We start from the raw sequence: 45,242 nt of genomic DNA on the forward strand, positions 1-45,242 counted from the left end.
TTTTCGATGCCTTGCTGGGTCCGCAGGTGGAACTTGACCCAGTAGCGCTCATTGTTGGCATTGATAAAGCTGAAGGCGTGACTGCCAAAACCATGCATATGCCGCCAGGTGCGCGGCAGGCCACGGTCACTCATGATGATCGTGACTTGATGCAGGGTTTCGGGCAGTTGGGTCCAGAAGTCCCATTGGTTCTCGGCGCTGCGCATACCGGTGCGCGGGTCGCGTTTGACCGCGTGGTTCAGGTCGGGAAACTTGAGCGGGTCGCGCATGAAAAACACCGGGGTATTGTTGCCCACCAGGTCCCAGTTGCCTTCTTCGGTATAGAACTTCATGGCAAAGCCGCGGATGTCGCGCTCGGCATCGGCGGCACCGCGCTCACCGGCCACCGTCGAGAAATTCTTCGGTATAGAACTTCATGGCAAAGCCGCGGATGTCGCGCTCGGCATCGGCGGCACCGCGCTCACCGGCCACCGTCGAGAAACGGGTGAACATTTCGGTCTTCTTGCCGATCTCGGAGAAGATCTTGGCCCGTGTGTAGCGGGTAATGTCGTGGGTCACCGTAAACGTCCCGAATGCGCCCGAGCCTTTGGCATGCATGCGCCGCTCAGGAATGACTTCCCGGTCGAAGTGGGCCATTTTCTACAGCAGCCAGATATCTTGAAGCAGGGCAGGGCCGCGCGGGCCGGCGGTTTGAATATTTTGGTTGTCGACGACTGGAGCGCCAAACGCAGTGGTTAACTTTTTCATATCTATTCCTCATCGATTTGGGTGGAGCAGGGGACAGAACAGAAAATAAAACAGGGAGGGCAGAACTCAGTGCAAACCATCCTGCCGGGTACTTGGGTGATTAATGTTGCCCTTCAGGGGCTCGCAGGTAGATCACCCAATAAGTCAAGCCGACCAATAAGCCTCCGCCAATGATGTTGCCCAGCGTGACGGGGATAAGGTTGTCGAAAATAAAGTTATTGATCGTTAAATGAGCAAACTGCTCAGGGGCTGCCCCCACCGCGTTCCAGAACTCGGCAGTAGCAAAGTGCTTGATTACAATGCCCATGGGAATCATGAACATATTGGCAATACAGTGCTCGAAACCACTGGCGACAAACATGGCCACCGGCAGGATGATCGCGAGCATTTTATCCGTCAGGCTGCGGCCGGAATAACTCATCCAGACGGCCATGCACACCATCAAGTTGGCCAGGATGCCAAGACTCACGGCCTCAATAAACGAGTGCTGCAACTTGTGGCTGGTGGTTTGCAATACATTCAACCCCCATAAGCCATTGGCGGTCATGTATTGGCCAGAAAACCAAATCAGCGCGACAAAAAACAAGGCTCCAATCAAGTTGCCGACATAGACATTCAGCCAGTTCCTGGCCAGTTGCCCCCAGGTTATGCGGCCGCTGGCCTTGGCTATCACATTCAGGATGTTAGACGTGAACAGGTCTGCACCACAGACGACCACGAGCATCAGCCCCATGGAGAAGCAGATGCCGCCGACCAGTTTCACCAGCCCCCAGGAGCTGCCAGCGAGGCCGGTGGTTGCCGTGATATAGAACACAAAACCGATGGAAATGAATACACCGGCAATGATGGCCAGATAGAAAGTTTTCAGCGGTTGCTTGGTGGCTTTATACACGCCCGCATCTTCAGCGAATTGTGCCATTGCGGCAGGCAGAAGCAGGGCGAAGGGACTGTCTTTTTTCATGTGGACTGTCACTCTTGGGTATTAGGTTTGCACGCGCGGATTTATCGGTTTCTCCGTTGAGATTGATGAGCGCCGCGAGGTAGGTTACAGGGCGCCATTATTTGGCGCCCTGCACACGGGTCAGCGTAAAACTTCGATACCCGCGCCGAAGTTGATATGGAAGGCTTGTCCGTCAATTACCAATGCCGGCACAGACTTCACACCAAAACGCTCGGCCTCTGCAACGCGGCCTTTGGCATCTCCCAAGTGAACCACTTCGACTTGATAACGTTGTGGATCCAGCGCCGTAACGAACTGCTGTTCTGCGCTGACGCACACCGAGCAACCTGCATGATAAAAAATAGCTTTAGATAACATGATGTCTCTCCAACGGTGGTTTGATTTCAGACAACCTGAACCAGGCATGTCATTTAGTGTTGATCCGAAACCATAATTTCGCGCGGTAGCGCTCTCTTGTCAACATGATTTCGATTCGACACTAAAAATATCGTCCCCGCGTGGTAACGACTGACTGACACAAGATTGACCTCGATCAGGTGACTGCCCCGGCCCGGCCTCTACCCTTGCGCTTCCATAAAAGGCCAAGGATGGCTCAAGGAGCCTGCGGCCATGCCTTCTCAAGGAAGAGTCAATCATGCGGTCATTGAAGATCATGTTGTTGTCGTCGGCGTTCAACGGGTTGACCCAGCGGGCCTGGCTGGACTTGCGCCAGTTGGGGCATGAACCCAGTGTGGTGCTGTTCACCGATCAAGCCACGGTGTGCCGGCAGATCGAGGCATCGGCGGCCGACCTGGTGATCTGCCCGTTTCTCAAGGACCGTGTGCCGCAGCAGCTCTGGAGCAACCCGGATCGCCCGGTGGTGATCATTCACCCAGGGATTGTCGGCGACCGTGGCGCCAGCGCGCTGGACTGGGCCATCACCCAGCAGGTCAAGCGCTGGGGTGTCACGGCTTTGCAGGCGGTGGAGGAAATGGACGCCGGCCCGATCTGGTCGACCTGCGAATTCGACATGCCCGCCGATATGCGCAAGTCCGAGTTGTACAACGGCCCGGTGAGTGACGCTGCGATCTCTTGCATTCGCGATGTCGTAGAAAAATTCGCCAGGGGCTTCGTGCCGACGCCTCTCGATGACACGCAACCTGACGTGATCGGGCGTTTGCAGCCCAACATGAAGCAGGCTGACCGCACTTTCAGTTGGTACGATTGCGCACGGTTTATCAAACGCACTCTCGACGCCGCCGACGGCCAGCCCGGAGTATTGGCCAGCCTCGCCGGCGGGCAGTATTACCTGTATGACGCGCACCTGGATGCGCGTCGCGGTACGCCGGGGGACATCCTCGCGGTACAGGATGATGCGGTGTTGGTTGCGGCCGGCGATCACAGCCTGTGGATCGGCGCACTCAAGCGCAAAGCCCTGCCAGGGGAACAAACCTTCAAGCTACCGGCCCGTCATGTGCTGGCCGGGCAACTGGCGGATGTACCGGTGCTGGACGGTTCGATCGCCGACCCAGGGTTCGATGAGCGGGTGTACCAACCGATTCGTTATCGAGAGTCCGCTCATGTTGGCGAACTGACCTTCGAGTTCTACAACGGCGCCATGAGCACCGAACAGTGCCAGCGGCTGGTCGCGGCGCTGCGCTGGGCCAAGGCCCGGGACACCCAGGTGCTGCTGGTCAGGGGCGGGCGCGGGAGTTTTTCCAATGGTGTGCACCTCAACGTGATCCAGGCGGCCGAGGTGCCGGGGTTGGAAGCCTGGGCCAATATCCAGGCCATCGACGATGTTTGCCGGGAGTTGCTGACGGCCCGGCAACTGGTGGTCAGTGGCCTGACGGGCAGCGCTGGCGCCGGCGGCGTGATGCTGGCGCTGGCGGCCGATATCGTATTCGCCCGGGCGGGTGTGGTACTCAACCCGCATTACAAGACCATGGGCTTGTATGGCTCCGAATACTGGACCTACAGCCTGCCCCGCGCAGTCGGCAGTGAAGTGGCGCATAGGCTGATTGAAGAATGCCTGCCGATCAGCGTTGTCCAGGCCCACCACTGGGGGATGATCCAGGGCATCGGCCCACGCTGCCCACACGCATTCGGTTCGTGGTTGCTGCAACAGGCCGGCAACGCGCTGACCGATGCACAGTACGCGGGGCATCGCGCGCGTAAAGCCAGCCAGGACCTCGCACAGCTCGAACGCTGCCGCGCAAACGAGCTGGCACAGATGCAGTTGGACATGGTGCACAACCGCCAACAGTTCGCCGAGAAGTGCCGCAACTTCGTGTTCAAGCGCCCAACCTGCCAGACCCCCGCGCGCTTGATTGCGCCGTGGGCATTGGCGCTCAAACCCACGCTGGTTGATTGAGAGGCAGACTCTCTGCCGGCTTGAGTCCAGGGTGAGCCTTTTGAGTGAATGCGCCTGCACCTGCTCTTTTGCGGCCCTTATGGAATTTCCTTTCTCCAGGGGCAGTCCATAATGGCAATGCAAAGAGACTGAAAGGGTGACTTGATGCGGCGAATTTATACACGCGTCATCTGCCAGGCCATACTGGCCATGGTGATGGCTATCAGCCTGCCCGCGTGGGCCGATGCGCCTGCAACAACGGTGCCTGTCGAAGTTGTCGACAGTTTGCCGGTGTTGCCCGATGACGCTGATCTCAAACAGCTCAGCCAGCAGCTTGAGCTGATTCGCCAGAGTGTGCCCATCAGTACCAGTGACGAGAAGCTGGCGGAGTTTCGACAGGGCGCACTCCAGGTGCAGCAACAGGCCGAGGCGTTGCTCACGGTGCGCGCCACTGATATGGAGCGCCTGGATGATCAACTCAAGGTGGTGGGCGCGGCCCAGCCCGGGGAAGCGCAGAGCCTCACCGCCCAGCGGGATGCCCTGACCCGGAAAAAAAACAGCCTGCTTGCCGATGAGAGCCAGGCCAAACAACTGAGCCAACTGAGCCGTGACCTCGCTGCGCAGATCGTCAATCTGCGGCGCAACCTGTTCAATTCCCAGGTCACTTCACGCACCGATAGCCCCTTCAGCCCCTCGTTCTGGTCGAGCCTGATCCGCCCCACCACTGAAGACCTGCAGCGCCTGGACAACCTGAAGGCCGAGGGGCTCGTCGCCCTCAAGAGTGCGGTCAGCCCCGAGCGCCGCTGGGCGTTCTTCGGCACGCTGCTGGTGGCGGTGCTGATCTGGAGTTTCGGCCGGCGACTGCTTGAGCAACTGCTTACCTGGGCGATGATCCGCTGGCTGCCGGAGGGGCGCCTGCGGCGCAGCACCCTGGCGGTGGCGGTGGGGTTGGCGTCGATCCTGACGATCATGGGGGCCGTCTCATTGATGCGCTGGGCGGTGGAAAGCAATGCGCTCTTGAGCGAAAACCTGGCGCGGCTTTCTGATCACCTGGTCACTCTGGCCATGTTCTGCGCGTTTATTGCCGGCCTGGGACGGGCCTTGCTGATGCTGCCGCGACCTTCCTGGCGGTTGCCGACCATTGCCGATGAAATCGCCAGTGCCCTGGGGCCTTTCCCGGCGATTCTGGCGGTAGCGCTGATGCTGGTGGCCACCGAGGAACGCATCAACAGCGTCACGGGCGCCAGCCTGGCATTGACCGTGGCGCTCAATGGCCTGACGGCCCTGATCACGGCGCTGATCTTCATCGCTGCGCTGCTGCGCGTGCGCCATGTGCGCAACAAGCTCGGGCTGGAGCGCCCGGGCGGGCTCGCCGGTATGTTGCCCTTTGTGGCCTCGATATGGGTGGCGGTGATTGTCCTCGCGCTGTTCACGGGGTATCTGTCCCTGGCCTACTTCCTGACCGTCAAGCTGCTGTGGATCAGTGTCGTGGCGGCGACGGCCTATCTGCTCATGGCCTTTTTCGGCGACATCTGCGAAACCCTGCTCTCGCCCAAGCAGCCCAGCGGCCTGGCACTGGCCAAGGCCCTGGGGCTGTCGCCACGGCACCAGGCCCAGGCTTGCACGGTACTGGCGGGCGTTGGTCGTACCTTGCTGCTGCTCACTGCGGTGATGGCGGCTTTCCTTCCGGCGGGCTCCAGCCCCAGCGAGCTGCTCCAGGGCTTCAGCCAACTGGGAGAGTCCAGCAAGACCCTGGGCAACCTGCAAATCATTCCCCAGGACATCCTCGTTGCGCTGCTGATGTTTGTCGTCGGCCTGTTCGCTGTGCGCACCTTGAAGCGCTGGCTGAGCGAGCGGCTGCTGCCGGAAACCAACATGGACGCCGGCATGCGCGCGTCCCTGGTGACCCTGGTGGGCTACCTCGGCTTTGTGCTGCTGAGCCTGTTGGTGATGTCCACCCTGCGGATCAACCTGACCAGCCTGACCTGGGTGGTCAGTGCCTTATCGGTGGGGATCGGTTTCGGCTTGCAGGCCATTGTGCAGAACTTTATCTCCGGGCTGATCCTGCTCACCGAACGGCCGGTGAAGGTCGGCGATTGGGTGAGCCTGGGCGGCGTCGAGGGGGATATCCGCCGGATCAATGTCCGGGCGACCGAGATCCAGATGGCCGACCGCTCGACAGTGATCGTGCCGAACTCGCAGTTCATCTCGCAGAATGTGCGCAACGTCACCATGGGCAACGCGCTCGGTGTGGTGGGCATCACCCTCACATTGCCGCTGGACACCGATGTCTTGAAAGTGCGCGAACTGCTCATGCAGGCCTTTACCGAACATGAGGCAATTCTCGACAGCCCCGCACCTTCGGTCACGTTCAAGGACCTGGCCAGGGACGGCCTGATCATTGGGGTCAGCGGCTACGTCAACAGCCCGCGCTCGGTGTCCGATGCCCGCAGCGACTTGCTGTTCATCCTGCTTGCGCGCCTTCAGGAAATGGGGATTACCTTGTCTTCACCCCAGAGCCTGGTATTGGTGACGGGAGAGGGCAGTGCCGCGAGTGGCGATGTTCCTGTAAGGCAATGAAGGGGTCGTGGTGTGTGAACATAAAAAAACCGATGCCAGTGCTGATTGCTGTTGTGTTCTGTTGTTCTTTGATGGCTTGCAAGAGTAAAGACGTGCCTGAAACGTATAGCTGGACGGGAACGGTATCCGCACCGCAGGAATATCCGATGGAGGTGTATCGCGGCGCGATAATCGCTGAGGGCTTTACCTACGGTTTTGATGCGATCTGGGGTACGCAGAATACCGGTTGGGGCAGCCAGGGCGGAACCATGACCACGGCGGTCGAGAAAAAGGCCGTGCCCTATCAACTGGAATTTACCTGGTACTCGCTGGTGGAGCGAACGTTCTATACCGGCAAATGGGACTTGGACAAACACACGATAAAACGCCTGCTGGATGAGGGTTTTATCGATCAAGACACCCATAAAAAAGACACCTATCACACGTTTATCGTGGGGTTGGCGCCACAGGGGCGGGTGGTGCTCTGGCTGAGTGGGGCGGGAAACCAGAAGGAGGTGGGGGCTTTTCAGGCGCAGGTGGCAACCCTGACCAAGGAAAGTGCCTACAGCAATGCCCAATACATGTTTAAAGACGGCTATGCAGACCGCATGCTCAATGACCCATCCTATAAGACCTTCAGCCCGCAAACCCGGCAGAAAATCCAAACGCAGGGCTATCCTGCGCCAGGCATCTATGGTGCCTACCGGGAAAAATACAACTGGAGACCTGTGGTGGTCCTGCAGGAGGGCGAATGGCTGGACTTTGGATGGCGCGCCTACAACGGTGAGCAGGAAAACATATTCGGAAAGGACCTCCTGGACAATCCTTATGAACAAAGGGCCATCCCAACGTTTTGTGGCTTCTATTGGCGCAATGGAAACAGCCGCTATGGCGTCTGGATTGATGCTTTCGATGAAAAAGAAATCTTTGAGGTTTTCCAGAAACTGGGCAAGCAAAAAGATATAGACCTGCTGGTGAAAGTTGATGCGCAAAACACCCGGGTTTCCCTGGCGTTAAGGTCGGGAACGCAAGAGTTCCCCATCGGCAAAGCAACAGTCAGGCTGTCTCGTAAAATCGAGTAGGCTCGCCCCAGCTTAAGGGCGAGCCACACTTCAGTGCTCAGCCAACTAGCAGGGCTGGGCCGCGAGGCTGTTGCTGACATTGCGTCCCAGCACCAACACCGTCACAAAACCCAAGCCCACCAGTACCGTGGCGAGGCTCAGCAGCACCGAGCTGCCCAGTTGGTCGACGATCCGCCCACCGAAGAACGAGCCCAGGGCAATGATTACCTGGAACAACGCCACGAACAGCGGCATGCCGCGTTCGACATCCTTGGGCGCCACGACAAACATCCAGATACTGGCGCAGGCCGGGAAGGCACCGAAGGCGAAGCCCCAGAGCGCGATCAGCATCGCCGCGCCGGTCATGCCGGTGGCGAAGTGGGGGAACAGGGCGGTGCTGGTGCCGATCATCAGCGCCACCAGCAACAGGGTGTGACGTACGCTGCGGTTGGCAGCAAAACCGGCAAAAATATTGCCCATCACCCCGGCCACGCCAAACAGCAGCAGCAGCGAACCAATCGTTGGCCCGTCGAAGCCGGCACTGTGCTTGAAGAAGGGCGCGACGTAGGTGTACGCAGCAAAGTGCGCCAGGCCGATCAGCAACACTGCAATCAAGCCGACCCGCGCTTGTGGGTTGATAAACAGGGCTGGCAGGTCTCTGACGCGAATGGCCTTCTCCGGGTTGAGTCGCGGCAGGAGGAAGATCTGCGCCAGGAGCACCGGCACCCCCATCAGCGCGGTGATCAGGAAGGTCATGCGCCAGCCCATCAGGCCGCTCAGCCAGGTGCCGACGGGTACGCCCAGCACGGTGGCCAGGGTCACGCCGACCATGATGATCGAAGTGGCCTGGGCCACGCCCACGCCTTTGGGCGCCAGCCGGCCGCTGAGGGCGATGGCCGTCGCCCAGAAACCGCCGATACTGATGCCCAGCAGCACGCGGCCGAACAGCAGCAGGCCGAAGTCACTGGCCAATGCCACGACCGAGTTGGCGATGATCATGATCAGCGTCAGGCCGATCAGCAGATAGCGACGGTCCATGGTGCCAATGCCGACCGACAACAACGGCGCGGCGAGGGCGGCCATGATGCCGGGCAGGGTCACCATCAGCCCGGCGTGGCCGGCACTGATGCCCAGGTCGCTGGCCACATCGTTAAGGACACCCACCGGCAGAAACTCACTGGTCACCAGGGCAAAGGCCCCCACGGCGACCGAGAGAATCGCCAGCCACTGCTGTTTGACACTCTGTTGATTATGTTCGGGAAGGCTACGAGGGGCCTGGCTGGCGCTTGGCATGGGTGGAGATCCGGGGGGAATGCAGCCTGAAGCCAGGCCGGGGGAGAATGTGGAGGCGATTATAGGAATCGGTGCAGGCAATTAAACAGGCCAGTCGGTTTGATAGTCATCATCACTGCAATCAATGCAACTCACGGTTTTGACATGGCCAGCACCCTGTTCAACTCGCCAGCGACAGCGATCAACTGTCGCTCCAGTGCTTCTACCTCCGAGTGACTGATGCCATGGCTGATGACTTGCAGGGTTTTGGCGCGCTTTTTCGGCGCAGGCGCCAGACTGTGTATGTCCTGTGAAATCAGCGCCTGACGCAATAACTGATTAATCACGGTTTGATAGCCCATACCGGCGCTTTGCGCACGCTCACGGGCAGCGGTGATGACGGCGTCGTCCAGCATAATAGTGATGCGTGTCTTCCCCTTGTTGCTGGCGATTGCGCCACGCTTGCCTTTGCTGAAGTCGTATTGGTCTTTCATGGTTCAAGCCTCCAGATACTGGCGCCGTTCATTTTTGGATGCGAGCCTGGCACTGATAACACGCACGAAGTTTGGGTCGCGGTAGGTGTAGGCCACCACCAAAACGCGTCCCTTCGCGTCTATGCCCATGCTCACCCAGCGCTCTTCATCGTGATCGTGATCCTGTATTGTCAGGGCGGTCTCGTCGTAAAACACCGGTTCTGCATCAGCTAGGCTTATGCCTTTATGCTTCTGCTGGTTTGCGATGTTTTTTGCCTCGTCATATTGAATCCTGAATCTTCTCATTATGCATATTTTATATGTATAAAAAAGCGGTTGAAGGAACCGTTAATCAGGAGAGGGTGGGTTGTGGTTGCGCGATTGACCTACGTAACCTGCGTCTTACCTTTTGCAGAATTTCTAAGGGATGTAGACACACCCAATCTTGCTCGATCAGTTGAGGCTCGATCTTGCCGATCTTGCCAATGTGCATCCGCCCGTAAAGCGTGATCCGATACGTAGCCGGCTTCTGTTTCGGTTGCCGGATGAGATGAAGTAGAGATGTTTTGGCCTCTTTCGCAGGGCCTCTTTCTATCCAAGCCTGCTTTCATCTACAGCCCAAGCACACCCATGGCCACCAATGCCGCCCCGGCACCATCGACTATGTCGCCCATGGCATCTCCGGCCTGGTTGACCCTGGTGGTGCCCGGCGTGCTTTGACCGTCAGGCACAAATAAGCGGGTTGAACAGCGGCTCCAGGGCCAGCCGGGCACGGCTGTCTCGGACCGCCGCCTGGACCGCCTCGTCACCGAACACCAGCCCCTGCAGGTACGTGAAATGCGGGTCGAGCAACCCCAGGGTCCCCAGGACCTGGCGCAGGTAGGGCGTCAGGAAGTCCGGTTGGCGTGCCGACTCGCCCTGATGAAAACCACCGGAACCGACCAGGACATATACCGGGCGGTTGCTCAGCAGGCCGGTCTTGCCCTCGGGCCCTGAACTGAACGTGCGGTGAATGCGCAGGACATAGTCGACCCACAGCTTGAGCGCAGCGGGCAGGGTGAAGTTGTGCATCGGCGTGGCAATAAGCAGGAGATCGCAGCGCTCCAGCTCGCGGATCAGCATTTCGGAAACCTCGAAGGCCGGCGCGTCGAACGGCGTGGTCGTCGCCAGGCCCCGGGCGTAGTCCAGGCCGAGCGGTGGCAGCGGGTGGGTGCCCAGGTCGCGTTCGACCAGTTCTAGCCTCGGGTGCCGCTGCCCAAGGGTGTCCACCAGTTCCAATGCCAGCTGGTTGGCATGGGAAACCTGGCCATTGGGGCTGGCGTTGATCAATAGAATATTCTTCATGCCGGATTCTCTGTCTGAAGGCGTTGGGTGAAGTGCATGCCGTGGGCCAGTAGCCCCTGGCGAAAATAAAAGCGTTGGGCCAACGGCATATGCAGCCCGGTGTCCAGCACCAAATGCGCGCAACCGCGCTGTACGGCTTCTTCGCGAACCGCGTCCAGCAGCCGTGCGCCCAGGCCGCTGCGCTGCAGGTCTGGGTGTACCACCAGGTCATCGACATAGAGGAAGCGCCCGTAGAGCAGGTTTTCCAGCCCACGGTAACCGGCCAGGCCGACCACTTGCCCGGCGTCCCACGCCGCCAGTAACCGGTAGCCTTGCCCTGTCTGGCGCAGCAGTTGCGCCACATAGTGGGCCGGGTGGGTGACATGGGGCCGCAGCACGCGCATCAGGTCGAAACTGGCCGCGAAGGCCTGCTGGTCTTCGAGATGCCCCAGTGTATAAGTCATGTCTGTCGTCCGCTGTGAAGAGGTAGCAGACCTTAAAGCGCGGATGACTTAAGCTACAGGGCCGAAAAGTGCATAAATGACTAGGCCATGATTCCTCCCTTCACGCTGGACCGTAGCCAGAGCGCGCCGGTCTACCGCCAGCTTTACCAGCGATTTCGCGAATCCATTGCCGATGGCCGCCTGCGCCCGGGGGATCGCGTGCCTGCCGTTCGCGCATTGGCGGCGCAACTGAACCTGGCACGTGGCACGGTGGAAGCGGCTTACCAGTTGCTGATGGGGGAGGGCTACCTGATTGCGCGTGGCGCCGCCGGGACGATGGTCACGCCGCAATTGGCTGCGGTTTCCTCGCCCATACGCCAGGCGCCTGTCCTGGCGACGCAGTATCAGTCCACCCATTGCGGGGCGCTGCCCCTGGCCCTGCAAATGGGGTTGCCGGCACTGGATGCCTTTCCCCGCAAGCTCTGGACCCGGCTGGCGGGCCGGCAGTTGCGCCAGGCCGGGCTTGAGGGGCTTGTCTACCCGGACCCGCGTGGCCATGCACCGTTGCGCGCGGCCATTGCCACCTACCTGGGCATTTCCCGGGGGATTACCTGCCACCCGGAGCAAGTGTTCGTATGTGCGGGCTATCGTGCGTGCCTGGACCTGATCCGCCACACGCTGATGCATCATGGCGATAGGTGCTGGCTGGAAGAGCCCGGCTACTTCATGGCGCGCAATGCGCTACTGCAAGCCGGTGCACAACTGGTGCCGGTTCCGGTGGATGAGCAGGGGCTCGATGTCGCGCAAGGCATCGCCCGCTGCGCGGATGCGCGTTTTGCGGTGGTCACGCCGAGCCACCAGAGCCCGCTGGGCGTGTCGTTGTCACTGCCGCGCCGACTGGCCCTGCTGGACTGGGCCAACCGCCAAGGCAGTTGGATCATCGAGGATGACTACGACAGCGAATACCGCTATCAGGGCCGGCCCTTGCCGGCACTCAAGAGCCTCGACCAGCAGGGCCGGGTGCTCTACACCGGCACCTTCAGCAAGGTGTTGTTTCCCGGCCTGCGCCTGGCCTATCTGGTGGTGCCGGCGGCGCAGAGCGACGCTTTCGCCCGTCAGGCGGACCGCCTGCATAACCACTGCCCGCAACTCCTCCAGGCGACCGTCAGCGCCTTCCTCTACGAGGGGCACTTTGCACGGCACTTGAAAAAAATGCGCAATCTCTACGCGCGCCGCCGCCAGTGGCTGGTCGATGCACTGCTGCAACAGTTCGGCGAACGCCTGTCGATCAACCCCCAGGCGGGAGGCATGCACCTGATTGCAGGCCTGCGTGAAGGTGATGATGTTGACCTCGCCCAGCGTGCCCGGGCCATTGGCATCGCCGTCGAGCCGCTGTCACCGTGGTACCTGGAAGCCAAGCCCAGGCACGGCCTGGTGCTGGGCTTTACCAACATCGTCAGCGCCGAGCAGGCCGCGACAGTGGCGCTTCAATTGGCTCGCGTCATCACCCAGGCGCCGTAGAAGGTCCTGTTTGACAGGCGCTCTGACGCGCCGGCCGATTTGACCGCAAGAAGCGGAGTGCGCACGCATGGCGAAGCCCCTTAGTGTGAGACTCCAAGCGTAGAGGCGTCCGCCATGGCTGGCCCGGCCTCAGCCAAGCGATTCTGGAGTCTTTACTTCGTTAATGAACGGCAGCGAAGGTCACCATGAAATTATCCGATTATGTTCGACTCCTTATTCTGGCGGCGATCTGGGGCGCCAGTTTTCTCTTTATGCGCCTATCGGCTCCCGTTCTGGGTGCCTTGCCGACTGCCTTTTTCCGCGTCTTGTTGGGCGCCATTGGCTTGGCGGTCATTCTTGCCCTGCTCAAAACCAACGTCGACTTCAAAGGCAAGCTGCAGCCGATCATGGTGTTGGGGGTTATCAATTCGGGCATCCCATTTTTGATGTATAGCGTGGCGGCACTGCTGTTGCCTGCCGGCTATTCGGCCATTTTCAATGCGACCACACCGATGATGGGGGTATTGATCGGTTGGATGTGTTTCAGCGAGGCGTTGACCCTGAAAAAGGCGGCTGGGGTGCTGATCGGTCTGATGGGCATTGCGATCCTGACCAGCACCGGCCCCGTCGCACTTTCAATGAGTGTGGTCATGGGGGCGTTGGCGTGTTTAGTCGCCACCAGCTGCTACGGCGCAGCAGGATTCCTGACTAAACGATGGGTTGCTGACAAGGGTGGGCTGGACGCAAAACTTGTCGCATTTGGCAGTCAGGTGGGGGCGACGCTGTTCCTCGTGCCTTTTTTCGGCGTCTCTGCCGCAATCAACCCACCGCCGACCTGGGGCAACCCGGAGGTTTGGGGCGCACTGCTTGCCCTGGGTTTTATCTGCACCGCGTGTGCGTACATTCTGTATTTTCGCTTGATCGCGGATATCGGGCCGGTGCGTTCGCTGACCGTGACCTTCCTTATCCCGCCTTTCGGCGTGCTGTGGGGAGTGCTGTTGCTGGGGGAGCGTCTTTCGCTCGCCCATTTGTACGGCGGCGGGCTTATTTGTTTAGCGGTGTGGTGCGTTCTCAGCAACAACCGGCAAAAAGTAACAGGTTCACCTGCCTCGGATTGATCCAGTCACCGAGCGTGTTAGCGTAGCCATTTTATTGCCCAGGGATACGAGCAACATGACCACCCGTTACGCAAAAATCATCCTGACCCTGATGCTGGCGGCCTTCGCCGCGCTTGTGGCGTTCAACAACCTCACCGATTACGCCTCCAACTTTGCCTTCGTCCAGCATGTGTTGAGCATGGACACCACATTCCCGGGTAACGCCGCCATGTACCGGGCAATCACCGCACCCTGGCTGTGGCATGGCGCCTATGGGCTGATCATCGCCGGCGAAGCCTTGACGGGCGTATTGCTGGCCTGGGGGGCGCTGGCCATGTGGCGGGCCAGGCAGGCCAGTGGCCGGCAGTTCAACGCGGCCAAGCAGGTGGCCATTATTGGCTTTACCGCTGGCCTGCTGGTGTGGTTTTTCGGCTTTATGGTGATTGGCGGGGAGTGGTTCCTGATGTGGCAATCCCATCAGTGGAATGGCCAGGACGCGGCATTCAAGTTCTATATGGCGCTGCTTGGGGTGCTGATTTTTCTCAACCAGGCGGATGTGGATCGCGACTGACGCGCCTCACACAGTCAGCCAACGAATTTGACGAACACGTGTTCAGGATCGTGTTCGTCAAGGTTCTCGATGCTCCCGCTGGGGATAAACCCGGCCTTTGCGATCAAGGCCCGGGAGGCGGTGTTGGAGGCATTGGTCGACGCAAACAGCTTGGGCGTCTTGCACGCCGCCTCGGCCGCCGCCAGCAGCGTGCACGTCCTCGGGGACGGCCTGGCGGATGAGCAGGCCTTTGGTCTTAAGCCATTTGCGCAAGCGTCCACGCGCATTGTCATACGGGGACGCGGTGTTGAACTGGATCATCCGCCCCAGCGTCCACTGCTCGTACCACGGGCATTCGTAAAGCTGGGCATTGTCGCGGCTCTGGATAATGGACACGATGCGTTGCTTGGCCGTGTCGAGCCGTTCGAGCAATTGCTCAAAAGGGATGCCTTCGTAGTCGCGGTAGAACTTCTGCGCCAGTTGCCCCAACTGGTTCCACTTGAAGCCGGTTTCCGGGAAGTCTATGGCGTTGTCGGCGGCATCGGCCGCCAGCCATTTGAGCACCAATTCGTTCCAGCCCACCAGGTAGGCGACGAGATTGGCAACGCTCATCTGCGTGCCTTTGGCGTGCCCCTCCAGGTTGCATTCGTTGATGCACTCGGCAGGCACCTGCTGGATGACGCTGAGTAGCTTTGCGTAATTGCGGTTGATGGCATCGAGCAGTTCTTGCTTGTTTTGAGGGACCGTCATGACTCACCCACCACCTAAAAAACCAATCCTGCCTCAGCCCGGGGCAGGGATCCATACCCCGGCGGGTTTCAGTGTCCGTTCTTTGGCGAGGGGCCCGATGGGCCAGGCGCCTGGGTTTCAAACGCCTGGGCCAGAAAATCGATCAAGGTTCGCACGGAAGGCAGCAGCCCACGTCTTGACGGGAAAACGGCGCTGATCACGCCCTCGGTGGGGCGCCATTGGGGGAGCAGGCTGACCAGGCGACCCTCTTGTATCTCCTCCTTGACCACGGCCAGCGGCAGGTTGGCCATGCCCACACCTTGCAGCGCCGCACTTTTCAGGGTGGGCATGTCATCGCTGATCAGCCGTGGCGTGTGGCAGATCTCGGCGGACACGCCTTCTGGGCCGATCAGCTCCCAAACGTACTGCAGCAGCGGGTTGCCCCAGCTGATGGTTGGCAGTCCCGACACGTCGGCAGGTAACAGCGGCAGTGCATGCTGTTGCAAGAAGGCCGGGCTCGCGACCAGCGCCTGGGGGCTCTTGGCGAGCAGCTTCATCACCAGGTCACTGCTTTCCAGGGGCGGGAAGCACAGGTTCAACGCGATGTCATAGCCCTCGCTGATCACATCGACCTTGCGGTTGAAGCTTTTCACGTTGAGTTCAACATTGGGGCACTGGGCCATGAACTGGGCCAGCATCGGCGCTACCCAGTAATTGAGCAGGGCGGTGGTGCAACTCAGGCGGATCACCCCGCGCGGCTCGGCCTTGTTGAAGGCGATCAGGTCCTCGGCCGACTCTGCCTCGGCGGTCATCGCCACGCAGTGGCGGTAGTAGGCCAGGCCGATGTCGGTGACCTGGAACTGACGGGTCGAGCGCTGGATCAGCCGTGCCCCCAGCCGCGCTTCCAACTGGCTGACCCGGCGGCTCAAGGTCGACTTGGGCATATTCAGCGCCCGACCGGCTGCCGCAAAGCCACCATGCTCAACCACCTTGGCATAGAGGAACAGTTCATTGAGGTCGAACACAGGCATCGTTCCATTTTTGAGATGGTGAAGTCTAATTCAACGACTACCGGACACCTAGTGCAATGACGAACACTGGAGATAGTGCAGCTGAGGCTGGATTTACCGGCTGCGCGAAAAATGATCGCTTCGTGCTACCCACATTATTTTGCACTGGCGTTCCATTGTTGGAATTGTCAGCTGCCGCCAGAAACGTCGAGGCAAGGTTCTGGCCCGATACCGTTCACCCATGCAAGAGGAAAGGCAAATGAGCGCTTCAGGTAACGCTGCAAACTTTAATGGTCAGAAGCCAACGATTGACCCCACCGACACCGCCATGTTGCTGATCGACCACCAGAGTGGCCTGTTCCAGATCGTCAAGGACATTGATGTTCCTCAATTGCGCGCCAACGCCATTGCCTTGGCCAAGGCCGCGACCCTGCTGAAAATCCCGGTCATTACCACCGCTTCGGTGCCCCAGGGGCCGAATGGTCCGTTGATCCCGGAAATCCACGAGGCGGCGCCCCATGCCCAGTATGTGGCCCGGCGTGGCGAGATCAATGCCTGGGATAACCCCGAGTTCCACGCGGCGGTCAAGGCCACCGGCAAGAAGACCCTGGTGATTGCCGGCACCCTGACCAGCGTGTGCCTGGCGTTTCCGTCCATCGCGGCGGTGCATGAGGGCTACAAGGTGTTCGCCGTGGTCGACGCCTCGGGCAACCACTCGAAGCTGGCCACCGAGCTGACCGTCGCGCGCCTGGCCCAGGCCGGCGTGGTGCCAATCGACATCATGGGTACCTTGTCGGAACTGCAAGGCTCGTGGAACCGTCCAGATGCCCAAGAGTGGGCGAACGTCTATACCCAGGCCATGCCGCACTACCAATTGCTGATCGAGAGCTACATCAAGGCGCAGGAAGTGGCTAATAACCACGAAGAGCTAGACTCCCAGCGCAAGTAAATACCGCTGACCTTTCCCGGTGCGGCCCATTTCGGGAAGCACCTCTTACCAGGAGCATCATGATGTCTAAACCCTACGTTCGCCTGGACAAAGATAACGCCGCTGTCCTGCTGGTTGACCATCAGGCTGGCTTGTTGTCACTGGTGCGTGATATCGAGCCCGACAAGTTCAAGAATAACGTGCTGGCCTTGGCTGACCTGGCCAAGTACTTCAAGTTGCCGACCATCCTCACCACCAGCTTTGAAACCGGCCCCAATGGCCCGCTGGTGCCCGAGCTCAAGGCCCTGTTCCCGGACGCGCCGTACATTGCCCGTCCTGGCCAGATCAACGCCTGGGACAACGAGGATTTCGTCAAGGCCATCAAGGCCACCGGCAAGAAACAACTGATCATCGCCGGCGTGGTGACTGAAGTGTGCGTGGCGTTCCCGGCGCTGTCGGCCCTGGCCGAAGGCTATGAAGTGTTTGTGGTGACCGATGCCTCCGGCACCTTCAACGAACTGACCCAGCAATCGGCCTGGAACCGCATGTCGGCCAACGGCGCGCAGCTGATGACCTGGTTTGGCCTGGCGTGCGAGCTGCATCGCGACTGGCGCAACGATATCGAAGGCCTGGGGACCTTGTTCTCCAACCACATCCCGGACTATCGCAACCTGTTCACCAGCTACAACGCGTTGACCGAGGGCAAATAAGCCCAGGTTCGGGGGCTGTGCGGCTACGGGCAGCCCCCGCTTCAGTCCAGGATGAAGGGCGCCCATGCAGCCGTTGATCAATTATTTCAAAGTGGTATTCAACCCCGGCCTCGGGGTGTTGCTGTTTGCCTTGCGCACCGTCGCGGCAGGGCTGTTGACGTTGTACCTGGCTTTTATCTTCGACCTGGATCAACCCAAATGGTCGGTAATGGCCGTGATTATCGTCAGCCAGCCCCTGGGCGGCATGGCGTTGCAGCGCAGTTTCTCGCAGATTATCGGCACCCTGGTCGGTGCCGCCGTAGCGGTGTTGATCATGGGGATTTTCCCCCAGGCCCCGCTGCCCTTTGTTATCACCCTGTCGTTGTGGCTGGCGTTCTGCACCGCCGGCGGTACGTTGTTGCGCTACACCAGCTCCCATGCCTTTGTGCTCAGCGGTTTTACCGCCGTGGTGGTAGGGCTGCTGGCGGTGCCGGAGCAGGACAACACCTTGATGCTGGCAATCACCCGGCTTACCGAGACGCTGCTGGCGGTGGCCTGTGTGTGCCTGGTCAGCTTGCTCACGGCGCGCCCGGAAGCGGTCGCCCGGGGCTATTTCGCCAAGGTCGACCAGGTGCTGAAGCTGATGGCCGCCCACGCCGCGGCGGTGATCCGCACCGAAGAGAGCGAGGCCGACTTCCATCAGCGCCAGATGCAGTTGCTGGGGGAAATCAGCGCCCTGGAAGGCCTGCGCCGGCATCTGTACTTCGATGCGCCACGGCTGCGCAGCGCCAATGGGCTGGTGCAATTGCTCGGCAACCAATTGGTGTTGCTGACCTCGCGGCTGACGGTACTGCGCCGCCAGCGCACGCTGATCGGCGAGCGCTGGGAGGGCGAGCTGCCCGCAGACATCCAGCAGTTGCGCGCGGACGAGTTGGCGTTTCTCGATGAGCTGGCAGTGGCCGGGCGTTCACTGTCGGCCGAGGCGCGCCAGGGCTTTACCGTGCTGCAGCAGCGCTTTGATCAGCAGGCCAAAAACGCCGAGCAGCGCCGCGATGAACCCATGAGCGGCACCTTGCGCGCCCTGGCGTGGGCCTTGCGCTGGGAACAGGCGCGCCTGTTGCAGCAATTGGAGGAAATCCTCGAACTCAGCGACGCGATCCAGGACGGCCGCCAGGCCAGCTGTGCGCACCGCCAGGGCCAGAGCAACCCGCTGTACCTGGACTGGCGCCTGGCCGGGATGAACGCGGCGCGGGCCTTTATTGCCTTGCTCGCCAGCGGCCTGATCTGGATCGAAACCGCATGGGACGGCGCGCGGGCCGGGATGATCCTGGTGGGCATCCTCTGTTCGTTGATGGCGACCTTTCCACGGCCCCTGGCGGCGAGCCAGAATTATGCGCGCGGCTTTGGCCTGTCCCTGCTGGTGTCGGCGGTCTATCAGTTCATGCTGGTGCCGGCCATTGGCGATGTGGAAATGCTGTTTCTGCTCCTCGCGCCGCTGCTGTATGTGATTGCGGTGGGCCTGGCCAGCCCGATGACCGCCGGGATCGGCATGGGCCTGGGCCTGTCGACCTTCCTGATGGTGGGCCCACAGAATATCGGGGCCTGGCAGAACACCGCGAGCCAGTGGTTCGAGTTCGCCGGCGCCTATATCGGCGCCTGTGCCCTGTCGTTGCTGGTGTACGCCTGGGTGTTTCCGTTCAACCCGGCGCGGCGTATCCAGCGCCTGTATGACGAGAGCCGTGGCCAGGTCTACGCATTGCTCCAGACTGCGCCGGCGGACTCGCGCCAATTCGCCTTTGAAAGCCGGATGATGGACCGCCTGACCATGATGCTGGGGCTGTTGCCGGCCGCCAACGACCAGCGTTCCAACGCGCTGTTCGAGGTCAGCCTCGCGTGCATGGCCCTGGGGATCGCCCTGAACCAGCTCAAGCAACAAGGCCAGGACAATGCACTGCTCGTGCCCGCCACCAAGGCGCGCTTGCAGGCGATCCTGGAGCAGTCCGGCCGTTATGTAGCGGGCCGGCCGGGTGTGGATGTGCAGGCCCTGACCACGAGCTTGCGCCAGCTAGGCGACGAGCTGGACCAGTTGCACGCCAGCGCGTTGCCTTCCGGGCATGGGCAGTTGTGGTCGGTGTTCCGCATTCGGGTGGCGTTGCTGATCGTGGCGTCGTTCCTTGAGCGCTACCGTGAATTTCTTGAACCCGTGGAAGAAGGAGTGCCGGCCCTTGCCGATTGATTTCGAGGTGGGCGGCGTGTACCTGCCGCCGATTGCCCAGGCGCTGCTGTTGGCGCTGCCGGTATTTATGCTGCTGGACTGGGGCTTGCGCCGTCTCGGCGTGTTGCGGTTGGTCTGGCATGAGGCACTGTTTGAGGGTGCCCTGTATGCCTGCGTGTGTGCTGTTGTCATTTTAGTGATGGGAACCCCATGACCTTGAAAAAACTCATTCCCCAACTGATCACCCTGGTGGTGGTCGTGCTGGCCCTGGTGCTGGGCTGGTTCGCCTGGGAACACTACACCCGCTCGCCCTGGACCCGTGATGCGCGGGTGCGTGCCGACGTGGTGACGCTGCCGGCGGATGTCTCCGGGTTGATCGTCAGCCTGCGGGTGCAGGATAACCAGCATGTGACCAAGGGCGATGTGCTGCTGGAAATCGACCCGGCGCGCTACGCCCTGGCGGTCGAGCATGCGCGGCGCTCGGTGGACGTGGCCACGGCCACCCTGGGCCAGTCCCGGGCGGCGATCATTGCCAGCGAGGCCCAGCTCAAGCAGCGCCAGAGTGAGGAGCGGCGGCGACGCACCCTCAAGCAGGGGTTCGCGATCTCCGGCGAAGAGTGGGAGAAGTCCAATACCGACGTGGCGGTCGCCCAGGCGCAACTGTTGAGCAACCAGGCCAATCTCGGGCTGGCCGAGGCCAATGTGCAGTTGGCCAAGGCCGCATTGACCCAGGCCGAGCTGGATTTGCAGCGCACCCGGGTGATCGCGCCGGTCAGTGGCTATGTCACCAACCTGCTGACGCGCCAGGGCGACTACGCCACGGCCGGCGGTGCCTTGCTGGCGTTGGTGGACAGCGACTCGTTCTATGTCAGTGGTTATTTCGAGGAAACCAAGCTGCCACGGATCGCCGAGGGCGACCGCGTACGGATCCAGTTGATGAGCGGCGAAACCTTTGGCGGCACGGTACAGAGCATCGCCTTCGCCATCACTGACCGCGAGAACTCCCCGGGCAGTCGCCTGCTGGCCAACATCAACCCCAGCTACACCTGGGTCAAGCTGGCACAGCGGGTGCCGGTCAGGATCGGTATTGATCCCGACTATGTCAGCCAGGGCCGATTGCGGGCGGGCACCACGGCGACCGTGACCGTGCTGGAACAGCAGGCGCCACGCTGATGGGGCTCATCGTGAAACGGCTGGTGCGCGCTGCGATGTCGCTGACCGTTTCGCTAACCGCAGGGGGCGTGTACGCCGATAACTCCCTGGGCCAACGGGACAACCTCAGTACCGGCATCAATGAGCGGCAGAAGGCTGAGCTGGCGGTCGCGCCGGGGTTTGTCAGCGGTTCGTCCCTCAATGGCTTGCTGCGCAATTACTACCTGGGCCGCGACAACCACAACACGCCGTCGCGGCTGGACCAGCGCGAATGGGTGCAGGGGGTGTACCTGTCCTTTCGCTCGGGGTACACCGACACGCCGATTGGGGTCGGGGTGGATGTGCATGGTTTCTATGGGCTCAAGCTCGATGGTGGCGGGGGCAGTGGCGGGGCGGGGTTGTTGCCGCTGGATTCGCAGAACGCCCCGCAGGCCGACTTTTCGGCAGCGGGCGCGGCCCTCAAGCTGCGCGGCTTTGACAGCCTGGTGCAGGTCGGTGACCAGTACCTGGAAAACCCGCTGGTGGCCAGCGGCGTGAGCCGGGTGTTCCCGCAGACCTTTCGCGGCGTGACGTTGAAAAATTACAGCCTGCACAACCTGACCCTCGACAGCGGCTGGGTCGACTCCACGCGCCTGCGCAACCAGAGTGGACAAAGCCGCCTGGGCACCAGTTACGGCAGCGGCAACAAGGCCGGGCTGGCCGCCGATCGTGAAAGCCCGCACATGGCCTGGCTGGGGGGTGTCTACAGTGCACCGGGTGGGATGACGCTGACGGTGTATGGCGGGCAACTGAGCGATATCTGGAATCAGTACTACGTCGGGGTGAGCCAGCCGTTCACCCTGGCGCGCGGGATCACCCTGACGCCGTATGTGCATTACTTCAACACCCGCGACCAGGGGCGCAGCCAGTTGGGGCGTATCGACAACCACACCTACACCGGCGGCCTGACCCTGTCCGGCGCCGGCCAGAGCCTGACCCTGGGGCTGCAGAAGGTCGATGGCGACACGCCGTTCGACTATGTGGTGCAGGACGACCGGACCTTCCTTTACCTGAATAACTCCCAGCAATACGCAGATTTTAACGCGCCGGGGGAAAAGTCCTGGAAGATCCAATACCAGACCAGCCTGGCGTTTATCGACGCGCCTGACTTCCAGCTCAGCACCTCCTACACCCGTGGCGAGGCAGACCTGACCCGGGTCGATCCCGGTAGCCAAGGCTACGGCTACATCTACAACGCCGCCGGCAAGGATGCCCATCACTGGGAGCGGGATATTGCCTTGCGCTACGCCGTACCGGGCGGCAAGGCCAAGGGCTTGAACGTTACCTTGCGCTGGGCGGCCCATCGTACAGGGCAGGGGTATACCGCACCGGGCAATACCCGTGGCAACTCAAATGCCGATGAGTACCGGGTGATTGTCGATTATCCGTTCAGTATTTTTTAGCTGCTTTGCAAACGTCGGTTGAATCAGTCGCGTAAACCTAGGGAAGCACCCGTTATGAAGACTCCGTCCAAAACGCTTCTGACCCTCATGGCGATGGCCACGCTCTGCGCGTGCTCTACCCAGCTGACTGAGCAAGGCCTCAACGTTAGTCTGGTCACCGCGACATCGTCCAATCAATGCAACTTGATCAGGATGTTCACCGTCAGGGGGGCGGGTGCTGATGAAACGCTGCGCATGGCGTTGAATGAAGCGGGCGCTTTGGGGGCCGACAGCATGGCGGTGGCTGATGGTAAGGAAACTTCCGACGGTGCCGAGATCACGGGGGCGGCGCTGATCTGCCGCCAATGAAGGTGCACCCCAGAGGCGTATTACCGGGCCTTATCCGCTGACAAGCCATTGATAAATATAGATATGGTCTCTTTGATCAGCTGATCGCGTGCCGGTTTTCCGGGACTTCGGCAAAGACCCAGCAGGCAACGCAACTGCATGTCGCCGGTCAGCGCATCGAGGAAGATCTTTGCCCGGGTCTGCGGGTTGCCAGGGATGATCAGCCCTGCTTCCTCTGCCCAGGTGAAATACTCCGCCAAGCAGTTGTAGGCGGTCGCGGGCGCGGCGTCGAAGAACGACTGCGCCGCCTCCGGTGCTCGCAGGGCTTCGGACACAATCAGGCGATGCAGGGCGAGGGTCCGGGGCGATAACAACACGTCGAGGAACACTCGGGCAATGGTCGTCAGTGCTTCCTGCACAGGCTTCTGAGCGAGGTCCATATGGGTCAGCGGGCTGACGTTCTCTGCACAGAGCTCCTCGATAATCGCGGAGAACAGGCCTTCCTTGCCGCCGAAATAGGCGTAGATCGTGCGCTTGGAGCCGCCAATGTTGGCAATGATCCCGTCAACGCTGACCCCGGAATAGCCTTCTGCGAGAAACATCTCGGTTGCCGCCTGGAGAATACTTTGACGTTTTGCGGCTTGCCTCGGGGTAGGGGTTTGCATGTGGCTCGGCTATTCCTGAAAAGAACAATTCGACAGTTCGCCTAGCCTACGCGGCTCTGCATCAGCCTTCCAGCCACACAGTGGGACGAGTCAGACATTTGTCCCGGGATTTTTTTTGTAAAAAACACTTCGATCACCCTTGACGAGTTTTTGATTTGGGCGCATTTTCGGCAAAAGGGTACGGTAACGTACCGTACCATTTCATAAAAACAACAGAGGTACTGATCATGCGTTTCGTGCACTTTCTGGAAGGCTCCAGCAAAGGCCTGGCTGTCGAGCAAGCAGGCGTCCTGCGGGGCTTGAACGAACAGGAAAACGGCTATCCAGGCACCCTGGAGAGCCTGCTCAACGCCGGCCCCGCAGCGCTGCAAGCGGCCCATCGGCGCTTGAGCGACGCTCGCTTGCTGGACACCTCGACGCTGCGCTACCTGCCACCACTGGAGCGGCCGGGCAAGATCGTGTGTGTCGGCTTGAACTACGCCGATCACACCAAAGAGAGCCCCTACGAACAGCCGGCCTATCCGACCTTCTTCCCGCGCTTTTCCACCAGCCTGATCGGCCATGGCGAGCCCATCCTGCGCCCGCGTGTGTCCGAGCAACTGGATTACGAAGGGGAGCTGGCGGTGGTGATCGGCACCGGTGGCCGGCATATCGCCCGTGCGCAGGCCCTGGCGCATGTCGCGGGCTACGCGGTCTTCAATGAGGCGTCGGTGCGCGATTACCAGTTCAAATCGCCGCAATGGACCATCGGCAAGAACTTCGACGCCACCGGCGCATTTGGCCCGACCTTTGTCAGCGCCGATGAGTTGCCACCGGGGGCCGCCGGCCTGAACCTGGTGACACGCCTCAACGGCACGGTGGTGCAGCAGGGCAATACCGCCGACATGATCTTTGGCGTCGCCGAACTGATTGCCGTGCTCAGCGAAGCGGTGACCCTGGAGCCCGGTGACGTGATTGTCACCGGCACCCCGGCCGGGATTGGCTGGGCGCGGCGCCCGCCACTGTTCATGAAGCCCGGCGACCTCTGCACCGTAGAGATCGAAGGCCTTGGCACCTTGAGCAACCTGATCGCCGACGAGCCGCCTGCGGCCTGAGTTCACGCGTCAGTTTTTCACGAGTGAGGAACAACCGACCGACCGTCACCACGGTGGGCAGCGATCCCGGCTGCCCTGGTTTCGACTACCGGTTGTCCTGCCCATTGAATGCCGAGGAGTCACTACCGTGCTGCAGATCAAAGACATCAACCATGTGCTCTACCGTCATCCCGACCTTGGGGTGGTCGAACGCTTCCTGAGCGATTTCGGCCTGGTGGTGATGCACCGTACCGAGCAACGCCTGTATTTTCGCGGCACCTGCTCGCTGCCCTATGTGTATATCGCCGAGAAGGCCGCAAAAGCCAGCTTTGGCAGCATCGCGTTCGCCGTCGAAAGCCTCGACGACCTGCACCAGGCCTGCCGTCTGCCGGGGGCCTCGGCTATCCAGCCGATGGAAGGTCCGGGAGGAGGGCAGTACGTTGCCTTGCATGATCCCTCGGGACGGCGAATTGAGTTGGTACATGGCATCCAAGCCGTGGGCGCGCTGCCCCATCGCCCTGCGCTGACCCTCAACTCGGCCCAACACAAGCAGCGCTTCGGCGATGTGCAGCGCCCCGGCAAGGGCCCGGCACAGGTCCTGCGCCTGGGCCATGCGGCGATTGGTGTACAGGACATGGCCCTGCACCTGGCCTGGTACCAGCACATGCTCGGCATGTTGCCTTCAGACCTGGTGGTCGAGGAACCGCATCGCGACCGCCCAAGTGCGGCCTTCCTGCGTTTGAACCGTGGCAGCGCCTGGACCGACCATCACACCATCGCGCTGTTCCAGGCGCCACGGGACTTCGTTCATCACGTGTCCTTCGAGGTCCAGGATTTTGATGCGCAGTGCCTGGGCCACGAGTGGATGACCCTGCAAGGCTGGTCGCCGTTCTGGGGGGTTGGCCGGCACATGCTGGGCAGCCAGATCTTCGATTACTGGCGCGACCCGTCCGGCAACCTGATCGAGCACTTCACCGATGGCGACCTGTTCAACCAGGACTCGCCCTCGGGCTACACCCAGGCGTGCGACGCCAGCCTCTACCAATGGGGCCCGCCGATGTCGGTGGAGTTTTTCCTGGGCGGGGAGTGTGCCGCGGAACAGACCGTGCCCCGGTCGACTTCAGAACGTCAGCGACGCAGTTGAGGACAAATGCCATGAGTCAGGTAATCAGCGAGCAGGTGCTCGATAGGTTGTTTCGCCAGGCCCGCAGCCAGAATGGCTGGCTGGACAAACCGGTGGCTGAGCACACCTTGAGGGCGCTATACGATCTGGTGCGCTGGGGCCCGACCAGCGCCAACGGCTGCCCGGCGCGCATTGTGTTCTTGCGCAGTGCCCAAGCCCGGCAACGCTTACTGCCGGCCTTGAGCGCGGGCAATGTCGAAAAGACCTTGAGCGCCCCGGTGACGGCGATCATCGGCTACGACACGCAGTTCCATACGCAGTTGCCCAGGTTGTTTGCACACAACCCCACGGTAAGTGACTGGTTTGCCGGCCAGCCGGAGTTGCTCGAATCCACCGCCTTTCGCAACAGCTCGCTGCAGGGCGGCTACTTGATCCTCGCGGCCCGGGCCCTGGGCCTGGACTGCGGACCGATGTCCGGGTTTGACCACGCACAGGTCGACCAGGCGTTTTTCGCTCCCGGGGCCGATGGCATGCAGGCGTTTGCCGGGATGCACATCAAGTCGAACTTCCTGTGCAACCTCGGCTATGGCGACCCCGAGAAACTCTTTGCCCGTAACCCGCGCCTGGACTTCGACGAGGCCTGCGCGCTGTTGTAACTGACTGCACCTGTACGTAAACCCTCCAGACCGATCGGGCGTGCTGCGACGCATCACGCCTGTCTGTCAGCCTGGCAAAACAACAACAATAAGGAAAATCCAGCAATGAGACCTCTTTCCAAGTGGCATGTGCTTGTCGGCGGTTTTCTCGCGTACCTGTTTGACGCGATGGAAATTATCTTGCTCACCCTCGCACTCCCGGTAATCCGCCAGGACCTGGGCCTGACATTCAATGAAGCCGGCATGCTCGCCTCGGCGACCCTGCTGGGTATCGGTTTTAGCAGCATCACCACGGGCTGGTACTCCGACAACTACGGTCGCCGCAAAGCTTTACTGATTTCGTTGAGCGTATTCGGCCTGTTGACCACGCTGGTGGCTGTCACGCACAACTGGGCCTTGCTCCTGCTGCTGCGGTTTCTATCCGGGCTGGGCTTGGGCGGGGTGTGGGGGATTGTCTCGGCCTATGTGACGGAAACCTGGCCGGCCCACCAGCGGGCGCGAGCGATCGGGTTTGTGCTCAGTTCATTCCCGATTGGCGCGGCCATTGCGGCCATGGCGGCGGCCAGCTATCTGCCTGATTGGCCGACCTTGTTCATGGTGGCCGGGATCTCCACCCTGATTCCATTGGCGTACCTGTTTTTCTTCGTGCCCGAGTCGCCGGAGTGGGCGGCGCAGAGAGCCCGACCCGGAGCACGCAAGCACGTCTCGGTGCGCGAAATCTTCTCCCCCGAACTGCTGCGCCTGACCCTGCTGGGCACCCTGGCGGCGAGCTTTGCGGTGATTGGTTTCTGGGGTGCAAGCACCTGGTTGCCCACTTACTTGATCCAGGAGCGTGGCCTGGGCCTCGACACGATGGCCAACTTCATGGCGATCCTCAACGTCGGCGCCTTTATCGGCATCAATGCCTTCGGTTTTATCGCCGACCGCATCGGCAAGCGCAACGCCACGCTCCTGTCATTGCTCGGCAGTGCGGTGATGTTGTCGATTTATGCACTCACCACGCAGAACGCCATCCTGTTCTGGCTGGGGCCGATCTACGCCTTCTTCTATGCCTTTGCCAGCCTGTTTGCCTCCTACTTCAGTGCGCTGTACCCCACCCGGGTGCGCACCCTCGGCGCGGGTTTCTGCTTCAACTTTGGCCGCGGGCTGGCGGCTTTTGCGCCGCTGCTGTTGAGCGCAATCGCCACTCACTACAGCCTGGCGTGGGGCCTGTTGGTGTGCGCCGGGTTCTTTGCCCTGGCCACCCTTACCCTGTGGTTCATGCCCCAGGCGGAATCGGACCGGCCCGCGATGGCGGGCATGCCACTCAACACCATGGATTCCCGATAGTCGAGACCCACCTGGAGCTTCAAGACATGTCACAGCAAACCGTAGAACAACAGATCCAGGCCCTGGAAATGCGCCGCCGCCAGGCCATGGTCGAAGGCGATCTGGACTTCCTGGAAAGCCTCTATCCCCGCGACTTGACCTACAGCCACTCGGACGGCAAGAGCGACAGCAAGCGCAGTTACCTGCAAGGCATGCGCGAGGGCGTCTGGCGCTACCGGGGGTTTGCCAGCCGCGACGAGCAGATGCGCAGGGCCGGGGACTGTGTGGTCGTCACCGGGTTGATCGACATGGACGTGGTGATCCGTGGCGAGCCCATGCTGCTGAACTCGCGCTACATCAGCGTGTGGAAAGCCGGCAATAACGGCTGGCAAATGATGGCCTGGCAATCGACGCGTTACACGCCGCACCCCTGAACCCCGGTAAGTCCCTCAACAACCGGCAACTGGAACCCGGCCCTCGTGGTTGTCCGGGCAGGGCGTGCGTATGCCTGGAAACCGCGATGGCTGGAACTTTGACTTGATGGAAACCTGAACATGTACGTACAACAATTACAAAAAACGTATTGCAAGGCCCTTCTGATAACCGCAGGCGCGATAAGCCTGGCCTCAAGCCCGGTACAGGCCAAGGACTGGAGCGACACCTTTATCGGGTTTCGCTATGGCACCGACTTCACCGAACCCAGTGTCCGCGGCAAGGTGCAGAAGGAGATCTATCAACTGGGCCATGCCAGCGGCAATCAGGCGGGGTCCAATTTCTTTAACCTGGATGTGCTCAAGTCCGACAGCAACGACCCGAAGAAAGACAGCGACTCGGGCGCGACCGAGGCCTACCTGGTCTATCGCCATCAACTGTTCCTCAGCCAGGTGTTCGAGCGCTCGATGGCGTTCGGTCCGGTCAAGGAAGTGGCCCTGAGCAGCGGGGTTGAACTCAACTACAAAAACACCGAGTTTGCCACCCGTAAACGCATGCTGGTGGCCGGGCCGACGCTCAAGTTCGACGTGCCCGGTTACCTGGATATCAGTCTGCTGTATGCCATGGAGTGGAACCACTGCGGGCTGAATGCGTGCCACACCGAAAACATCCAGTTCGACCCGTACTACGTGTTGCACATGGTCTGGGGCATTCCGTTCCAGGTGGGCAGCGTGCCCCTCAAGTTCCAGGGCTTTGCCAGCTACAAGACTGCGAAGGGCAAGGATTACTTCAAGCAGGACACGGCCGAGGAGAGCCTGGTTCGCGCCTCATTGATGGTCGATGTCGGGCAACTGGCGTTTGCTCGCAAAAACACCCTGCTGATCGGCCCGGGCTATGAGTACTGGAAGCACAAGTACGGCGCGATCCATAAACCCGGCACCGACACCTATGCCCCCACTGTGCACCTTGAGTGGCATTTCTAAAGCCCCTGGGTGAGCCGCATCAGCGGCTCACCGCTGCAGCCGGCGTTTATTTCACCGCCGGTTGGCCCACCGGCACGCGCCGCTCCTCGCTCGTCAGCAGGCGGATCAGGGGCGAGGCGATAAAGGTACTGATAATGGCCATGATCACCAGCATGGTGAAGTACTCCTTGGGCAGCACGCCCAGGTCATAGCCCACGTTAAGCACCACCAGTTCCATCAGCGCCCGGGTGTTCATGCACACGCCGATCAACGCGCTGTTGCGCGGTGTCTCGCCCAGCCAGCGGCTGGCGCCATAGGCCCCGAAGAATTTACTGGCGAACGCCACCAGGCACACCAAAAAGCAATTGAGCAGCGCCGTGTCGCCATTGAGCGAGCCGATATCGGTGCGCAGCCCGGTGTAGGCAAAGAACACCGGCAGGAAAAACGCATTGACCAGGCCGCTGACCTTGGCATTCCACTGGGTGACAAAAGGCCGGTGGGTGTGCAGGGCGACGCCGATGATAAAACCGCCAATAATCGAAAACACGCCGATCAGGTTGGTGATCACCGCGCTGCCAAACAGCACGATCAGCATCAGGGAAATGCCCTGGGCCGACAGGGGTTTGCGCGCAAGGTCGCCGATGATCCAGCGCAGCACCAACGGCCGCACCACCCACAGCACCAGCACGATAAACAGTGCCAGGGCGAGGATCCTGCCGAGGGAGGCCCATACGCTGAAGTTGGAGGCGATGATCGAGGTCACGCCGCCGAGGATCAGCCAGCCGCACACATCATCGATGGCCGCCGCGCCAATCGTCAGGGTGGCTACGCGGGAGCGGGACAGCCCCAGCTCCATGAAGATCCGCCCGAGGATCGGCAGGGCGGTGATCGACAGCGCCGTGGCAAAAAACAGCTGGAAGGCCAGCAGCGGTGGCTTGTCGCCGGCGATCTGTTGCCAGAAATACTCGGCCACCAGGAAGCCACTGGCAAACGGCACCAGCAACCCGCCCAGGCTGATCGCGATGATCGAGCGTTTACGCCCCTTGAGGTGGGCGCCGAATTCAAATTCCAGGCCCACCTGGAACATCAACAGAATCAGGCCGACCTGGGCCGTGGCGACAAAGGCGGTGGAGGTTTGCGGCACAAAGATACTGCTGAGCAGTTCCGGGAAAAAATAGCCCAGCAGGCTTGGCCCCAGGACCAGCCCGGCGAGAATTTCCCCGGCCACCGGGGTTTGCCCCAGGCAGCGGGTGCTGAGCCAGGAGATCAGGCGGCTGGCGCTGAAAATCACGATCAGTTGGATCAGGAACAACAGGGTCAAATGCTCGGCCTGGGAACCCACGGCCGATTGCCCGCCCGCAGGCGCAGGAGGTTGTAGCGTGATAGCGCTGGTGTTGGTTTGCATGGGGGTGTCCTAGTACTTGAGGTGTCAGAGCGGGGGCTTGCGCCAGCCGCCGAATTCCATTTCCAGAAAGCGCGCGGCTTCCAGTAACAACGCGTCCTGTCCCAGCCCGGCCACCAGTTGCACGGCCACCGGGCAGCCCTGGTCGAGGCGCCCCATGGGCACGCAAAGGGCCGGGAAGCCGAGCACATTGAACAGCGCGCAATAGCCGATATCGAACGGGTGCTTCAGGGCGCTGCCATGGGCCGGCGCCACGCCCGGCGTGGCCGGCAGCACCAGAATGCTCTGGCCGTCGAACAGCCCGGCCAGGGCCTGCTGCATGTGATCGCGTTGCTTGAGGAAGCGCGAGAGCCCCGGGTTGCCCAGCCGATCACCGCCGCTGTCCATCAGGCTGGCGAGCAGCGGCCCCCGGGAAAACTGCGGCTTGCCGGCCAGGGCGGCATACAACGCCCGTGGATAATTGATCGGCTGCCCATCCCCGAGGTAGTCGGCCAGGTGCAGGTGAGTCTCGCACTTGAGCACGGCCAGCCAGATAAAAAACGCGTTGGCAAAGCCGCCGTCATTCCAGGCTTGCACGTCCACGCCCCGGTCTGCATAGCGCTGGCCGGTCTCGATCACCGCCGCTGTCACGGCAGGCGAGAGTGGTGTGCCCCACTTGAGTGGCGTTGGCACGCATACCAAGACACGCTTGAGCGCCGGCGCCCGGGCCGGCTGTTGGTAGCCTGAGTGGATATTGCGGTCGATCCCGTCGCTGCCGGCGATGATCTCCAGCACGGCGCCCAGGTCCTCGGCATGCCGGCACAAGGGGCCGGCCGCAAAGTGGCTGGCGACGGCTTGGGAGGCCGGCAGCGATACGCGCTGTTCGTCCAACGGCAGATGCCCGCTCAGCGGCACCAGCCCCCGCGACGGCTTCAAGCCAAAGATGCCATTGAACGCCGCCGGAATACGGATCGAACCACCGCCGTCGGTGCCCAGGGCAAAGGGCACGCAGCCACTGGCGACCATCACCGAATCACCGCCACTGCTGCCGCCGGCGGTGCGTGAGGCGTCGTAGGGGTTGAGTGTGCGGCCATACACCAGGTTGTCTGTCTCGGGCCACAGGGCCATTTCGGCCTGATTGCCCAGGGCCAGCGGAATGGCCCCGGCCGCCAGCAGCCGCGTGGCCACCGTGGCGGTGCTCAGCGCCCGGGTGTTGCTGCGCAGGCGCGACCCACAGGTCTTGGGCTGCCCCGCCAGGCCCAGGCCTTCCTTCATGGAAAACGGCACACCGTGCAGGCGTCCCAGGGGCCGGCCCTTGAGCACCGCCTCTTCGGCATGGCGCGCGGCGCGCCGGGCATCGTCGAACAGGTCGACCGCCATCGCGTTGCAGAGCGGCTGGACGACCTCCAGGCGCGCAATGCACTGCTCGATCAGCTCCACCGGGGAGATCTGCTTGTCACGGATCAACCGCGCCAGGTGGACGGCACTCAGGGCCAGCAGGTCTGTATGGACCTGCGCCATGCCGTTCATCCGCGACGTACCAGGTCGAGAAAGCCACCTTCCTTGCCAAACGGCGATTTAAGCAGCTCCGGCGACTCGCCATATTTGTAGAACAACGAAGGCCGCAGGCGCAGGACCGCCGCCCGTGCCAGGTCCTGCACGGCGCCACAGCCATGGCGCAGCAGCAACGTGAGGTGACGTGCCGACAGCGACCACTTGACCATCTTCATCAGCCGCACCCGCAGCAGGGCCGAGCGCAGGTAATAGTTGGAGGCGTAGATCGGTCGTGCGCGGTTTTCGGCCTTGTACAAGTCGAAGTTGATGGTGTGCGAGTAGAGGTTGGGCATCATCGTCGGGCTCAAGCCCGGGTTGGAGCGGCGGATCTCTTGCAACAGGCAGGCAAACGGCAGCGGCGACGGTTGCATCTCGCGGGTGTAGCGCGGCAGCAGGTCGGCAAACTGCTGGGCCTGGTGACCATCAAGAAAATCCCCGGTCATGTACATCGGCAGCACCACATGGAAGTACGCCATATTGGCGAACAGCAACGTCCAGCCCATCATGAACGGGTCGTCCATCACCTCGTACCACTTGCTCCAGGTGTCCTGCAGGGCCAGTTGCGCCTGGATATGCGACTCCAGGCAATTGACGTAGGCGGGTGTCAGGCTGCCATGGATGTCTTTCTCGATCATCGCCGCGACCTGCGGGATCTGCTGCGCCACATAGGCCAGCCCGGCGCTGTTGGCCGGGTCGAAGGTAAAGGCCGCGTCGCCCAGCAGGAACCAGCCTTCGGTCGAGTAGTATTGCCGCGCTTCGTACATGTAGTTGTGCATGGCCTGGGTATCGACCAACTGGCCCGACTCGATCAGCTCGGTGATCACCGGGTGGTCGGCCATGACCTTGTTTTTGAAGGCGTCCAGGGTGCTGATTTTCTCCTCGATCATGTCCGGCCGGTAGGTGATGCCGATGCTGATCATCTCGTTACCGTCATCGCTGCGCATCGGGATCATCCAGATCCAGTAGCCCTTGCCGTAGAAATGGTGGGTCACGTAGTACGGGTCGTAGCAGTGATGCTTGTCCTTGTGTGCCGTGATGCTGGACAAGATGCCGCGGTCGAAGTCCTTGAGCCGCAGCCAGAAGGTGCTGCGCTGGTAGGTCGCTTCTTTGTGCAGCTTGAGCTTCTTGGCCATGAAGCGATTGCGGCCGGTGGCGTCCACCACCCAGTCGGCGGTCAGTTGCTGTGGCTCATCGGCGGCGTTGCGCAGGGTCAGCAGATGGGTGGCGTGCTCGCCGGCATGGAGGTCGACGGCGGTGACGTCAGCCTCGATCATGTGCACCTGGTGATCGCCCACGATCTGGCGCAGGTCCTTGTCGAAACTGAAGCGGTTGAGGTTGTAGGCGGGCATGCGGATCACGCCGGGCGCCTCGTGGACCACGTAGTTGCGGCACTCGGGGTTGTTGCGCAGTTTCAGGTAATAGGTCAGGCCGTACTTGTGGTAGTGCTTTTCTTCCAGCAGGCGCCCCAGGCCCAGGCCCTTGAAGAAGTGGGTGGTCAACTCGACCGTGGACTCGCCGACAATCGGGCGCTTGCGGTCCGGGCGCCCGATCAGGATGACGTCGACACCCGGTAACCTTTTTTTGAAGTACAGCGCGGCCAGGTGACCGGCGACGCCGGCCCCCATGATTGCGATTCGTTTCATGTCGTCAGTCCCTGAACAAGTGGGTTCGCCGAAGGCAGGCGTGCCTTCGGCGAGAGTTGTCGGTTATGCGCCGCTGGCGGCGGCGATCAAATCCTGTGGTTCTACCCGTTGCGAGTAGTCCACGTTGACGAAGGCGGCGCGGATCAGCCCGTCCTGGCCGATCACAAAGGCGCTGGCCATGGGCAGGGTCAGGGCGTCGGAGCCGTTGAACTGCTTGAGGTCGGCGCCCAGTGAGCGGTAGACCTCATCCAGTTCGTCTTCGAGCTTGAACACGATGCCGTACTGGCGCGCCAGCTGGTTGTCGGCATCGCTGAGCAACAGGTACTTGATGCCGAGGGCTTCGCGGGTCTTGCGCGAGTACTCCGGGGTTTGCGCCGACACCGCCACCAGGGTGGCGCCCGAGGCCGCCAGGTCCGCGACCATCTGCTGGTAGGCCGTCAATGCCTGGCCGCAGAAGGGGCACCACAGGCCCCGGTAGAACACCAGCACCAACGGGCCTTTTTTCAGCAGTTGACTGAGGTCCACCGCCTGTTCGTCAGCATCCTTGAGCACCGCCAGGGGCGCCTTGTCGTTGGCCTTCAGGGCCTTGTCGCCCAGATGGCTGTCGAGCAGTGTCTGCAACGAGGCCTGGAACGTGTGCTGGATCTCGGCCGGCAACTGGGCCATCTGGTCCTTGACGGTTTGAAGCTTTTCCTTGAGCGACATGGGTGACTCCTGTTCACTTCTGTTGAGAAAGGCTGCGGGTAGCCCGGGTAAAAATCCTGGTGGCGGCCTTGCCGTTGGGTGGGTAGCGCTCGAACAAATCCAGCACCCAGTCCGGCCGGGTCTTGCTGGCGTCGTTGATCCAGTTGGCCACCGAGTCCTGGGCGTATTTGTCGCTTTCATCGAGCCTGGCAATCAGCAGGGGTTCGGCGATTTGCGGCTCGGCCTTGAGTCGGGCGATGTGTTCGCACCAGACCCCGCGCGGGCGCAGGATTTCAACGCAGAAACGGCGGATCAGCGGGTCTGCGCTACCGGCATGGCTGCACAGCAGCGCCAGGGCGGCCGTCAGGTCCTGGGCCAGCAGGGGGCGCAAGGCAATCCAGGCCCATTCACGCACGCCAAAGTGGCTGTCGGTGGCGAACTTGAACTGGCTCACCAGCGCGGTTTCCAGGGCGCTGTCGCGTTGACAGTAGGCATTGGCGAAGGCCGCCCAACTGCGCACGGTGTCCGAAGGATGCTCCAGCAGTCGCTGCCAGGTCTGCTCGCGCAGGGGCTGGGCGGCGGCTTCCAGCCATTGCCCCAGCGCGAGACCCAGGCCGGCGACTTTCTTCGAGATGCCCAGCGCCTGGCCGGCCTGGGCTGCGTTCAACAGGGCCTGGGCCAGGGACGGCTCCCACTGCGGGGCGATGGCCGTCGCCAGCGCCACCGGGTCGACTGCCAGGCACTCCGCCAGGTTGCGGGTGGCGAGGCGGCCCTGGTCAATCAGGTGTTTGCGTTCTTCACTCATCTCGATACCACCGATGCGGTCATGGGCTGCTCAGGCATTGGGCTGGCGATGCAGTAGCGCCCGGGTGAAAGCAGGTTGTCGGGATCCAATGCCGCCTTGAGCCGCGCCCCGAGCTGCCAGGCCGGCCCCTGGGCGTCGGTCAACAGGTGCATGAAGCGGGCGGGCACACGGTAGGGCAAGACGCCCAGCGCCTTGCCTTGGGCGAACAGCTGGCGATAGCACTCATGGGCCCGGTTCGAGGCCGGGGCATCCGTGCGATCGAACAGCAGGGGTACGGTGCAGTCGATGGCACGGCTTGACAGGCTGGTCAGCGTGACCGGGCACGGCAGTTGCTGCTGGCGGCAACGACGCTCCATGGCCCGCACAAAGTCGGCCACTGGCTGGGTCTTGAGCGGCAGGATCGGCGCGTACCAGATCAGCCCGCAGTTATCCCGCGCCGGGTCCAGGGGCGCGCCGGGCAGCGGCTTGGCGCCGGCGGTGTAGGCCAGCGGCAACGCCACTTCGCTGGGCTGGCCTTCCATCAGGGCGATGCCTTGCAGCATCTTGTCCAGGGTGCGCTGCCAGCGCCGGGACCAGCCGCCGGGCAGATACCCCAGCAGGCGGCGGGCGCTCGTCAATTGGCCACCGGTCTTGAACAGCGATTTACTGGCGAAGGCTTCAAGCTCAAGGCTGATCATGCGCTTGAGCGAGGCGTGCTGTGCCTTCTGGCAATAGATCGAGCCTACACCCATCCACGCGGGCAGCCCCAGGGCATCGGCGGCGGCCCGTTGCTGCGCCTCGTTCATGCCCACCACCTGGGTATCTTCGCTGGCCATGGTCAACAGCCGTGTGCGATTCATCAGGTTGATGCCGCCGATCTGCCCGGGGGCCAGGTCGAGCATGCGCTTGATGCCCGCCAGGGCCGCTTCCAGCCCTTGTTCCTCCTCCACCCAGAAGTAAAACGGCTGGATAACCTCGGGCTTGCGCACCAGGGCAATCGACATCTGCGTCACCACCCCCAGCCCGCTCTGGCTGAACAGACCGTCCAGGTACGGCCCCACCCCCCATTTGAAACAGGGCGCGCTGACCCCCAGGGACATCGGCGAGCGGTACAGCGTACCGTCAGCCAGCACCGCTTCGAGGCCGAGCACCGCCTGGAAGTGGTCGGTATGGGGGGTGATGCCAAAACCACGCTCCAGGGCATTGCCCAGCACGCTGCAGGTCGGGCCCGCGCCGGTGACCGGGGTCAAGAAGGCCAGGTTGTGCTCCTGCAGATAGCGGGCGAGGGCGCCCTGGGTCACCCCCGGTTCCAGGGTGACCACCGACAGCTCTTCATCGAACGACAGGATCCGGTCCATCCCCGACAGGTCCATCAGCACACAATGGGCGCCAGGGGTCGAGGCCGTGCCGTAGCCCCAGTTGTGCCCGGTGCTGATCGGCTGCACGGCAACCCCATAGCGCCGCGCAATGACCATGCACGCCGAGACGTGTTCGGTGCAGCGCGGTGCAATCACCACCCTGGCATACGCGGGGGAGCACATGGTGTCTTGCTGGAAACGTTCGAGGGTGGCCGGGTCGATGCGCACCCCCGCATCGCCGAGCACCTCACGCCATTGTTGCTGGGCGAGCATCAGGTTGGCGGGTTCAAAAGGCACTGGCCAGGCCTCCCAGGCGCAGGAACAGACGCAACTGGTTCACATCCGCCTGGCGGCTGGCGGGCAGGGCGTTGTAGCGGCGGCGGAATTCGGGCTTCATCACGTTCACGCAACGCCGCTTGGGGGTGCGGATGACCATCATCAACGGGCTGAACGCCGTGCTGTAGACCTTGGCACACGGCCCCAGGTAACTGGCCGCGAGGGTCTGGAATTCTTCCAGGGAGAATGCCGCCAGCAGGGAGTTGCGGTAGTCCAACAGGGTTTCCGCGTCGGCCCCGTCGCTGGCGCGCTCGACAAAATAGTCGACCGACTCGATGGTTTTCAGGCGCCCGAAATCATTCAGGTAAATCGCCCGGTCATTGCGCAGCACTCGCGAGATATTGCGAAAGGTCGCCTCCAGTTGGCCGAGGTTTTCCAGGTGGTGCAGGGCCATCGACGAGATCACCACATCCACGCTGCGGTCGGCGATCGTGGTGAGGCGGGTCATGTCGTCGGCCACCAGTTGCACGTTATCGATGCCTTGCAGGTGGCAGGCTTCACGGGCCACCTCCAGCATGCTCTGGGACAAGTCCATGCCAATGAATTCGGCCCGCGGGTTGAGCCGCGCGACTTGCAGCAACAGGGCCGCCGGGCCGCAGCCGATGTCCAGCACCACGTCGCCGGGTTTGATCAGCGCGCACATCTGCGCACAGTGATACAGGTGGGTGCCGGACAAGGCCTGGCCCTGGGCGGCGCTGTCGGCGTAGGACGCCACACTCTGCTGTTCTTCCATGACCAAGGCCGGTTCGGGTATACGCTCGAAGGGCTGCTTGATCGTTATTTCTCTGACTATCGCGCGCAGCAATCCGCTGTCCATACTGCTTCCTCCATGAAATGACGTTTGAGCTTGCTTACGCCAGGGCCAGCGCCCGCTGGACCCGTGGCGACAGGTTTCGGCCATGCACGCCACAGCGGGCCATATGGGTCAGCACTTCGTGCGTGTCCCAGGGCCGCAGCGCACCGGTGGCGGGCAGGCCAATATGGGCGTAGTCACGGCGGCAGAAAAAATCGAAGAAGTGCGTGCGCTGGCCCTCGATGGCAAACTCCAGGTCGGGGCGTTGATAAGCCCGCTGGAAAATCGCCGGCGCATTGCCCAGGTCCAAAGACAGGGGCAGCGACAAGGCATTGTTGAGCTTGGTGTAGGGTTGCACCCGGCCCATGGGGGAGAAGAACAACACGTTGCGATAAAACGCCCCGGCGCGTGGATGCACGGCGATCAGCAGCCGCTGCACCCCGCGAAAATGCATGGCCCAACGGAACATCGCGTTGTAGAGCATCAACGGCACCCCCTTGCCGCGATACCCGGCGGCCACGGCCAGGGTGCCGACCTCGGCCAGCCGGGCCCCGGCCAGGCGTTGCAACACCACCTCGTTGCCATGCACCTCTTCCAGGGGCAGGCCGAGCATGGAGTCTTCGATCAATGACACGGTGCCGACGATCTGCTGGTCCTTGATCGCGACGAAGGTGGTGGTGCCCGCCAGTAGATGAAACGCGGAAAAGCGCATACCGGCCCGGCACACCGTGGAGATACCGCGTCGCGCATAGCTGTCGTTGACCAGGCGCAAGGCCGCCTCCAGTTCAAACAGGCTTTGCACCGGGCGAAACTCAAAGCCTTCGATGGCCAGGGGGTGGCGGGCGATCCGCTGGATAAACAGGCGCCGATACAGCGCCGGGGGAATGTAGCGCTCCAGGGAGACCATGCTGTGGCGGATGACATCGACGCCACTGTGAATGCGTGGCTTCCTGCCGAAGTTGGTCATCACTCGTTGACTGTGCAGCATCAAACACCTCCTTGTGTGACTACCGCGATTGACGCAATTGAAGCCTGGGCCTAATGCCCATCCGGCAGTGGCTGGGACAGTGCATGACTGGCCGAAATGCAATAGATCGACTCGGACAACGCCTGGCGCTGCTCGGGGCTCAGCCCCTGGATAATGCCGCTGATCCAGTCGGTGTGTTCGACGAACACCTCATCGACCACGCGCCTACCGTCGGCAGTCAGGGTGATGATCAATTTGCGCCGGTCGGTGGGGTCGGTCTTGCGCTTGATAAACCCGTCGCCCTGCAGGCCATCGAGCAAGCCGGTCACCGTGCCGGTGGTAATCGACAAGCGCGTTGCCAGTTCCAGGGGCGAGAGCTTCCCGCCGGCGCTCTTGAGGGTGAGCATGATGACAAAGCGGCCCTCCGACAGGTTGTAGCGGGCCAGGCGGATGGCACACACGCGATTGATTGCGGCGGCCGCCGACAGCAGCTCGAAGCACAGCTTGACACTGTCCCTGACCTCGGCCGGCACCCCGTCAAGCTCGCGCAGCATGATGTGGTGTTTGTTCTCTAAAATATTCATAAGGCGCAGTTTATCTTGGTGCCTTACTAAGTCAACATTTTGTTTAATCCTTCCCGTTCATTGCTGCTGCGAGATCAAGGCGCGATCTGATCCAAGCCAGACCGTGACACACAATCCCCGTTTCTCCAGTGCATCGGTAAACGACAGTTGCACCCGCGCCCCGGTACGATCGGTGATGGCCTTGACGATGGACAAGCCCAGGCCGGAGCCGGCCTCATCGGTACCCAGGCTGCGATAAAAAGCGTCGAAGACCCGTGCGTGGTCTGTCTCTGGAATGCCGGGGCCCGAGTCCTTGACCTGCAGTTTGACCGTGCCTGAAAACGCCTCCACCGACAGGTCAATACGCCCGCCCTCGGGGGTGTAGCGAATCGCGTTATCCACCAGGTTCTTGACCAGCGTGAACAGGTCCATTTCGTTAAAGTGAACGCGCACATCCTCGGTACTCTCGACGCCGATATCGATCTGTTTGCGTTCAGCCAGTGGCACGAGGTCTTCCAGGACCTGTCGGTAGATGTCGAGTACTGAAATCTCTACCTGCGACCTTGCCACTGCCGACTGGGCCGCTGCCAGGCTCAGGAGTTGGTCAATCAGTTTGCGCGCGCGTTCGAGGCCTCGTGACAGTGCCAACAGGCGGTCCCTGGCCTGGGCCGACATTTCGGTGCCTGCCAGTCGTTCAGCTTGCAAGGACAAGGCGGTCATTGGCGAGCGCAGCTCATGGGCTGCGTCGGCTATAAAGCGGCGCTGGTTGTCCATGGACAGGGCCACCCGTGTCAGCAAGCGGTTAATGGCTACGACAAACGGGCGGATTTCGCTGGGCAGATGCTGTTTATCAATCGGGTGCAAAGCCTGTTCGGCACGTTGGTCGATTTCTGCGGAAAGGGTTGCGATTGGTCGAAATAGCTTGCGCACCAGGTCGCCTACCACCAGTGGCAACACTGGAAACAGGATCAGGAACGGCAACAAGCTGCGCCAGGCGCTTTCCCGCGCGTCTTTGTCACGGACATCGGACTCCTGGGCCACTGCAATCCGTTTGCCGCTGGCGGTGGTCCTGACCTGTACACGAAAGGCTTCGCCAGCAATCTCAACGGTAGACAGGCCATCGGCAAGGTTCGTTGGAAATGGCAAGGGCAATGACTCATCGGTGGTGCCAGGTGTGTCCTGGCCGTCGCCAAGGTATTGAATAACCAACCTGGATTCTTCGTCATCACCGTCCGGGGCTTGGCCTTGCGGGTATTGCAAGGTCATCTGCTGGCGATCGAACAGCATGGCTACTTGGCGCAGGGTGTCGTCCTGCTGTTCGCGGGCCTCCTGGAAGGCTGAGAAAAAAGCAAAAATACTCGCCACCAGGGCCACCAGCAAAATCGTAAATGACAGGGCCACGCAGAGGCGTAGTTGCACCGATTCACTCAAGCGTTTTTTGAAACCATCCATCCCATGCCCCTGACATTCTTGATCACATGACTGCCCAACTTGCGCCGCAAGGCGTGAATCAGGAACTCGATGGCGTTGCTTTCAACCTCGTTGCCCCAGCCATAGAGGCGGTCTTCGAGCTCGCTGCGCGAGAGGATCGCTCCCGGACGAATCAACAGGGCTTGCAACAAGGCGAACTCACGGCTGGAAAGGGCGACAGCACCATATTCGGCGGTCGTTGCCTCTTTGGATAGCAGGTCCAGCGACACCACGCCGTTGTCGAGCAAAGGCAGGGCGTTGCCGCCCTTACGGCGTAGCACGGCACGCATTCGGGCCAGTAGTTCGGCCATGTTGAACGGCTTGAGCAGGAAATCGTCGGCGCCCCCATCGAGACCCTGCAGGCGGTCCTCCAGGCTGTGGCGCGCGGTGATGATCAGCAAGGGGACTGGGTTGTTGCGCTCGCGAATGGCCGCCAGTACCTGCAAGCCGTCTTTACCGGGCAGGCCCAGGTCTAGCAGCACCAGGTCGTAATGATGGGTATCCAGGGCGGCAAGGCCGCTGACGCCATCCTTGACCCAATCGGTGGCATAGCTCGCATCGCTGAGCGCGCGCTGGATAGCATCGCCAATCATCGGGTCGTCTTCGACCAGCAGTATCCGCATGTCCCTCTCCAGAAAAACCGGCGCGGCAGAGAGCTGTCGCGCCTGTATTGAAGCACCTGTGGGGATATTTGTCCGCCCAGGGCTTGCATCAGCCTTTCATCGTGTCGAAGGTCTTGAGCAGGTCATCCATGGCGGCCTTGCAAGCGGCCTGTTGCGGGCTCTTGTCGCGCAGTGCCGAGAGCGCGCGGTCGATGGCCTTGTCCAGCACATGCCAGTCTGCCGCGGCGCGAGGCTTGATACCGGCTTCAGCGGAGTCCCAGGTGGACTCCAGGTCCTTGATCCGGATTTTTGCCCCCGGCAGATCGTTTTTGTCGACCAGGCTGGCGACATCAGTGGCAATGCGATGGAACGTGGACAGGTCGCCGAGGTTCGAGGCCGTCCTGATCGGGCTGCTTGCCGAGCCCAATGTGACATTTTTCAAGGGTTCATCGGCGGGTTTCGAGCAGCCCGCAGCGATGCCCAGCAAAAAGATCGAAGAAACGAGGGCGACGCGGCGAATAAGGGTGCGAATCTGGCGCATGGTGATTTCCTTGGTGGGCTATTGAGTGAGCGTTCTGCGATTACCGACGTTCACTTGCGCGACGGTAACCAGCAAGACAATGACGCAGAGGAAGATCGCACTGGTCCAGCTGGCGCCCATGCCAAGGCCTCCGTAGGTCTTGGACTGAGTCAGTAGGTCACCGAGCGAGGCGCCGAATGGGCGGGTCAGGATGTAAGTGATCCAGAAAGTCAGCACCACATTGCCACCCAGGCGCCAGGCGAGCAGGGTCGCGGTGATCATCAGCGCGAAAATTCCCGCGCCAAGAGTGAAGCCCAGGCCCAGCGCTTCGGTGGCCAGGTCTCCGGCGGCGGTACCCAGGGCGAACGTACACAATACCGTCGCCCAATAAAACAGCTCGCGCCGCGGGGTAACGATGTCGCGGATCGAGAGGTTGTGTTCGAGCCGGAACCAGACCAGAAAATTGATCGCCAGTAAAACCGAGAAGAGAGCGGTGCTGGTGTACAGGCTTACGTCCAGGTTATCGGTGAGGATATCGGTGATCTGCGTACCGACGATACTGACCAGCACCACGGTCAACCAATAGATCCAGGGGGTATAGGCCTTGGTACGCAGTTGGCAAAATAGGGCGATAGCCAGCAGGGCGGCCATACCGATGCTGGTCCAGCCGGCGCCAAACCCCGCATCGACGGCGAGATAATCCGCGCCGGTTTCGCCCACGGTGGTGGACAGGATCTTGATTGCCCAGAATGACAGCGTCACCTGGGGTACTTTGTTCAGCCAATGGGCTGCTGTGGCATTCATCCGGGTTACCTCTCCGTGACTGCGCGGGGTTGGCGCAAGGGAGAAGGTACGGCACGAAACTTAGCTGGGACTGAGGGCGCCTGCCAGCCTCAGGCCACCGGCTCAGGAGCGGGTGCTTCCGTGCGCGGGGTGCTCACCGACCGGCTGGCCAGCAGCCCCAGCTCGAACAGAATCCACATTGGCACCGCCAGCATGGTTTGCGAAAACACATCCGGCGGAGTCAGCAGCATGCCCACCACAAAGCAGCCGACGATCACATACGGGCGGCTGTTTTGCAGGGTCTGCACATCGGTGATGCCGGCCCAGATCACCAGGAAAGTCGCCACCGGGATTTCAAAGGCCAGGCCGAACGCCAGCAACAGCGCGAGGATGAAATCCAGGTACAAGGCGATATCGGTCATCATCGCCACGCCGTCCGGGGTCACGCTGGTAAAGAAGCCGAACATCATCGGGAACACCAGGAAAAACGCAAACGCCATGCCCGCGTAAAACAGCACCACGCTGGCGGCCAGCAGCCAGGCGGCGGTGCGGCGCTCCTGGCGGTACACGGCTGGCGCGATCATGCCCCAGGCCTGGTGCAGCAACAGCGGCATGCTGATGAACAGGGCGATCATCAGGGTCAGCTTGAGCGGTGCCAGGAACGGTGAGGTCACCCCGGTGGCGATCATGGTGGCGCCGCTGGGCAAGAAGTCGCGCAACGGTTGCGAGACGAAGCTGTAGAGCTTTTGGGCAAAGGGGAACAGCGCGCAAAACACCAGGACGATCGCCAGGACACAGCGCACCAGGCGCGAACGCAACCGGGTCAGGTGGCCGGTCACCGACAGGCGCGGGGCAGGCAGGGGCAGGTCGCTCATGGGGCAGGGTGTCCTGGGGAAGGGGGGGTGGCTGGCGGCGGAGCGTCCAGGCGGATGCCGTCGCGCAGTTGCTGCTCCAGTTGCCGCAAGGGTTGCTGGTCGATGCCCTTGAGCAAATGCTCGTTGTCCAGTTCCTGGGTGACCTGGGCCTTGAGCGTGTTCATCGCCCGCTTGGCCCGGCCCAGCCACAGCCCGGCATTGCGCGCGGCAATCGGCAGGCGCTCGGGGCCCAGCACCAGCAGGGCCACCAGGCCCACCAGCAGCAGTTCGCTAAAACCGATATCGAACATCAGCGTTGGCTGTCAGCAGGGCGCTGAGGTTCGGCGTGTACCTCAAGGCTGGTCTTGTCCGCCGCCTGGGCGCCGGGTTCGTTGCCCATGGAGGAGCGAAAGCCCTTGATGGCCTCGCCCACATCGCTGCCCAGGCCCTTGAGGCGCCGGGTGCCGAACAGCATGACCACGATCAGCAGCACGATGACCAGTTGCCAAATCCCTATACCACCCATAACGCCACTCCAAGCCATTGATTTGAAATATGAAGGCGCAGTTTGCCGAGGCTTTATGACGGCGCGGTGACGTTTTTGCGGGAATTGTGTGAGCCTGCCACCTGGTTGAAACATCCACTGTGTTGACTGTCGCCAGGATCGACATAAAAGGTGGCAGGGCAATGGACAGAAAACGGCAGCAGGGGGCGGCATTGTTGATGGTGCTGGTGGCCCTGGCGATGCTGGCGGGCGGCATGGCCTGGATGGTCGAGCAGGGGCGCCAGCAGGTCGACAGCGTGCGCCTGGTGCAACAGCGGGTGCAGGCGCGGGCCATCGAGCGGGCGGCGCTGGCCTTTACCGAACAGGCCCTGCAAGACCCGCTGTGGCGCGCCAGCCCGTTGTTCTGGCAGGCCATGCGTGGGCAGCCGTTGAGCTACGACTTCAAGGGGGGCAAGGCGAGCATTCAGATTCGCGATCTGCACACCTGCTTCAACGTCAACGCCCTGATTGGCCCCGAAGCCGAGCGAGCCCAGCGCCAGTTGGTGCATCTGCTGGGCGCCGACATGGCCGCCGAACGCCTGGCCCAGACCCTGGCCGACTGGCTCGACGCCGACCAACAGACCCGCCTGCAAGGTGCCGAAAGCAACGAATACCTGCGTCAATCACCACCACGCCTGGCGGCCAATCAACGCATGCGCGATATCAGCGAGCTGAACCTGCTGGCGCTGCCCGACCCGCTGCGGGCGTTGCGCTACCCGCAGTTATGCAGCCTGGACGAGACCGCTGGCTGGCGCCTGAATGCCAATGCGTTGAGCCTGGACATGCTACCGCTGCTGGATGCGTTGTATGAGGGTGAGGTGTCGCGTTCGCTGCTGACCCGGCTGGTCAGTGCGCGCCCGGCAGGGGGCTATCGCGATGCCGGCGAACTGCGCCAGGCTTTGGGGGCGGTGGATGACGCACTGTTCGAGCGCTTGAGCGAAGGTCTGCAGCTCAATGGTGACCACTTCCTGCTGCAACTGGATATCGACCTGGATGGCCAGCGGTTTCGCAGCCAGTACCGTGTCGAAGCCCAGGGGGTGGTGAAGTGGCATGCGCGGGTGCCGGCGCAGGGCATGCTGCTGCGCTCGCGGGAGCCGTTGCCGTTATAGAAAAAAACAGTGGGGCCGCGGGCTTGTGTGGGAGCGGGCTTGCCCTAATGCCAGTCAGTTAAGCCCTCCCGCTTTCTTTTTGGGGTATTTGACCGGCCTATGTGGGAGCGGGCTTGCCCTAATGCCAGTCAGTTAAGCCCTCCCGCTTTCTTTTTGGGGTATTTGACCGGCCTGGGCTTGACCACCCTGGGGTAACTTCGTTGACGCCTGGCAGGTAACATGAAGTGTTGAGCCTGAGTGCGCAGCTCTGCCAGCCGCTTAGGAATCG

General features: G+C 61.7%; 45 protein-coding genes and 4 pseudogenes. 20 read left to right on the forward strand and 29 right to left on the reverse strand.

What is annotated here, in order from left to right:
* The 3 genes and pseudogenes from AO268_RS33870 to AO268_RS23305 form a co-directional block, all read right to left on the reverse strand.
* Nucleotides 1-747, reverse strand: a pseudogene (locus AO268_RS33870) (catalase); the annotation flags it as partial.
* A gap of 100 nt (nt 748-847) precedes the next feature.
* The gene (gene focA / locus AO268_RS23300) at nt 848-1,708 is read right to left on the reverse strand and encodes a formate transporter FocA (RefSeq protein WP_076965194.1); all 861 of its coding nucleotides are present in this window, start codon (nt 1,706-1,708) and stop codon (nt 848-850) included.
* Between the two features lie 120 nt (nt 1,709-1,828).
* A complete protein-coding gene (locus AO268_RS23305) occupies nt 1,829-2,065 on the reverse strand; it encodes a thioredoxin family protein (RefSeq protein ID WP_099169977.1) in 237 nt (78 codons plus the stop codon).
* Between the two features lie 277 nt (nt 2,066-2,342).
* Here AO268_RS23305 and AO268_RS23310 point away from each other — a divergent pair, with 277 nt between their 5' ends.
* The 3 genes from AO268_RS23310 to AO268_RS23320 all read left to right on the forward strand — a co-directional run bounded on the left by AO268_RS23310 (nt 2,343) and on the right by AO268_RS23320 (nt 7,681).
* Nucleotides 2,343-4,061: a hydrogenase maturation protein gene (locus AO268_RS23310; protein WP_099169978.1), complete on the forward strand. Its 1,719-nt coding sequence runs from the start codon at nt 2,343-2,345 to the stop codon at nt 4,059-4,061.
* A 144-nt stretch (nt 4,062-4,205) separates the two neighbouring features.
* Nucleotides 4,206-6,620, forward strand: a complete 2,415-nt coding sequence (locus AO268_RS23315; RefSeq protein ID WP_099169979.1) for a DUF3772 domain-containing protein — start codon at nt 4,206-4,208, stop codon at nt 6,618-6,620.
* Nucleotides 6,621-6,634: 14 nt separating this feature from the next.
* Nucleotides 6,635-7,681, forward strand: coding sequence for a DUF2931 family protein (locus AO268_RS23320; RefSeq protein WP_176561409.1), 1,047 nt, complete (start codon nt 6,635-6,637; stop codon nt 7,679-7,681).
* A 45-nt stretch (nt 7,682-7,726) separates the two neighbouring features.
* Here AO268_RS23320 and AO268_RS23325 read toward each other — a convergent pair whose 3' ends face one another.
* The 5 genes from AO268_RS23325 to AO268_RS23345 all read right to left on the reverse strand — a co-directional run bounded on the left by AO268_RS23325 (nt 7,727) and on the right by AO268_RS23345 (nt 11,192).
* Nucleotides 7,727-8,953 carry an MFS transporter gene (locus tag AO268_RS23325; protein WP_099169981.1) on the reverse strand — a complete coding sequence of 409 codons (1,227 nt, stop codon included), beginning with the start codon at nt 8,951-8,953 and terminating at the stop codon, nt 7,727-7,729.
* A 131-nt stretch (nt 8,954-9,084) separates the two neighbouring features.
* Entirely contained in the window at nt 9,085-9,426 is a 342-nt protein-coding gene (locus tag AO268_RS23330; RefSeq protein ID WP_099169982.1) for a BrnA antitoxin family protein, read from the reverse strand.
* Between the two features lie 3 nt (nt 9,427-9,429).
* Nucleotides 9,430-9,711, reverse strand: coding sequence for a BrnT family toxin (locus tag AO268_RS23335; protein WP_076963740.1), 282 nt, complete (start codon nt 9,709-9,711; stop codon nt 9,430-9,432).
* A 417-nt stretch (nt 9,712-10,128) separates the two neighbouring features.
* A complete protein-coding gene (locus AO268_RS23340; protein WP_099169983.1) occupies nt 10,129-10,749 on the reverse strand; it encodes an FMN-dependent NADH-azoreductase in 621 nt (206 codons plus the stop codon).
* On the reverse strand, nt 10,746-11,192 hold the full coding sequence (locus tag AO268_RS23345) for a GNAT family N-acetyltransferase (RefSeq protein WP_099169984.1): 447 nt from the start codon (nt 11,190-11,192) through the stop codon (nt 10,746-10,748). The genes AO268_RS23340 and AO268_RS23345 overlap by 4 nt, the downstream gene beginning before the upstream one ends.
* Nucleotides 11,193-11,279: 87 nt before the next feature.
* On the opposite strand from AO268_RS23345, the gene pdxR reads away from it, so the two are divergent.
* From pdxR to AO268_RS23360, 3 genes are all read left to right on the forward strand, one after another.
* Nucleotides 11,280-12,692: a MocR-like pyridoxine biosynthesis transcription factor PdxR gene (gene pdxR / locus AO268_RS23350; protein ID WP_099169985.1), complete on the forward strand. Its 1,413-nt coding sequence runs from the start codon at nt 11,280-11,282 to the stop codon at nt 12,690-12,692.
* Nucleotides 12,693-12,877: 185 nt separating this feature from the next.
* Nucleotides 12,878-13,789, forward strand: a complete 912-nt coding sequence (locus AO268_RS23355; RefSeq protein WP_099169986.1) for a DMT family transporter — start codon at nt 12,878-12,880, stop codon at nt 13,787-13,789.
* Between the two features lie 55 nt (nt 13,790-13,844).
* Nucleotides 13,845-14,339: a DUF2165 family protein gene (locus AO268_RS23360; RefSeq protein WP_099169987.1), complete on the forward strand. Its 495-nt coding sequence runs from the start codon at nt 13,845-13,847 to the stop codon at nt 14,337-14,339.
* A gap of 14 nt (nt 14,340-14,353) precedes the next feature.
* On the opposite strand, the pseudogene AO268_RS33320 reads toward AO268_RS23360, so the two are convergent.
* The 3 genes and pseudogenes from AO268_RS33320 to AO268_RS23375 all read right to left on the reverse strand — a co-directional run.
* A pseudogene (locus AO268_RS33320) lies at nt 14,354-14,527 on the reverse strand (GNAT family N-acetyltransferase); the annotation flags it as partial.
* Between the two features lie 58 nt (nt 14,528-14,585).
* A pseudogene (locus AO268_RS23370) lies at nt 14,586-15,068 on the reverse strand (ClbS/DfsB family four-helix bundle protein); the annotation flags it as partial.
* A 68-nt stretch (nt 15,069-15,136) separates the two neighbouring features.
* On the reverse strand, nt 15,137-16,072 hold the full coding sequence (locus tag AO268_RS23375; protein ID WP_099170008.1) for a LysR substrate-binding domain-containing protein: 936 nt from the start codon (nt 16,070-16,072) through the stop codon (nt 15,137-15,139).
* Nucleotides 16,073-16,316: 244 nt separating this feature from the next.
* Here AO268_RS23375 and AO268_RS23380 point away from each other — a divergent pair, with 244 nt between their 5' ends.
* The 7 genes from AO268_RS23380 (at nt 16,317) to AO268_RS23410 (ending at nt 22,831) form a co-directional block, all read left to right on the forward strand.
* The gene (locus tag AO268_RS23380) at nt 16,317-17,006 is read left to right on the forward strand and encodes an isochorismatase family protein (RefSeq protein ID WP_099169988.1); all 690 of its coding nucleotides are present in this window, start codon (nt 16,317-16,319) and stop codon (nt 17,004-17,006) included.
* A 62-nt stretch (nt 17,007-17,068) separates the two neighbouring features.
* Nucleotides 17,069-17,695 (forward strand): isochorismate family cysteine hydrolase YcaC, encoded by a 627-nt coding sequence (gene ycaC, locus AO268_RS23385; RefSeq protein ID WP_029300559.1) that lies wholly within the window; start codon nt 17,069-17,071, stop codon nt 17,693-17,695.
* A 64-nt stretch (nt 17,696-17,759) separates the two neighbouring features.
* Nucleotides 17,760-19,910, forward strand: coding sequence for an FUSC family protein (locus AO268_RS23390; RefSeq protein WP_099169989.1), 2,151 nt, complete (start codon nt 17,760-17,762; stop codon nt 19,908-19,910).
* Nucleotides 19,900-20,103, forward strand: a complete 204-nt coding sequence (locus AO268_RS23395; RefSeq protein WP_076963731.1) for a DUF1656 domain-containing protein — start codon at nt 19,900-19,902, stop codon at nt 20,101-20,103. Before AO268_RS23390 ends, AO268_RS23395 begins: the two co-directional genes overlap by 11 nt.
* On the forward strand, nt 20,100-21,062 hold the full coding sequence (locus tag AO268_RS23400) for an HlyD family efflux transporter periplasmic adaptor subunit (protein WP_373562151.1): 963 nt from the start codon (nt 20,100-20,102) through the stop codon (nt 21,060-21,062). Before AO268_RS23395 ends, AO268_RS23400 begins: the two co-directional genes overlap by 4 nt.
* Nucleotides 21,063-21,097: 35 nt before the next feature.
* Complete coding sequence (locus tag AO268_RS23405; RefSeq protein WP_373562152.1) at nt 21,098-22,483, forward strand: OprD family outer membrane porin; 1,386 nt, start codon at nt 21,098-21,100, stop codon at nt 22,481-22,483.
* A gap of 54 nt (nt 22,484-22,537) precedes the next feature.
* Nucleotides 22,538-22,831 (forward strand): hypothetical protein, encoded by a 294-nt coding sequence (locus tag AO268_RS23410; RefSeq protein ID WP_099169991.1) that lies wholly within the window; start codon nt 22,538-22,540, stop codon nt 22,829-22,831.
* Between the two features lie 20 nt (nt 22,832-22,851).
* Here AO268_RS23410 and AO268_RS23415 read toward each other — a convergent pair whose 3' ends face one another.
* Nucleotides 22,852-23,475, reverse strand: a complete 624-nt coding sequence (locus tag AO268_RS23415) for a TetR/AcrR family transcriptional regulator (RefSeq protein ID WP_099169992.1) — start codon at nt 23,473-23,475, stop codon at nt 22,852-22,854.
* 227 nt (nt 23,476-23,702) lie between these two features.
* Here AO268_RS23415 and AO268_RS23420 point away from each other — a divergent pair, with 227 nt between their 5' ends.
* The 6 genes from AO268_RS23420 (at nt 23,703) to AO268_RS23445 (ending at nt 29,050) form a co-directional block, all read left to right on the forward strand.
* Nucleotides 23,703-24,569 carry a fumarylacetoacetate hydrolase family protein gene (locus AO268_RS23420; protein WP_099169993.1) on the forward strand — a complete coding sequence of 289 codons (867 nt, stop codon included), beginning with the start codon at nt 23,703-23,705 and terminating at the stop codon, nt 24,567-24,569.
* Between the two features lie 127 nt (nt 24,570-24,696).
* Nucleotides 24,697-25,692 (forward strand): 2,4,5-trihydroxytoluene oxygenase, encoded by a 996-nt coding sequence (locus tag AO268_RS23425; protein WP_099169994.1) that lies wholly within the window; start codon nt 24,697-24,699, stop codon nt 25,690-25,692.
* 11 nt (nt 25,693-25,703) lie between these two features.
* On the forward strand, nt 25,704-26,327 hold the full coding sequence (locus AO268_RS23430) for a malonic semialdehyde reductase (RefSeq protein ID WP_076963724.1): 624 nt from the start codon (nt 25,704-25,706) through the stop codon (nt 26,325-26,327).
* 105 nt (nt 26,328-26,432) lie between these two features.
* Nucleotides 26,433-27,656 (forward strand): MFS transporter, encoded by a 1,224-nt coding sequence (locus AO268_RS23435; protein ID WP_099169995.1) that lies wholly within the window; start codon nt 26,433-26,435, stop codon nt 27,654-27,656.
* Nucleotides 27,657-27,682: 26 nt separating this feature from the next.
* Nucleotides 27,683-28,069: a nuclear transport factor 2 family protein gene (locus tag AO268_RS23440; RefSeq protein ID WP_076963722.1), complete on the forward strand. Its 387-nt coding sequence runs from the start codon at nt 27,683-27,685 to the stop codon at nt 28,067-28,069.
* Between the two features lie 120 nt (nt 28,070-28,189).
* Nucleotides 28,190-29,050 carry a hypothetical protein gene (locus tag AO268_RS23445; RefSeq protein WP_099169996.1) on the forward strand — a complete coding sequence of 287 codons (861 nt, stop codon included), beginning with the start codon at nt 28,190-28,192 and terminating at the stop codon, nt 29,048-29,050.
* Nucleotides 29,051-29,096: 46 nt separating this feature from the next.
* On the opposite strand, the gene AO268_RS23450 is transcribed toward AO268_RS23445, so the two are convergent.
* From AO268_RS23450 to tatA, 16 genes are all read right to left on the reverse strand, one after another.
* Complete coding sequence (locus tag AO268_RS23450) at nt 29,097-30,434, reverse strand: cation:proton antiporter (RefSeq protein WP_099169997.1); 1,338 nt, start codon at nt 30,432-30,434, stop codon at nt 29,097-29,099.
* A gap of 24 nt (nt 30,435-30,458) precedes the next feature.
* Nucleotides 30,459-31,931: an amidase gene (locus tag AO268_RS23455; RefSeq protein WP_257154440.1), complete on the reverse strand. Its 1,473-nt coding sequence runs from the start codon at nt 31,929-31,931 to the stop codon at nt 30,459-30,461.
* Between the two features lie 5 nt (nt 31,932-31,936).
* Nucleotides 31,937-33,607: an NAD(P)/FAD-dependent oxidoreductase gene (locus AO268_RS23460; protein ID WP_099169999.1), complete on the reverse strand. Its 1,671-nt coding sequence runs from the start codon at nt 33,605-33,607 to the stop codon at nt 31,937-31,939.
* A 63-nt stretch (nt 33,608-33,670) separates the two neighbouring features.
* Entirely contained in the window at nt 33,671-34,312 is a 642-nt protein-coding gene (locus AO268_RS23465; protein WP_099170000.1) for a peroxiredoxin-like family protein, read from the reverse strand.
* 13 nt (nt 34,313-34,325) lie between these two features.
* Nucleotides 34,326-35,096 (reverse strand): hypothetical protein, encoded by a 771-nt coding sequence (locus AO268_RS23470; RefSeq protein WP_076963716.1) that lies wholly within the window; start codon nt 35,094-35,096, stop codon nt 34,326-34,328.
* Nucleotides 35,093-36,730: an FAD-binding oxidoreductase gene (locus tag AO268_RS23475; RefSeq protein WP_169922483.1), complete on the reverse strand. Its 1,638-nt coding sequence runs from the start codon at nt 36,728-36,730 to the stop codon at nt 35,093-35,095. Before AO268_RS23475 ends, AO268_RS23470 begins: the two co-directional genes overlap by 4 nt.
* The gene (locus AO268_RS23480; RefSeq protein WP_076963715.1) at nt 36,720-37,586 is read right to left on the reverse strand and encodes a class I SAM-dependent methyltransferase; all 867 of its coding nucleotides are present in this window, start codon (nt 37,584-37,586) and stop codon (nt 36,720-36,722) included. The genes AO268_RS23475 and AO268_RS23480 overlap by 11 nt, the downstream gene beginning before the upstream one ends.
* A gap of 34 nt (nt 37,587-37,620) precedes the next feature.
* A complete protein-coding gene (locus tag AO268_RS23485; protein ID WP_099170001.1) occupies nt 37,621-38,550 on the reverse strand; it encodes a GNAT family N-acetyltransferase in 930 nt (309 codons plus the stop codon).
* Nucleotides 38,551-38,600: 50 nt separating this feature from the next.
* Nucleotides 38,601-39,113 (reverse strand): MarR family winged helix-turn-helix transcriptional regulator, encoded by a 513-nt coding sequence (locus AO268_RS23490; RefSeq protein ID WP_076963713.1) that lies wholly within the window; start codon nt 39,111-39,113, stop codon nt 38,601-38,603.
* Nucleotides 39,114-39,170: 57 nt separating this feature from the next.
* Complete coding sequence (locus tag AO268_RS23495) at nt 39,171-40,544, reverse strand: ATP-binding protein (RefSeq protein WP_099170002.1); 1,374 nt, start codon at nt 40,542-40,544, stop codon at nt 39,171-39,173.
* Nucleotides 40,520-41,185: a response regulator transcription factor gene (locus AO268_RS23500; RefSeq protein WP_099170003.1), complete on the reverse strand. Its 666-nt coding sequence runs from the start codon at nt 41,183-41,185 to the stop codon at nt 40,520-40,522. Before AO268_RS23500 ends, AO268_RS23495 begins: the two co-directional genes overlap by 25 nt.
* Nucleotides 41,186-41,273: 88 nt before the next feature.
* Nucleotides 41,274-41,705: a hypothetical protein gene (locus AO268_RS23505; RefSeq protein ID WP_099170004.1), complete on the reverse strand. Its 432-nt coding sequence runs from the start codon at nt 41,703-41,705 to the stop codon at nt 41,274-41,276.
* An 18-nt stretch (nt 41,706-41,723) separates the two neighbouring features.
* A complete protein-coding gene (locus tag AO268_RS23510) occupies nt 41,724-42,488 on the reverse strand; it encodes a COG4705 family protein (protein WP_099170005.1) in 765 nt (254 codons plus the stop codon).
* Nucleotides 42,489-42,577: 89 nt separating this feature from the next.
* Entirely contained in the window at nt 42,578-43,342 is a 765-nt protein-coding gene (gene tatC / locus AO268_RS23515) for a twin-arginine translocase subunit TatC (RefSeq protein WP_099170006.1), read from the reverse strand.
* Entirely contained in the window at nt 43,339-43,632 is a 294-nt protein-coding gene (gene tatB, locus AO268_RS23520) for a Sec-independent protein translocase protein TatB (protein ID WP_099170007.1), read from the reverse strand. The genes tatC and tatB overlap by 4 nt, the downstream gene beginning before the upstream one ends.
* Nucleotides 43,632-43,847, reverse strand: a complete 216-nt coding sequence (tatA, locus tag AO268_RS23525) for a twin-arginine translocase TatA/TatE family subunit (protein ID WP_076963710.1) — start codon at nt 43,845-43,847, stop codon at nt 43,632-43,634. Before tatA ends, tatB begins: the two co-directional genes overlap by 1 nt.
* A gap of 161 nt (nt 43,848-44,008) precedes the next feature.
* On the opposite strand from tatA, the gene gspK reads away from it, so the two are divergent.
* A complete protein-coding gene (gene gspK / locus AO268_RS23530; protein ID WP_076963709.1) occupies nt 44,009-44,974 on the forward strand; it encodes a type II secretion system minor pseudopilin GspK in 966 nt (321 codons plus the stop codon).
* Between the two features lie 128 nt (nt 44,975-45,102).
* Here gspK and AO268_RS23535 read toward each other — a convergent pair.
* Nucleotides 45,103-45,242, reverse strand: a pseudogene (locus AO268_RS23535) (IS4 family transposase); the annotation flags it as partial.

It is taken from the genome of Pseudomonas sp. ICMP 8385, assembly GCF_002699915.1.
Taxonomy (GTDB): Bacteria; Pseudomonadota; Gammaproteobacteria; order Pseudomonadales; family Pseudomonadaceae; genus Aquipseudomonas; species Aquipseudomonas gessardii.

What these genes read in the sequence shown, in the direction of transcription:
- AO268_RS23400 (WP_373562151.1), top strand. Translation starts at nt 20,100, where the DNA reads ATGACCTTGAAAAAACTCATTCCCCAACTGATCACCCTGGTGGTGGTC.
- AO268_RS23485 (WP_099170001.1), bottom strand. Translation starts at nt 38,550, where the DNA reads ATGCTGCACAGTCAACGAGTGATGACCAACTTCGGCAGGAAGCCACGC.
- AO268_RS23450 (WP_099169997.1), bottom strand. Translation starts at nt 30,434, where the DNA reads ATGCAAACCAACACCAGCGCTATCACGCTACAACCTCCTGCGCCTGCG.
- gspK (WP_076963709.1), top strand. Translation starts at nt 44,009, where the DNA reads ATGGACAGAAAACGGCAGCAGGGGGCGGCATTGTTGATGGTGCTGGTG.
- AO268_RS23310 (WP_099169978.1), top strand. Translation starts at nt 2,343, where the DNA reads ATGCGGTCATTGAAGATCATGTTGTTGTCGTCGGCGTTCAACGGGTTG.
- AO268_RS23390 (WP_099169989.1), top strand. Translation starts at nt 17,760, where the DNA reads ATGCAGCCGTTGATCAATTATTTCAAAGTGGTATTCAACCCCGGCCTC.
- AO268_RS23460 (WP_099169999.1), bottom strand. Translation starts at nt 33,607, where the DNA reads ATGAAACGAATCGCAATCATGGGGGCCGGCGTCGCCGGTCACCTGGCC.
- AO268_RS23340 (WP_099169983.1), bottom strand. Translation starts at nt 10,749, where the DNA reads ATGAAGAATATTCTATTGATCAACGCCAGCCCCAATGGCCAGGTTTCC.
- AO268_RS23345 (WP_099169984.1), bottom strand. Translation starts at nt 11,192, where the DNA reads ATGACTTATACACTGGGGCATCTCGAAGACCAGCAGGCCTTCGCGGCC.
- AO268_RS23355 (WP_099169986.1), top strand. Translation starts at nt 12,878, where the DNA reads ATGAAATTATCCGATTATGTTCGACTCCTTATTCTGGCGGCGATCTGG.
- AO268_RS23440 (WP_076963722.1), top strand. Translation starts at nt 27,683, where the DNA reads ATGTCACAGCAAACCGTAGAACAACAGATCCAGGCCCTGGAAATGCGC.
- AO268_RS23315 (WP_099169979.1), top strand. Translation starts at nt 4,206, where the DNA reads ATGCGGCGAATTTATACACGCGTCATCTGCCAGGCCATACTGGCCATG.
- AO268_RS23480 (WP_076963715.1), bottom strand. Translation starts at nt 37,586, where the DNA reads ATGGACAGCGGATTGCTGCGCGCGATAGTCAGAGAAATAACGATCAAG.
- tatC (WP_099170006.1), bottom strand. Translation starts at nt 43,342, where the DNA reads ATGAGCGACCTGCCCCTGCCTGCCCCGCGCCTGTCGGTGACCGGCCAC.
- AO268_RS23505 (WP_099170004.1), bottom strand. Translation starts at nt 41,705, where the DNA reads ATGCGCCAGATTCGCACCCTTATTCGCCGCGTCGCCCTCGTTTCTTCG.
- AO268_RS23415 (WP_099169992.1), bottom strand. Translation starts at nt 23,475, where the DNA reads ATGCAAACCCCTACCCCGAGGCAAGCCGCAAAACGTCAAAGTATTCTC.
- AO268_RS23455 (WP_257154440.1), bottom strand. Translation starts at nt 31,931, where the DNA reads ATGGCGCAGGTCCATACAGACCTGCTGGCCCTGAGTGCCGTCCACCTG.
- AO268_RS23490 (WP_076963713.1), bottom strand. Translation starts at nt 39,113, where the DNA reads ATGAATATTTTAGAGAACAAACACCACATCATGCTGCGCGAGCTTGAC.
- AO268_RS23410 (WP_099169991.1), top strand. Translation starts at nt 22,538, where the DNA reads ATGAAGACTCCGTCCAAAACGCTTCTGACCCTCATGGCGATGGCCACG.
- AO268_RS23305 (WP_099169977.1), bottom strand. Translation starts at nt 2,065, where the DNA reads ATGTTATCTAAAGCTATTTTTTATCATGCAGGTTGCTCGGTGTGCGTC.
- AO268_RS23420 (WP_099169993.1), top strand. Translation starts at nt 23,703, where the DNA reads ATGCGTTTCGTGCACTTTCTGGAAGGCTCCAGCAAAGGCCTGGCTGTC.
- AO268_RS23360 (WP_099169987.1), top strand. Translation starts at nt 13,845, where the DNA reads ATGACCACCCGTTACGCAAAAATCATCCTGACCCTGATGCTGGCGGCC.
- AO268_RS23510 (WP_099170005.1), bottom strand. Translation starts at nt 42,488, where the DNA reads ATGAATGCCACAGCAGCCCATTGGCTGAACAAAGTACCCCAGGTGACG.
- ycaC (WP_029300559.1), top strand. Translation starts at nt 17,069, where the DNA reads ATGTCTAAACCCTACGTTCGCCTGGACAAAGATAACGCCGCTGTCCTG.
- AO268_RS23380 (WP_099169988.1), top strand. Translation starts at nt 16,317, where the DNA reads ATGAGCGCTTCAGGTAACGCTGCAAACTTTAATGGTCAGAAGCCAACG.
- AO268_RS23335 (WP_076963740.1), bottom strand. Translation starts at nt 9,711, where the DNA reads ATGAGAAGATTCAGGATTCAATATGACGAGGCAAAAAACATCGCAAAC.
- AO268_RS23325 (WP_099169981.1), bottom strand. Translation starts at nt 8,953, where the DNA reads ATGCCAAGCGCCAGCCAGGCCCCTCGTAGCCTTCCCGAACATAATCAA.
- pdxR (WP_099169985.1), top strand. Translation starts at nt 11,280, where the DNA reads ATGATTCCTCCCTTCACGCTGGACCGTAGCCAGAGCGCGCCGGTCTAC.
- AO268_RS23435 (WP_099169995.1), top strand. Translation starts at nt 26,433, where the DNA reads ATGAGACCTCTTTCCAAGTGGCATGTGCTTGTCGGCGGTTTTCTCGCG.
- AO268_RS23465 (WP_099170000.1), bottom strand. Translation starts at nt 34,312, where the DNA reads ATGTCGCTCAAGGAAAAGCTTCAAACCGTCAAGGACCAGATGGCCCAG.
- AO268_RS23470 (WP_076963716.1), bottom strand. Translation starts at nt 35,096, where the DNA reads ATGAGTGAAGAACGCAAACACCTGATTGACCAGGGCCGCCTCGCCACC.
- AO268_RS23405 (WP_373562152.1), top strand. Translation starts at nt 21,098, where the DNA reads ATGTCGCTGACCGTTTCGCTAACCGCAGGGGGCGTGTACGCCGATAAC.
- AO268_RS23495 (WP_099170002.1), bottom strand. Translation starts at nt 40,544, where the DNA reads ATGGATGGTTTCAAAAAACGCTTGAGTGAATCGGTGCAACTACGCCTC.
- AO268_RS23445 (WP_099169996.1), top strand. Translation starts at nt 28,190, where the DNA reads ATGTACGTACAACAATTACAAAAAACGTATTGCAAGGCCCTTCTGATA.
- tatA (WP_076963710.1), bottom strand. Translation starts at nt 43,847, where the DNA reads ATGGGTGGTATAGGGATTTGGCAACTGGTCATCGTGCTGCTGATCGTG.
- focA (WP_076965194.1), bottom strand. Translation starts at nt 1,708, where the DNA reads ATGAAAAAAGACAGTCCCTTCGCCCTGCTTCTGCCTGCCGCAATGGCA.
- tatB (WP_099170007.1), bottom strand. Translation starts at nt 43,632, where the DNA reads ATGTTCGATATCGGTTTTAGCGAACTGCTGCTGGTGGGCCTGGTGGCC.
- AO268_RS23500 (WP_099170003.1), bottom strand. Translation starts at nt 41,185, where the DNA reads ATGCGGATACTGCTGGTCGAAGACGACCCGATGATTGGCGATGCTATC.
- AO268_RS23330 (WP_099169982.1), bottom strand. Translation starts at nt 9,426, where the DNA reads ATGAAAGACCAATACGACTTCAGCAAAGGCAAGCGTGGCGCAATCGCC.
- AO268_RS23430 (WP_076963724.1), top strand. Translation starts at nt 25,704, where the DNA reads ATGAGTCAGGTAATCAGCGAGCAGGTGCTCGATAGGTTGTTTCGCCAG.